Annotated in this window: 51 protein-coding genes and 1 pseudogene (1 of these 52 running past the window's edge); 28 read left to right on the top strand and 24 right to left on the bottom strand. The window is 71.2% G+C overall.

Annotated features, from left to right (window positions below):
- Both AB0I81_RS52015 and AB0I81_RS52010 read left to right on the top strand, forming a co-directional pair.
- Positions 1-1,636 carry the 3' portion of a WD40 repeat domain-containing protein gene (locus AB0I81_RS52015; RefSeq protein WP_360675151.1) on the top strand. Its footprint begins 1,439 nt before the window's first position, so the window shows 1,636 of its 3,075 coding nt (coding positions 1,440-3,075); the start codon falls outside the window, past its left edge; the stop codon is at positions 1,634-1,636.
- Positions 1,637-1,700: 64 nt separating this feature from the next.
- A pseudogene (locus tag AB0I81_RS52010) lies at positions 1,701-1,895 on the top strand (SMI1/KNR4 family protein); the annotation flags it as partial.
- Positions 1,896-1,928: 33 nt separating this feature from the next.
- On the opposite strand, the gene AB0I81_RS52005 reads toward AB0I81_RS52010, so the two are convergent.
- Complete coding sequence (locus AB0I81_RS52005) at positions 1,929-3,203, bottom strand: ricin-type beta-trefoil lectin domain protein (RefSeq protein ID WP_360675148.1); 1,275 nt, start codon at positions 3,201-3,203, stop codon at positions 1,929-1,931.
- 19 nt (positions 3,204-3,222) lie between these two features.
- Between AB0I81_RS52005 and AB0I81_RS52000 the strand changes: the two genes are divergently transcribed.
- The 4 genes from AB0I81_RS52000 to AB0I81_RS51985 all read left to right on the top strand — a co-directional run bounded on the left by AB0I81_RS52000 (position 3,223) and on the right by AB0I81_RS51985 (position 7,710).
- Positions 3,223-4,692, top strand: coding sequence for an ABC transporter permease (locus AB0I81_RS52000; protein WP_360675145.1), 1,470 nt, complete (start codon positions 3,223-3,225; stop codon positions 4,690-4,692).
- Between the two features lie 593 nt (positions 4,693-5,285).
- Positions 5,286-6,434 (top strand): MFS transporter, encoded by a 1,149-nt coding sequence (locus AB0I81_RS51995; RefSeq protein ID WP_360675142.1) that lies wholly within the window; start codon positions 5,286-5,288, stop codon positions 6,432-6,434.
- A complete protein-coding gene (locus AB0I81_RS51990) occupies positions 6,431-6,802 on the top strand; it encodes a BlaI/MecI/CopY family transcriptional regulator (RefSeq protein WP_360675139.1) in 372 nt (123 codons plus the stop codon). The genes AB0I81_RS51995 and AB0I81_RS51990 overlap by 4 nt, the downstream gene beginning before the upstream one ends.
- Complete coding sequence (locus AB0I81_RS51985) at positions 6,799-7,710, top strand: M56 family metallopeptidase (RefSeq protein ID WP_360675136.1); 912 nt, start codon at positions 6,799-6,801, stop codon at positions 7,708-7,710. Before AB0I81_RS51990 ends, AB0I81_RS51985 begins: the two co-directional genes overlap by 4 nt.
- A 71-nt stretch (positions 7,711-7,781) precedes the next feature.
- Here the strand turns inward: AB0I81_RS51985 and AB0I81_RS51980 are convergent, their stop codons facing one another.
- From AB0I81_RS51980 to AB0I81_RS51970, 3 genes are all read right to left on the bottom strand, one after another.
- Positions 7,782-8,405: a copper resistance CopC family protein gene (locus tag AB0I81_RS51980; protein WP_360675133.1), complete on the bottom strand. Its 624-nt coding sequence runs from the start codon at positions 8,403-8,405 to the stop codon at positions 7,782-7,784.
- Between the two features lie 103 nt (positions 8,406-8,508).
- On the bottom strand, positions 8,509-9,081 hold the full coding sequence (locus AB0I81_RS51975; RefSeq protein ID WP_360675130.1) for a hypothetical protein: 573 nt from the start codon (positions 9,079-9,081) through the stop codon (positions 8,509-8,511).
- Between the two features lie 250 nt (positions 9,082-9,331).
- Complete coding sequence (locus AB0I81_RS51970; protein WP_360675127.1) at positions 9,332-9,838, bottom strand: MarR family transcriptional regulator; 507 nt, start codon at positions 9,836-9,838, stop codon at positions 9,332-9,334.
- 243 nt (positions 9,839-10,081) lie between these two features.
- Here AB0I81_RS51970 and AB0I81_RS51965 point away from each other — a divergent pair, with 243 nt between their 5' ends.
- The gene (locus AB0I81_RS51965; RefSeq protein ID WP_360675124.1) at positions 10,082-11,638 is read left to right on the top strand and encodes a PHB depolymerase family esterase; all 1,557 of its coding nucleotides are present in this window, start codon (positions 10,082-10,084) and stop codon (positions 11,636-11,638) included.
- Between the two features lie 107 nt (positions 11,639-11,745).
- On the opposite strand, the gene AB0I81_RS51960 is transcribed toward AB0I81_RS51965, so the two are convergent.
- The 3 genes from AB0I81_RS51960 to AB0I81_RS51950 all read right to left on the bottom strand — a co-directional run bounded on the left by AB0I81_RS51960 (position 11,746) and on the right by AB0I81_RS51950 (position 13,214).
- Positions 11,746-12,270 carry a phospholipase gene (locus AB0I81_RS51960; protein ID WP_360675122.1) on the bottom strand — a complete coding sequence of 175 codons (525 nt, stop codon included), beginning with the start codon at positions 12,268-12,270 and terminating at the stop codon, positions 11,746-11,748.
- A gap of 174 nt (positions 12,271-12,444) precedes the next feature.
- Positions 12,445-12,750 carry a metalloregulator ArsR/SmtB family transcription factor gene (locus tag AB0I81_RS51955; RefSeq protein ID WP_360675119.1) on the bottom strand — a complete coding sequence of 102 codons (306 nt, stop codon included), beginning with the start codon at positions 12,748-12,750 and terminating at the stop codon, positions 12,445-12,447.
- A 116-nt stretch (positions 12,751-12,866) separates the two neighbouring features.
- Complete coding sequence (locus AB0I81_RS51950; RefSeq protein WP_360675116.1) at positions 12,867-13,214, bottom strand: metalloregulator ArsR/SmtB family transcription factor; 348 nt, start codon at positions 13,212-13,214, stop codon at positions 12,867-12,869.
- A 201-nt stretch (positions 13,215-13,415) separates the two neighbouring features.
- Here AB0I81_RS51950 and AB0I81_RS51945 point away from each other — a divergent pair, with 201 nt between their 5' ends.
- From AB0I81_RS51945 to AB0I81_RS51925, 5 genes are read left to right on the top strand one after another with little or no spacing between them, the layout of a single operon-like run.
- Positions 13,416-14,423, top strand: coding sequence for a PstS family phosphate ABC transporter substrate-binding protein (locus AB0I81_RS51945; RefSeq protein WP_360675113.1), 1,008 nt, complete (start codon positions 13,416-13,418; stop codon positions 14,421-14,423).
- On the top strand, positions 14,420-15,367 hold the full coding sequence (gene pstC / locus AB0I81_RS51940) for a phosphate ABC transporter permease subunit PstC (protein ID WP_360675110.1): 948 nt from the start codon (positions 14,420-14,422) through the stop codon (positions 15,365-15,367). The genes AB0I81_RS51945 and pstC overlap by 4 nt, the downstream gene beginning before the upstream one ends.
- Positions 15,364-16,257 (top strand): phosphate ABC transporter permease PstA, encoded by an 894-nt coding sequence (gene pstA / locus AB0I81_RS51935; protein WP_360675108.1) that lies wholly within the window; start codon positions 15,364-15,366, stop codon positions 16,255-16,257. The genes pstC and pstA overlap by 4 nt, the downstream gene beginning before the upstream one ends.
- Before the next feature lie 45 nt (positions 16,258-16,302).
- Positions 16,303-17,103: a phosphate ABC transporter ATP-binding protein PstB gene (pstB, locus tag AB0I81_RS51930; RefSeq protein ID WP_360675380.1), complete on the top strand. Its 801-nt coding sequence runs from the start codon at positions 16,303-16,305 to the stop codon at positions 17,101-17,103.
- A gap of 22 nt (positions 17,104-17,125) precedes the next feature.
- Positions 17,126-17,851 (top strand): response regulator transcription factor, encoded by a 726-nt coding sequence (locus AB0I81_RS51925; protein WP_360675105.1) that lies wholly within the window; start codon positions 17,126-17,128, stop codon positions 17,849-17,851.
- Between the two features lie 85 nt (positions 17,852-17,936).
- Here the strand turns inward: AB0I81_RS51925 and AB0I81_RS51920 are convergent, their stop codons facing one another.
- A complete protein-coding gene (locus AB0I81_RS51920; protein WP_360675102.1) occupies positions 17,937-18,332 on the bottom strand; it encodes a hypothetical protein in 396 nt (131 codons plus the stop codon).
- Between the two features lie 89 nt (positions 18,333-18,421).
- Positions 18,422-19,702 (bottom strand): S1 family peptidase, encoded by a 1,281-nt coding sequence (locus AB0I81_RS51915; protein ID WP_360675100.1) that lies wholly within the window; start codon positions 19,700-19,702, stop codon positions 18,422-18,424.
- Between the two features lie 233 nt (positions 19,703-19,935).
- Between AB0I81_RS51915 and AB0I81_RS51910 the strand changes: the two genes are divergently transcribed.
- The gene (locus AB0I81_RS51910) at positions 19,936-21,876 is read left to right on the top strand and encodes an ABC transporter ATP-binding protein/permease (protein ID WP_360675097.1); all 1,941 of its coding nucleotides are present in this window, start codon (positions 19,936-19,938) and stop codon (positions 21,874-21,876) included.
- Positions 21,877-21,891: 15 nt separating this feature from the next.
- On the opposite strand, the gene AB0I81_RS51905 is transcribed toward AB0I81_RS51910, so the two are convergent.
- Positions 21,892-22,257: a hypothetical protein gene (locus tag AB0I81_RS51905; RefSeq protein WP_360675094.1), complete on the bottom strand. Its 366-nt coding sequence runs from the start codon at positions 22,255-22,257 to the stop codon at positions 21,892-21,894.
- An 85-nt stretch (positions 22,258-22,342) separates the two neighbouring features.
- Positions 22,343-24,802: an L-tyrosine/L-tryptophan isonitrile synthase family protein gene (locus tag AB0I81_RS51900; protein WP_360675091.1), complete on the bottom strand. Its 2,460-nt coding sequence runs from the start codon at positions 24,800-24,802 to the stop codon at positions 22,343-22,345.
- Positions 24,803-25,282: 480 nt separating this feature from the next.
- Here AB0I81_RS51900 and AB0I81_RS51895 point away from each other — a divergent pair, with 480 nt between their 5' ends.
- The 7 genes from AB0I81_RS51895 to AB0I81_RS51865 are packed head-to-tail and all read left to right on the top strand — an operon-like array spanning position 25,283 to position 33,516.
- On the top strand, positions 25,283-26,392 hold the full coding sequence (locus tag AB0I81_RS51895) for a GNAT family N-acetyltransferase (protein WP_360675088.1): 1,110 nt from the start codon (positions 25,283-25,285) through the stop codon (positions 26,390-26,392).
- Positions 26,389-27,483 (top strand): ABC transporter ATP-binding protein, encoded by a 1,095-nt coding sequence (locus tag AB0I81_RS51890; protein ID WP_360675086.1) that lies wholly within the window; start codon positions 26,389-26,391, stop codon positions 27,481-27,483. The genes AB0I81_RS51895 and AB0I81_RS51890 overlap by 4 nt, the downstream gene beginning before the upstream one ends.
- Entirely contained in the window at positions 27,480-28,238 is a 759-nt protein-coding gene (locus AB0I81_RS51885; RefSeq protein ID WP_360675083.1) for an ABC transporter permease, read from the top strand. The genes AB0I81_RS51890 and AB0I81_RS51885 overlap by 4 nt, the downstream gene beginning before the upstream one ends.
- On the top strand, positions 28,225-29,118 hold the full coding sequence (locus AB0I81_RS51880) for an ABC transporter permease (protein WP_360675080.1): 894 nt from the start codon (positions 28,225-28,227) through the stop codon (positions 29,116-29,118). Before AB0I81_RS51885 ends, AB0I81_RS51880 begins: the two co-directional genes overlap by 14 nt.
- 2 nt (positions 29,119-29,120) lie before the next feature.
- Positions 29,121-30,977 carry a non-ribosomal peptide synthetase gene (locus AB0I81_RS51875; protein ID WP_360675077.1) on the top strand — a complete coding sequence of 619 codons (1,857 nt, stop codon included), beginning with the start codon at positions 29,121-29,123 and terminating at the stop codon, positions 30,975-30,977.
- Complete coding sequence (locus AB0I81_RS51870) at positions 30,974-32,326, top strand: condensation domain-containing protein (protein WP_360675074.1); 1,353 nt, start codon at positions 30,974-30,976, stop codon at positions 32,324-32,326. Before AB0I81_RS51875 ends, AB0I81_RS51870 begins: the two co-directional genes overlap by 4 nt.
- Positions 32,323-33,516: an ATP-grasp domain-containing protein gene (locus tag AB0I81_RS51865; protein WP_360675071.1), complete on the top strand. Its 1,194-nt coding sequence runs from the start codon at positions 32,323-32,325 to the stop codon at positions 33,514-33,516. The genes AB0I81_RS51870 and AB0I81_RS51865 overlap by 4 nt, the downstream gene beginning before the upstream one ends.
- A gap of 296 nt (positions 33,517-33,812) precedes the next feature.
- Here the strand turns inward: AB0I81_RS51865 and AB0I81_RS51860 are convergent, their stop codons facing one another.
- Complete coding sequence (locus tag AB0I81_RS51860) at positions 33,813-34,529, bottom strand: VOC family protein (RefSeq protein WP_360675069.1); 717 nt, start codon at positions 34,527-34,529, stop codon at positions 33,813-33,815.
- Between the two features lie 267 nt (positions 34,530-34,796).
- Between AB0I81_RS51860 and AB0I81_RS51855 the strand changes: the two genes are divergently transcribed.
- The 7 genes from AB0I81_RS51855 (at position 34,797) to sigJ (ending at position 43,370) form a co-directional block, all read left to right on the top strand.
- Positions 34,797-37,676 (top strand): BTAD domain-containing putative transcriptional regulator, encoded by a 2,880-nt coding sequence (locus AB0I81_RS51855; RefSeq protein WP_360675067.1) that lies wholly within the window; start codon positions 34,797-34,799, stop codon positions 37,674-37,676.
- Positions 37,677-37,796: 120 nt separating this feature from the next.
- Positions 37,797-38,012, top strand: coding sequence for a hypothetical protein (locus AB0I81_RS51850; RefSeq protein WP_360675064.1), 216 nt, complete (start codon positions 37,797-37,799; stop codon positions 38,010-38,012).
- A gap of 105 nt (positions 38,013-38,117) precedes the next feature.
- Complete coding sequence (locus AB0I81_RS51845) at positions 38,118-39,164, top strand: hypothetical protein (RefSeq protein WP_360675061.1); 1,047 nt, start codon at positions 38,118-38,120, stop codon at positions 39,162-39,164.
- Positions 39,161-40,093: a DUF3558 family protein gene (locus AB0I81_RS51840; protein WP_360675059.1), complete on the top strand. Its 933-nt coding sequence runs from the start codon at positions 39,161-39,163 to the stop codon at positions 40,091-40,093. The genes AB0I81_RS51845 and AB0I81_RS51840 overlap by 4 nt, the downstream gene beginning before the upstream one ends.
- Positions 40,094-40,407: 314 nt before the next feature.
- Positions 40,408-40,659: a hypothetical protein gene (locus AB0I81_RS51835; RefSeq protein WP_360675056.1), complete on the top strand. Its 252-nt coding sequence runs from the start codon at positions 40,408-40,410 to the stop codon at positions 40,657-40,659.
- Between the two features lie 178 nt (positions 40,660-40,837).
- Complete coding sequence (locus tag AB0I81_RS51830; protein ID WP_360675054.1) at positions 40,838-42,415, top strand: long-chain-fatty-acid--CoA ligase; 1,578 nt, start codon at positions 40,838-40,840, stop codon at positions 42,413-42,415.
- 67 nt (positions 42,416-42,482) lie between these two features.
- Positions 42,483-43,370 (top strand): RNA polymerase sigma factor SigJ, encoded by an 888-nt coding sequence (sigJ, locus tag AB0I81_RS51825; protein WP_360675051.1) that lies wholly within the window; start codon positions 42,483-42,485, stop codon positions 43,368-43,370.
- A 101-nt stretch (positions 43,371-43,471) separates the two neighbouring features.
- Here the strand turns inward: sigJ and AB0I81_RS51820 are convergent, their stop codons facing one another.
- Complete coding sequence (locus tag AB0I81_RS51820) at positions 43,472-44,056, bottom strand: XRE family transcriptional regulator (RefSeq protein ID WP_360675048.1); 585 nt, start codon at positions 44,054-44,056, stop codon at positions 43,472-43,474.
- A 101-nt stretch (positions 44,057-44,157) separates the two neighbouring features.
- On the opposite strand from AB0I81_RS51820, the gene AB0I81_RS51815 reads away from it, so the two are divergent.
- Entirely contained in the window at positions 44,158-45,789 is a 1,632-nt protein-coding gene (locus AB0I81_RS51815; RefSeq protein ID WP_360675045.1) for a bifunctional NAD(P)/FAD-dependent oxidoreductase/class I SAM-dependent methyltransferase, read from the top strand.
- A gap of 5 nt (positions 45,790-45,794) precedes the next feature.
- Here the strand turns inward: AB0I81_RS51815 and manA are convergent, their stop codons facing one another.
- From manA to AB0I81_RS51760, 11 genes are all read right to left on the bottom strand, one after another.
- Positions 45,795-46,982 (bottom strand): mannose-6-phosphate isomerase, class I, encoded by a 1,188-nt coding sequence (gene manA / locus AB0I81_RS51810; RefSeq protein ID WP_360675043.1) that lies wholly within the window; start codon positions 46,980-46,982, stop codon positions 45,795-45,797.
- 127 nt (positions 46,983-47,109) lie between these two features.
- On the bottom strand, positions 47,110-48,450 hold the full coding sequence (locus AB0I81_RS51805; RefSeq protein WP_360675040.1) for a cytochrome P450: 1,341 nt from the start codon (positions 48,448-48,450) through the stop codon (positions 47,110-47,112).
- Positions 48,447-49,553 carry an FAD-dependent oxidoreductase gene (locus tag AB0I81_RS51800; protein ID WP_360675037.1) on the bottom strand — a complete coding sequence of 369 codons (1,107 nt, stop codon included), beginning with the start codon at positions 49,551-49,553 and terminating at the stop codon, positions 48,447-48,449. Before AB0I81_RS51800 ends, AB0I81_RS51805 begins: the two co-directional genes overlap by 4 nt.
- Positions 49,550-50,494: a hypothetical protein gene (locus tag AB0I81_RS51795; RefSeq protein WP_360675034.1), complete on the bottom strand. Its 945-nt coding sequence runs from the start codon at positions 50,492-50,494 to the stop codon at positions 49,550-49,552. Before AB0I81_RS51795 ends, AB0I81_RS51800 begins: the two co-directional genes overlap by 4 nt.
- A gap of 75 nt (positions 50,495-50,569) precedes the next feature.
- Positions 50,570-51,550, bottom strand: a complete 981-nt coding sequence (locus tag AB0I81_RS51790) for a hypothetical protein (RefSeq protein ID WP_360675031.1) — start codon at positions 51,548-51,550, stop codon at positions 50,570-50,572.
- A 149-nt stretch (positions 51,551-51,699) separates the two neighbouring features.
- The gene (gene blaOXA, locus AB0I81_RS51785; protein WP_360675028.1) at positions 51,700-52,548 is read right to left on the bottom strand and encodes a class D beta-lactamase; all 849 of its coding nucleotides are present in this window, start codon (positions 52,546-52,548) and stop codon (positions 51,700-51,702) included.
- 91 nt (positions 52,549-52,639) lie between these two features.
- Entirely contained in the window at positions 52,640-53,863 is a 1,224-nt protein-coding gene (locus AB0I81_RS51780; RefSeq protein WP_360675025.1) for a cytochrome P450, read from the bottom strand.
- A gap of 71 nt (positions 53,864-53,934) precedes the next feature.
- Positions 53,935-55,119 (bottom strand): FAD-dependent oxidoreductase, encoded by a 1,185-nt coding sequence (locus tag AB0I81_RS51775; RefSeq protein WP_360675022.1) that lies wholly within the window; start codon positions 55,117-55,119, stop codon positions 53,935-53,937.
- A complete protein-coding gene (locus AB0I81_RS51770) occupies positions 55,116-55,316 on the bottom strand; it encodes a ferredoxin (protein WP_360675019.1) in 201 nt (66 codons plus the stop codon). The genes AB0I81_RS51775 and AB0I81_RS51770 overlap by 4 nt, the downstream gene beginning before the upstream one ends.
- Positions 55,313-55,438 carry a hypothetical protein gene (locus tag AB0I81_RS51765; protein WP_360675016.1) on the bottom strand — a complete coding sequence of 42 codons (126 nt, stop codon included), beginning with the start codon at positions 55,436-55,438 and terminating at the stop codon, positions 55,313-55,315. The genes AB0I81_RS51770 and AB0I81_RS51765 overlap by 4 nt, the downstream gene beginning before the upstream one ends.
- Before the next feature lie 116 nt (positions 55,439-55,554).
- Positions 55,555-56,889 (bottom strand): MFS transporter, encoded by a 1,335-nt coding sequence (locus AB0I81_RS51760; protein ID WP_360675377.1) that lies wholly within the window; start codon positions 56,887-56,889, stop codon positions 55,555-55,557.
- Positions 56,890-57,008 lie beyond the last annotated feature (119 nt).

Here is a 57,008-nt window from a genome sequence, read left to right as displayed (position 1 = left end):
GGGTGGCGCCTGGCTCGCGGTGGCGACCTGGGAGGAGAAGGTGCTGCGCTGGCACGGCGACGGATGGCCGATGAAACCCCTGGCCGGCCACGGCCAGGGGGTGACGTCGGTGGCCGTCTCCGCCGACGGCTCCACGATCGCGACCGCCGGCGGGGACAGAACCGTGCGGCTGTGGGACCGCGACGGGTCGCCGCTGCTGACGATTAACCACGGCGCGCAGGTCGAGACCGTCGCCATCGCGCCGGACGGCTCCTGGCTCGCCGGCACGGGACCCGGGCAGCGGATCTGGCTCTGGAACGCGGACGGCACACCACGCGGCGCGCTGCCCACCGTCAAGAAACACCAGCGTGGCCTCGCCATCGCTCCCGACGGCACATGGCTGGCCGTCAGCGACGCGAACGCCACCACCGTGTGGGACGCGACCACCCGCAAGAAGAAGGCGACCCTGCCCAAGGCGGCCGGCGCGCTGGCCATCGCCCCGAGCGGCGAGTGGCTGGCCACGGCCTGGGACGGCGGCATCCGGCTGACGAACTCCGACGCCACCGTCCGTACCGTGATCGAGACCGGCCGCGTTCAATCGGCCCTGGCGATCGCTCCGGACGGCTCCTGGATCGCGGCGGGCGACGCCGACGGCACGGTGACGATGCTGGACCTGGACGGCACCCCGATGGCGTCGCTCACCGGCCACGCCGGCCAGGTGAAATCGGTGGCGATCTCTCCTGACGGCTCCTGGATCGCCTCGGGAGACGATGACGGCACCGTGCGGATCTGGGACGTCGCGACCGCGGTGCGCGAAGGACCGCCCCGGCCCGAGCGCGGCCGTCGCTCCAGCGCCGTCGCCATCGCCCCGGACGGATCGTGGCTGGCCACCGCCGGCGCGTACGGTCTCACCCTGTGGAACCCCGACGGGACGCCGCGGGCGGAAACGAGCACCGCCGAGATGACCGCCGTGGCCATCGCCCCGGACGGCACGTGGCTGGCCACCGGCGGCGCGGACGGCACATTGCGGCTGCACGACGCCCACGGGACCACGCTCAAGGAGGTCTCGCGCAAACGGCGGCAGCCGGAGCCGCCGATCACGTCGGTGGCGATCGCCCCCGACGGTGCCTGGATGGCGCTCGCCACCCGCGAACCATGCGTGCTGATCCTCGGACCCGACGGCGACGAGCGCGCGCGGCTCCCCGGTCATTCCGGTTTCGCCATCGCACCCGAGTCATCGTGGCTGGTCGCCGCCACGGGGCGGCTCCTGCGCAGGTACCGCTCCGACGGGCAGCCGCTGGGCGGCCCCATGAAGTGCGACGGCGAGGTATGGGCACTGGCCGTGGCCCCGGCAGGTGACCTGCTCGCCGCCCACTGCGTGAGCGGCCTGGAGATCTGGGACTCCCGGGACGGCTTGGTGACGCGGCTGGCCGGCGTGGACGGGGTGGTGCGGAGAATCGCCTTCTCACCCGACGGCGTCTGGCTCGCCACCACGACGGCCGAAGGCCACCTCCAGATCTGGGACGTGAGCACGGGACTGTGCGAAACCATGATCATGCTGGACGGCGACCTTGACGACGTCGCGTGGTTCCCCGACGGCTCAGGGGTGGCGGTGGCCGGTGCCACGGGACTGTACGGCTTCACCTTCCACCGCTGATCACCGCCGCCGGCCAGAGGCCGTGCTCCGGAAACGTCGGTCGCGATGGATATCTTCACCCACCATGAGCACCCCATACGCGTGGTCCGCCCTCTTCCCGGAGCAGGGCCGGGTACCCGAAGGTGCCGCCCCGTCACCAACGGACACCTACGCCCTGCGCCCCCCGGCCGGCGAGGCGGACGTCCGCCGGCTCGAAGAGCGGCTCGGCATGGAACTGCCGCCGAGCTACCGGCAGTTCCTCCTGTTCGCCAACGGCTGGGGCGACGCATCCGTGCAGGCCGGTGAGCGGTCCCTACATCCGGGACCAGCGCTGGTTGGCCGCGCCCGTGCAGGTCCAGATCTGGAGCCTGGTGCCGTTGGCCGTGGCGTTGCCCGTCACGTCCAGGCACTTGTTCGCGCCGACGGCGGTGATGCCGCCGTCGGTGTTGAGGCGCCATTTCTGGTTGCTCTGGCCGTTGCAGTCCCAGATGATGACGCCGGTGCCGTCGGCGGTGGCGGCGTTGTTGACGTCCAGGCATTTGGTGCCGTAGACGCGCAGTTCGCCGGCGGCGGTGGCGGTCCACTGCTGGTTGCTCTGCTGGTGGCAGTCCCAGATCACCACCGGGGTGCCGTTGGCCTGGGAGGCGCCGTTCACGTCGAGGCACCTGCCGGAGCCGGCACCCTGGAGGCGGGTGGCGGGCGGGGTGGTGGTGCCGCCGCTGACCCGGAACACGGCGGTGCCGTGCGCGGGCACGCTCGCCGAGATGGCGCCGGTCGTCGTGGTGACGGCGTTCGTCCAGGCGTCGCGGAGCGTGAACGGGCCGCCGGTCAGGCCGATGGCGGCGGCGGTGGTGCCGATCGTGGTGGTGCTTCCGCCCTGGTTGAACAGGGCGACCGCGACGTCGCCGTTGTTCAGCCGCTTGGCCAGGATGCGGCGGGTGCCGTCGTTGCCGACCTGGGTGGCCTGCAGGCCGAGCGGGTCCTGGTTGATGGCGATCAGGTTCGCGTTCTTCATGATCGTCGAGGTCGCGGAGTCCATGGCGCGGACGTCGTTCCCGGCGATGAGCGGGGCGGCCATGACGGCCCAGAGGGCGAAGTGGCTGCGCATCTCGGTGTCGTTCATGCCGCCCCGGCCGACGACCATCATGTCCGGGTCGTTGAACTGGCCCGGCCGGGCGCGGCCGGCGCGCGGGACGTTGACGTTGACGATGTTCTGGATGCCCATCGGGTAGCCGTTGGTCTGGCCGGTGTTCCAGGCGTTGGTGATGTCCTCGGTCGTGCGCCAGATGTTGGCGACGTCGCCCCAGTCGCGCTGCGGGCCGGTCTTGTCGTGGATGCTGTTGGGGTTGATGCTGTAGAGGATCGGCCGGCCGGTGGCGGCCAGGGCGTCGCGCATCTTCGCGAAGGTGCGTATCTGGTCGTCGATGGTGCCGGTGGGGGAGCACCAGTCGTACTTGAGGTAGTCGACACCCCAGGCGGCGAACTGCCGGGCGTCCTGGACCTCGTGGCCGAGGCTGCCGGTCGCGCCCGGGTAGGCGCCGAAGTACTGGGCGCAGGTCCGGTCCAGCGGCGCCCGGTCGCCGGCCATCGGACGGCACTACCTCGCCATGACGCTGCTCGTGGCCGCGGCGGCCACGCTGATCGCGCTGGCCCCGGCGGTCTGGATCGGCCGTACGTTCGTCGCCCGGTTGCTGGCCACGCTGGGCATCCAGCCGGAAAACCTTGCCGCGCCTTGGTGGGCGTACCTGGTCATGGCGGCCGCAGGACTCGGCCTGCCGCCGCTGCTGGCGCTCCCGCCGCTGATCCGGGCGAGCCGGACGACCGTACGCGCGGCCATCGACCACCACGGCACGGCCTCGAAACCGGGCGGCCTGCTGGTACGGCTCAGCCGCCTGCCCCGGCTCGATCGGGGGCTGCTCATGGCACTGCGCAACACGGCCCGTAGGCCCGCCCGCTTCTGGCTCTCGACCGGGCTACTGGCGGCGGCCGGCGCGGTCTTCGTGGCCGGGATGTCGCTCGAAGCGGGCGCGGACGCCATCACCCGAGAACAGGCGGCACAACGTACATGGGACGTTGACCTGCAACTGGCGGCTCCGGCCCCGACCGACGCCGTCGTCGGGGCCGTGCGGCGGGTGCCGGGTGTCACCCGGGCCGAAGGATTCGGCGTCCTGCCGGTGGGCGTGGCCGGACCGAACGGCTTCCCCGTCACCCGGACCTACCCCGACCAGGGACACGGCCGCCTCACCGTGACGGCTCTGCCGCGCGGCGTCAGCACGTCCGCGAAGCTCATCGAGGGCAGGCGGCTGAACCCGGGCGAGACCGGCGCGGTCGTACTGAACCAGGCGACCAGGAAGAAGACCATTCCCGGCCTGACGGCCGGGGACAGTGTGCGGCTGTTCATCGACGGACGGGTCACCTCCTGGCGGGTGGCCGGGATCGTCGAGGAGCGAATGGGCGACAGCGTGTACGTGACCGCCGAAGGGCTGGCCGCCGCCCTGGGACGGCCACAGCAGGTCAACCGGCTGCGCGTGTTCACCGGCGCACATGACGAACGCACCCGGGACGCGGTCGCGGCGGCCGCCGGCAAGGCGCTCACCGACGCCGGGATCACGGTGCGGTCGGCGGCCTCGATCAGCCGCGGCGAAGCCATCGGCGCCGGGCACATGGGGCCGTTGCTGCTGGTCCTGCTCGGCATCGCCGTGCCCCTGGGGGTGCTCGGCGTCATCGGCCTGGCCTCCACGATGAGCGCCAACGATCTGGACAGGACGCGCGAATTCGGCATCATGTACGCGATCGGGGCCCGGCCACGGGTCGTACGCCGGATCGTCGTCGCCGAGGGGCTCTTCCTGGCGCTCGCCGGATGCGTGGCGGCGGTGGTTCCGGCGGTCGTGCTCACCTGGCTTCTGGGGGCCGGGCTGGGCAACCTGTTCATGAGCGCGCCGCTGCCCTTCCGGATGTCGGCTCCCGGCGCGGGGATCTGGATCGTGCTCGCCCTGCTCGGCGCGGCCCTGGCCACCGAGGCGGCGGCCACCCGCGCCTCCCGCGTTGCCGTACGCGAGGCGCTTGCCTACCTGTGAAGGCCGTGGTGGTCGGCGCGACCGGGGGAGCGGAGCTGGACGGTCAGCGGCTGCGGGCCGGACTGTTGCTCCGTTGACGGTCGGCGCGGCAGGGCTGAGGCCATGCCGGGCGTCTGGCCCGGGTGGCCTCCGGCCCTGCGTCGCCGCTCTTGCACGTCGGCCCCGCTCAGCGGCGGCGCCGGCGACGACGGGCGCTGCGACTGCTGTCGGAGCCCTGGCCGCCTCGTGGAATCGGGTACGGCTCGGCTCTGAAGCCCGGCAGACCCAGATAGTGCTTGATCGACATGACTCCCTCCTGACGTCACGTGGTGTAACTGCCGCACCGGCACCTTTCCCGGTGCGGCCCCTCAAAGGTCCCAACCCGATGTTCATGCCGAGACTTCCGGACAGACGCGCTCACGAGGAGATGTGATCCGGAATTTGCCGTCCGCCTACCTTGCGCTGACCGGGGACGCGCTGGACCGGGGGACGGCAAGGTCACAGCCCCGTGTGGCCACAACTGATCCTCCGACCTCCCTGCGAGACCGGTTGCTACAAGCCGTAGTATTACACGCTGTAGTAAGTGTTCGTCCGATGCCCCCTGGAGGATGGTGATGCGGCGTTCGGCGCAGGTGGTCATCGCGGCCACGGTGTTCGTGGATCTGCTGGGCTTCACCGTGATCCTGCCAGGGTTGCCGTTCTTCGCGGCCCGGCTGGGCGCCGGCGGTGCCGCCTTCGGGCTGGTCATGAGCGCGTACTCGATCGCGCAGTTCGTCTGCGCGCCGCTGCTCGGACGCCTGTCCGACCGGTACGGCAGACGCCGCCTGGTGCTGCTGACGCTGGCCGGGTCGGCGCTCTCGCTGGCGTTGACCGGCGCGGCGGAGTCCCTGGGCTGGTTGCTGGCCTGCCGGGTGCTGGCGGGGGCGTGCGGCGGCAGCATCTCCGTCGCCCACGCCTACCTGGCCGACGCGGTCCCGCCCGAGCGGCGCACCGGGGCGATGGCGCAGCTCGGGGCCGCCATCGGACTGGCGTTCGTGATCGGGCCCGCGCTGGGCGCGTTGCTGGCCCCGTGGGGGTTCGCCGCCTCCGCCTACGCCGCCGCCGGGCTGGCGGCCGTCAACCTGGTGGCCGCGTGGCTCTGGTTGCCCGAGCCCGCCCGGTCGCGCCCCTCCGCGGCGGTCGCCGGTGTTGTCGGGCGGCTGCCCGTGCTGGTGCCGCTGGCCGCCGCCGGGTTCCTGGCGATGGCGGCGTTCGTCGGCATGGAGACCACGCTGGCCTTGCTCGGCGAGGCCCGGCACGGATGGGACACCGCCACCATCGGCGTGGTGCTGACGCTGGCCGGGCTGTCCATGGCGGCGGTGCAGGCCGGGCTGGTCGCGTGGTTGTCGCGCCGGTGGGGTGAGGTGCGCGTGGCCGCCGCCGGAGCCGTACTGATGGCGGCGTGCCTGCCGGTGATCCCGCTGACGCCCGGATGGTGGCCGGTGGCGGCGGTGTGCCTGTTGTCGGCCGGGCACGGGTTGCTCACCCCCACCGTGGCCAGCCTGTTCGCGGCGGCGGGACCGGCCGATCGGCGCGGGGCGCGGCTGGGGGTCGGCCAGTCCGCCGCGGCCGGTGGGCGGATCTTCGGGCCGGCCGCCGCTGGGCTATTGTTCGACCTCGGGGCGGTGCTGCCGTACCTGGCGGGGGCGGTCATGGCCGGGCTCGCGGTGGTGGCGGTGCTGGCCCTGCGCGCGGTACGGGATCGGGTCGAGGAGAGTGCGTGAACAGCCTGGGTGGCCTGGAACGCCGCATCATGGACGTGTTGTGGGGCAGCGACGCCTGGCTGACCGTGCGCGAGGTGGCCAACCGGATCAGCGACAGCGGCCTGGCGTACACGACCGTGATGACGGTGATGAACCGGCTCGTGGGCAAGGAGTTCCTGCTGCGTGAGCGCACCGAGGACGGCCGCACCTGGCGTTACCGTCCGGCCGCCGGGCGTGAGGCGTACGTGGCGGAGTTGATGTTGTCGGCGCTGTCGGAGACCGGCGACCGGATCGCGGCGCTCGGCCACTTCGCCCGCTCCGTCACCGTCGAGGAGGCCGAGGCCCTGCGCGAGGCGCTGCCACCCGACCCGCCGGGGAAGCGGCCATGACGTACGCCGCCCATCACCTAGTCACGCTGCTGCTGGCCTGGGCCGCGGCGGCGGCGATGGCCCGCTCGCGCTGGGTCGTGCGGGCACCCCGCACCGGCGTGCTGATCTGGCAGGCGATCGCGCTGACGGGCTTCGCCTCGCTGGTCGGCCTGGCCCTGGCCGCCGGGCTGTCCCCGTACCGGCTGGGCGTGATGCCCGCGCTGGCCCGCTTCACCGCCGACGTGGCCCGGGGCGCTCTGCCCGCGGGCGTGTCGGTCGCGCACGTGCTGGCGATCGGGCTGGGGGTGGCGCTGACCTTGTGGGTGCTGGCCGCGTTCGCGCTGACCTGCCGGACGCTGGCCGGGCTGCGGCGACGGCAGCGGACGCTGCTGGAGTTGGTGGCCCGTCAGGACCCGGAGGCGCACGAGGCGCTGATCGTCGATCACCCCGCGGTGGCCGCGTACTGCGTGCCCGGCCGGCAGGCGGCGATCGTGCTCAGCACCGGCACGCTCGGGCTCCTGCGCGCCGGCGAACTGGCCGCCGTGCTCGCTCACGAACGCGCCCACCTGCGGGAACGGCATGACCTCGCGCTGCTCCCGTTCACCGTGCTGGAGCGCGCCTTTCCGTGGAGCCGTACCGTGGCCGCGATGCGGCGGCAGGCGGCGACACTGGTCGAGATGCGGGCCGACGACAGCGCCGCCCGCGCGCACGGCCACGCCACCCTGTCCGCGGCGTTGCGCCGTTTCCGCGCCTGCGACCGCCTGCCCGTTCCGCTGGGCACGCTGGGCGGAATCGACGGCGACATCGACGCCCGCCTCGACCGCCTCACCGCGCCCGCCCGAACCCCGCTCCTGCTGCGGGCCCTGCTGCTGTCGGCCGCGCTCACCGTGGTCAGCACCCCGTTGAGCCTGTTCCTGCTGCCCTTGTGACTTCCGCCGTCAGGTGACGCGAGGTAGGCGACGGCCGCCGGTTTCCTGAGCCGGGAGGAGTGCTGATTCTGTCAGGGCTTCGAGCCGGCGGCACGCCTGCGGCCGGTGACGACGACCACCACACCGGCGACCAGGACGAGTCCGCCGATCACCAGCAGAACGACCGGAATTCCGGCACTCCCCTCATCGGCCGAAGAGGCAGCGGCCGGCACGGGCTCCGCCGACGACGGTGCGGGAGCGGCTGTCGTCGGCGCCGGTGAGGCGCCGGCGTCGGCCGACTCCTCGGTGGTGGTGGGGGTGGGCTCGGGTTCGGGCAGCTTGAGCGTGAAGTGCAGCTCGTCCGTCACGGGATGGCCGTCGGCGGAGATCACCCGGAAGGCGATCGCGTAGCGGCCGTCGGCCAGGTCGGGCTTGAGCGCCAGGGTGACGGTGTCGCCATCGACCTTGGGCTTGCCGTCGGCGACCTTCGCGCCGCCCGGGCCGGTGATGACGACGGTGGTGTATTTAGGCTGGATGTCCTCGGTGAACACGAGCTCGACGCTGGAGATCGCCTCCTTGACGGTGGAGCCGTCCTTGGGATCGCTGGATTTGAGCCCGGCGTGCGCGAAGGCCGGGGCGCCCATGCTCGCGACGGCGAGGAGAGCGATCGCCGCGAGGGCGAGAGAACGGATGATCGAGCGGCGGAACGTCGTCATGGTGTGCCTCTTCGCAGGTGACAAGGGGTCAGGTGCATGCCGCGGGCGCGCACGATGACCCCCGCCGGCGGAGGCGGATTTCCGGCCGCGGCGTCGGCAGAGGTCAGAGGGCGTGCGCGTACGCGGCGGCGGGCGGGCCGCGCCTGGGCTGCTCGTGTTCCAGCGGGGCCGGGCGCGGGATCTCAGGCTGCCGGAACGGCGCAGGGACCGGCGCGTGGGCGCCCGGGCCGGGCAGGGCGAGCAGGACGACGCGCAGCCGTACGGCCAGCGAGCGCAGCAGCGACCACAACAGGGTCTCGCCGTGCGACAACCACAGCGCGCTGAGCGCGATCGCCCAGGCGTGCATGACCAGCATGCCGGCACTGGGCATGAGCCCGAGGTGCGCGTGCTGCGGGTGCCCCGCCGCCTCGGCGATGAGGTCCGTGGCCGAGAACATCAGGTGCAGCGCGGCCTGCGTGGCCGTCAGCGCGGCGACGATCGCGCCGAGACCGCGCTCACGGCCCGCCAGCAGGTACGCGGGCGCGAGGCAGATCGCGAAGGCCGGCACGGCGGACTCCAGGGGCACCACTCCACCGGCGACCACATGAGCCAGACCGCCCAGGCAGGAGGCCACCACGGCGAACACCACGGCACGCAGGACACGCAACGGCGTGGCGGCAGTGGTGCTGGCGGGCATGTCGGCATCATCGCACAGCGCTACGTGGCGCAATTCCTCTTCACCGCAAAGGCCCCTGATATGGGGCATTCCATGAAACGCTGCCGGCCGCCGCGCACTGGGCGCTCTCCTTCGCCGCCCTCATGGTCACCGCGATCGCGCAGGCGGTCATCGTCGCCTGCTCCGGGTCCGTCGCGCTCCTGGGCGGCACGCTCCACAACTTCGCCGACGCCCGGCGGGCGCAGATGGCGGTGCGTGATCCGTGGCCGGGCTACGGTCGTGACTTCTGCGAGCGGAGGACCGGAGTCAGGGTCCGCGTGTCCTGGTGGAGGGCTCGGGCGCACAGCGTGAGCGTCTCCGCGAGTGTCGTGCGGTCCGGGTCGTCGATCTCGGCGAGCATGACGGCCTCGATGCCGTCGAGGGAGCGGTCGCACCGCCGCAGGGTGTTCAGGCCCTTCGGGGTGAGGCGGGTACGCAGGGCGCGGCCGCCACGGGGATGCGGGTCGCGGCGGATCAGGCCGCGGTGTTCGAGATCGCGGATGACCAGGTTCATCGCCTGCGGGGTGACGAAGGCGATGCGGGCCAGGTCGGCCGAGGAGGGGGCGTCGCGCAGGCGCAACTCGCTGAGCGCCATGTATTCGGTGGTCGTCAGGCCATGCCGGGCGAGCGCTTCGTCCAGGCAGGCGCGGATGCGGCGTTCCAGCCGGAACACCAGGTAGCTCACACGGGGCGGCGGTGCGTCCGGCGCAGCGGCCGCGGGGACACCCGGATCGGTCACCAGGAGACGATATCGCGGCCGTCACAACGGGCCGCATGAAAGTTTCCCGCCCCGTTATCAAGGACCTTGATAGCAAGTTACTTGATAACCAGGGAAAACCACTCTCTGCCAGGTGAACCGGTGGGCATGGGCACCACGCGCGCATTGACGGTGAACTGTGGCCCTTCTATTTTCCAGCGACCGAGGTCGATACGCGGCGGACTGCCCCGCGGCACGCCGCGGATATGGAGAGGAGGAGCGCGAATGAGACGATTGACCACCGTGCTGGCTGCTGCCTGCGCCGCGGCGCTCTTTGCCGTCATGACCGTGGTACCCGGATCGCCGGCCGTCGCCGCCGCCCTGGTGGAGGTGACCGGCTTCGGGAACAACCCGGGCAACATGCGGATGCACCTCTATGTGCCGGACTCGCGCCCGGCCTCGCTCGCGATCGTGGTCGCGATGCATGGTTGCGGCGGCTCCGGTCCCGGCTTCCACCAGGGCAGCGAGTTCGCCTCGCTGGCGGATCGATACGGTTTCATCGTCATCTACCCGACCGCCACCCAGTCGGCGGGGTTCGGCAACTGCTTCGACACCTGGTCGGACGCGGCCAAGCGGCGCGGCGGCGGCAGCGATCCGGTCTCGATCACCTCGATGATCGGCTACGTCGAGCGGACCCATCAGGGGGACCCGAACCGGGTCTACGCCACGGGAAGCTCGTCCGGCGGCATGATGACCCAGCACCTGCTGGCCCTCCACCCGGACGTGTTCAAGGCGGGGGCCTCCTTCATGGGCGTGCCCTTCAACTGCTTCGCCGGCGCCTCCGACTTCCCGCCGGGAAGCAGCAGGTGCACCGGCGGGAGCATGGACCGAACACCCCAGCAGTGGGGCGATGCGGTCCGCCAGGCGTACCCGGGATATTCCGGCCCCCGCCCGCGCGTGCAGTTGTGGCACGGCACCGGCGACACCCTCGTGCCCTACTCGCTACTGCGAGAGTCGATCGAGCAGTGGACCAATGTGTTCGGGCTGAGCCAGACCCCGACCGGCACCGACACCCCGCGGGCGAACTGGAACCGCAGCCGGTACGCCAATCCGTCCGGCAACGTGCTGGTGGAGGCGTACGGCATCCAGGGTGCCGGGCACGTCCTTCCGCAGAGCGGCATGGCCCTCCAGGCCATCGAGTTCTTCGGCCTGACCACCACCGGCCCGGCCGACACCACACCGCCGACCGCCCCGGCCGGGCTCACCGCCTCCGGCACCACCGCGACCGGCACCAGCCTGACCTGGACGGCCTCCACCGACAACATCGGTGTGACCGGCTACGAGATCCTGCGCGCTCCCGGCGCGACGGGCGGCACGTTCACCCAGGCCGGCACCTCGGCCACGACCTCGTACACCGACACGGGCTTGACCGCGAACACCACCTACCGCTACCAGGTCCGGGCGCGCGACGCCGCCGGTAACATCTCACCGGTCTCCGACACCGTCCCGATCACCACGCAGGCAGGCACGACCGGTGCCTGCTCGGCCACCCCGACCGTGCAGTCCCAGTGGGGGAACGGGTATGTGATCCAGCCGCTGACCATCACCAACACCAGCACCTCGACGATCACCGGCTGGACCGTCACCTTCACCCTGCCGGCCGGGCACACCCTGACCGGCTCGTGGAACGCCGCCGTCACCACCAGCGGCCAGACCGTCACGGTCAGAAGCGCCGGCCACAACGGCACGCTCGCTCCGGGAGCCGCTACCACGAGCTTCGGCTTCCAGGCGAGCGGACCCGGCGGCAACACCGCCCTGCCGTCCGGTTACACCTGCGCCTGAGCATCAGCGCGCTTCCGTGATCAAGGCATCCACGCCGCCCTCGACGACCTCCTGCCCGGCGGCTGACGGGCAGGCGACGCCGAGGGAGGCGTGCCCACGGGGAGAGGTCAGGCGTCGGCGTTCTGGGCGGCGTCCAGTTCGGCCTGCCGCTGGACCTGACGGATCTGCTCGTCCGAGACGCGCAGATCGCCGAACTGCCGGACCGCCTGGTAGTACGTCCAGGCCAGGCCGTCACAGGTGGCCTTGGAGACGCCCGAGTAACCGGCGCACACCTGGCGCAGGTCGAAGTAGAAGGCGTTGTCGATACGGTCCTTGTTCGCCGGGAACTGGCTCACGGCCTTGTAGTTGCGGTAGCCGAAGTCGTGCCTGCGGCAGGACATCCGGAAGTCGTAGCCGAGGGGCTGGTCGGGGCTGCTGGAGCACAGGTCGGTGGACCAGTCGAAGGCGTAGTCCGCCCAGGAGCCCTGGTTCTGCCAGGCGGCGTGCCAGGAGGCGGCGCTGGGGGCGGTGGCCTGGGTGAAGCCGGAAAGCGCCGCGAGTTTCTGCTCCAACGTCACCGCATAAGCCGGTAAGGCGAACGCGGCGACCGAGAGGGCGGCGGCGAATAACGCTGTCAGGGATCGTCTGACCATGAGTACCTGCCTCTGTTGCCCGGATACTGCTGCCTGTCGCGGCAAGGGTCGCCCGACCTCCTAACAATGAAGCGAAATTCCGGGAAACAGGGCGCAGATCTTGCTCAATTTCGGCGGTTTTATTGGCGGACGATGGCCGTTTACATCAAATGGCGACTCTGTCAAGGGGCCCTGTCAGCGCGCGGCCGGTGCCTCCTGTGGCCGGCAGCCCTGCACCCGGGCGTACAGCTGACGTCCGTCTTCGGTGGCCCGGTGGACGGACCATGGCCCCCTCACCTCGGACTGCAGCAGGCCCGCTTCCCGCAGCGCCGCGAGGTGCCGCCCGAGGGCGGGAGCGGACGTCCCGACCGCGTCGCTGATCTCACAGACGCAGGCCGTGCCGTCGGCGTGGGAGAGGACGACGCTCAGGATGCGCAGCCGGGCCGGGTCGGCGATCGCCCGTAGTCGTTCGGCCAGTTCGGCGGCTGCCGCGTACGGCATGGGTGGCCCGGGATGCGAGCCGGCGCAGTCACTTCCAGCCGGAAGTGGTGGCTGTGCTGGTCCACTCATAGACACGCATCTATCTTGGTGAGCGCCGGGATGCCTGTCCAGAGTGCTCAGGGGAGGAGGCCGCGCAGGGTTTCCAGCTTCTCGGGGACGATCGCGTACCAGGCCCACTTGCCGCGCTTCTCCCTGGTCAGCAGCCCCGCGTCGACCAGGATCTTCAGGTGGTGGCTGACGGTGGGCTGGGTCAGTCCGAGGGGCGCGGTCAGGTCGTAGACGCAGGCCTCTCCCGTGTCGCTGGCGCCGATCATGCTGAGCAGCTGCAGCCGGGTGGGATCGGCGATGGCCTTGAGCGCGCCGGCGAGCTGCTCGGCCCGCGTTCGCGAGATCGGCTCGGCCACCACGGCGGTGTGACAGTCGTCGGCATGGTCCTGGACGGTTCGGTGGAGCTCATCCTGCACCCGTCAAGTCTATGGATCGACGGCCACCGATCGGTGGCTATGTGTGAGCGATTTCCGGCAGGCCGCAATGCATCGATGGCCATCTATGAATTTATCGCCCGATCAGTCAGTGTTCGCCGGTTGTTCATATAGGCGGTCTTCTATGCATGAGTGACGGCGCCTGGTCGGGGGCGGGCCTGGACCGAGGAAGAGGGAAAGATCGTGAACGATCGAGTGCGGATGGCGCGTGCCTTCCTTGCGGTGGCGGTATGCGCTGTCGCGCTGGTGGCCTGCGGTGGCAATAACCAGAATCCGGGCGACGCCACCGGAGCCCAGGCGACCGGCGGGACCGGCGGGACCCAGGCGGCGCAAGAGCTCTCCGGTGATGTGAAGGTCGACGGCTCGAGCACGGTGGCGCCCTTGTCCACAGCGGCGGCCGAGTTGTTCGCCGAACAGCAGGCCAAGGTGCGGGTCACGGTCGGCACCTCCGGTACGGGCGGCGGTTTTGAGAAGTTCTGCAACGGCGAGACCGACATTTCCAATGCCTCCCGCCCGATCAAGGACGAGGAGAAGACGGCCTGCCAGGCCAAGAACATCGCCTATGAGGAGTTCTCGGTCGCCAATGACGCGCTGACCGTCGTGGTGCACAAGGAGAACACCTGGGCCACCTGCCTGACCGTGGATCAGCTCAAGAAGATGTGGGAGCCCGGCTCGAAGGTGAGCAACTGGAACCAGATCGACGCCAAGTTCCCGAACGAGCCGCTCAAGCTCTTCGGCGCGGGCACCGACTCCGGCACCTTCGACTACTTCACCGACGTCATCAACGGCGAGGAGGGCAAGAGCCGGACCGACTACAGCCCCAGCGAGGACGACAACGTCACCGTCCAGGGCGTGGCGGGCTCCAAGGGCGGGCTGGGCTACTTCGGCTTCTCCTACTTCGAGGAGAACGCCGACAAGCTGAAGGCCGTGCAGGTGGACGGCGGCGACGGGTGCGTCGGCCCGAGCGTGCAGGCGGCGCAGGACGGCACGTACCAGCCGCTGTCGCGACCGCTGTTCATCTACCCCAAGGCCGAGTCGCTGAAGCGGCCCGAGGTGCTGGCCTTCGTCGAGTACTACGTGGCCAACCACAAGCAGATCGCCGAGGACGCCAAGTTCATCCCGCTCAACGCGCAGCAGGAGACCGAGCTCAAGACCGCCCTGGACAAGCTGAAGGCTCAGGCCGGCGGATGAGCACGACCGATACCGCGTCCTCCCCGCCCGGCCCGAAGGGGCTGCTGGGGAGGGCGCGTTCGCGCTACGGGGAACGCGCGGTCCAGGCCGTGCTGGTGGCCGCCGCGCTGGTGTCGGTCGCCACGACGGCCGGCATCGTGGTGTCGCTGGTGCCGCCCACGGTGGAGTTCTTCGGAGCGGTGAGCTTCGGCGAGTTCTTCACCGGCACCCAGTGGGCGCCGCTGTTCGAACCGCCCACCTACGGGGTGCTGCCGCTGGTCACCGCCACGTTCCTGATCACGGTCATCGCCATCGTGGTGGCCATTCCGCTGGGCCTGGGCGCGGCACTGTACCTCAGCGAGTACGCCCACGCCCGCACCCGCAGGATCTTCAAGCCGGTCCTGGAGGTCCTCGCCGGGGTCCCGACCGTGGTGTACGGCTTCTTCGCACTCCGCTTCGTCACCCCCGCGCTGCAGACCTATCTGCCCCCCGGCCTGCAACCGGACATCTTCAACGCGATCTCCGCCGGCCTGGTCATGGGCGTGATGATCGTCCCGACGGTGGCGTCGTTGTCGGAGGACGCCATGTCGGCGGTGCCGAGCGGCCTGCGCGACGGCGCCTACGCACTCGGCTCCTCCACCCGGCTGGTGGCCCTGCGCGTGGTGCTCCCGGCCGCGCTGTCCGGGGTGGTGGCCTCGTTCGTCCTGGCCATCTCCCGCGCCATCGGCGAGACGATGATCGTGGCGATCGCGTCGGGCAACAAGCCCGCGCTGTCGTTCAACCCGCTGGACGCCATGCAGACGATGACCGGCTTCATCGCCCAGGCCGGCTCCGGTGACCTGCCGACCGCCTCGCTGGACTACAAGACCATCTTCGCGGTCGGCGCCCTGCTGTTCCTCATCACGTTCGCGATGAACTTCATCAGCGCCCGCCTGGTCCGCCGGTTCAGGGAGGTGTACGAATGACCGCGCCCACCCTGCCGGGACAGCGCAAGGTGCTGCTCGGCCGCCAGCGCGTGCCGTGGGGCGACATCGTGTTCAAGCTGCTGCTGCGGCTCTGCCTGGCCGTCGCCGTGGCGTTCCTGGTGACCCTGCTCGTCTACGTCGTCTACAAGGGCTGGTCGCGGCTCGACCCCCGGTTGTGGGAGAACTTCCCGTCCATCCGCCGGCCGGAGCGGGCGGGCGCGCAGTCCGCGTTGTTCGGCAGCCTGTGGGTGATCGGCATGACCGCCGTGTTCTGCCTGCCGGTGGGCATCCTCGGCGCCATCTACCTGGAGGAGTACGCCGACCACCGCCGCTGGTACAACCGGCTGATCGAGCTGAACATCGCCAATCTGGCCGCCATTCCGTCCATCGTGTACGGCATCCTCGGCCTGGGCATCATCGCCCGCGGCTTCGGCTTCGGCACCACGGTGCTGACCGCGTCCATCACGTTGTCGCTGCTCGTCCTGCCGATCGTGATCATCGCCTCCCGCGAGGCGATCCGCGCCGTGCCGGGGGAGATCCGCAACGCCTCCTACGGCCTGGGCGCCACCAAGTGGCAGACGATCTGGCGCCAGGTGCTGCCGGCGGCGATCCCGGGCATGGCCACCGGCTCGATCCTGGCCCTGTCCAGGGCGGCGGGGGAGGCGGCGCCGCTGCTGCTGCTCGGCGGCCTGACGTACGTGGCCTATGTCCCCGACGGCCTGCTCAGCGGCTACACCGTGCTGCCGATCCAGATCTACGGCTGGATCAGCCAGTCCCGTACCGAGTTCCACGATCTGTCCTCGGCGGCCATCGTCCTGCTCCTGATCGTGATCATCGCGATGAACTCGATCGCCATCTACGTACGCAATCGTTCACAGAAGCGATGGTGAGAGATCTTCATGAGTTCCGAAATCACAGTGAGGGCCGGTGGCGAGATGGCCAAGGAAACGGCCGACGTGCTGGACCCCGTCTTCACGCTCAAGGACCTGTCGGTCTTCTACGGCGACTACGAGGCGGTGCGCGGCGTCAACATGCGCATCGCCCCCCGTGAGATCACCGCGCTGATCGGCCCGTCCGGCTGCGGCAAGAGCACGGTGCTGCGCTGCCTCAACCGGATGAACGACCTGATCCTGGACGCCCACATCGCCGGCAAGATCACGTACTACACCGAGGACCTGTACGGCGAGAACGTCGACCCCATCGAGGTGCGGCGCCGCATCGGCATGGTCTTCCAGAAGCCGAACCCGTTCCCCAAGTCGATCTACGACAACATCGCCTACGGCCCGCGCGTCAACGGCCAGCGCAGAGGTCTGGACGAGATCGTCGAGGAGGCCCTGCAACGGGCCGCGCTGTGGGAGGAGGTCAAGGACAAACTCAAGCAGAACGCCCTGGCGCTGTCCGGCGGCCAGCAGCAGCGCCTGTGCATCGCCCGCGCGATCGCCGTCAAGCCGGACGTCATCCTCATGGACGAGCCCTGCTCCGCCCTCGACCCGATCGCCACCACCAAGATCGAGGACCTCATGCAGGTCCTGTCCAGGGACTACACCATCGTCATCGTCACCCACAACATGCAGCAGGCCGCCCGCGTCTCCGAGCGCACCGCGTTCTTCACCGCCGAGGTGGACGAGAAGGGGGTACGCCACGGCCGCCTGGTCGAGTTCGACAACACCGCGCGGATCTTCAGCAACCCCGCCGACAAGCGCACCGAGGGCTACATCACCGGACGCTTCGGCTGAGCAGAAGGAGAGCCGAGCACACATGCGCCGTGCGACAGCCGCCGCCGTACCGACGCCCGTCCAGCGAACCGGCGAGGCGACCACCAGGAACGGCCCCGTCCTGCTGGTCGCCGACCCGGACACCGAACTGGGCGACCTGTCGCAGTACGGTGTCCACGTCGTGCACTGCGCCGACGGCGTGGAGGCGTTGCTGCGCATCGGTGCCGAGCAGCCCGACATCCTGCTCCTGGGTGCGGACCTGCCCGGCATCGACGCCGTCACCCTCATCACCACGCTGCGCCGGAGCATGGACCTGCGGATCATCTTCGGCGCGCGGGCCGGCGACGCGGACATCGCCATCAAGGCGCTTCAGGCGGGCGCGAGCGCCTGCGTGGCCCGGCCGTACCGGATCCAGGAACTGCTGCCTCTCATCCAGGTCATCCCCGGCGCGGAGGCGCGGCTGCGGGTCGGCGAGGTCGAACTCGACCAGAACGCCCACGTGGTCCGGGTGTGCGGCGAGCCGGTGCACGTGCCGCTGCGCGAGTTCGAACTGCTCGCCTTCCTCATGCGCAACGCCGGGCGCGCCGTCACCCGGCAGGAGATCAGCCGGCAGGTGTGGCACAGCAGCGCCTCGCCGCCCAACAACACCATCGCGGTGCACATCAAACGCCTGCGCCGCCGCATCGGCGACGACGAGAAACACCCCGTCATCATCCACACCGTACGCGGCGTCGGCTACCGCTACGCGCTGCCCGACGAAACCCTTTGAGGCGCATGCCCTCCGGCTTTCGTCACCCGGTCAGTTCGGCGCTGCCGTCGGACATTAGAAGTCCATCTAAGCAAAGGGGCGCCCGTCAGGTGCCGACGCTGACCACCAGCCAGATCCGGGAGCGGTCGCAGCCCTGCGGGGCCGAGGTGATGATCTCCGCCCGTGCGGTTCCCCCGCCGAGTTCCGTGCTCCTGCCGAGCGCCACGGTTCGCCCGTCCACGGTCAGAGTCCGCGCCGCCGCGTCCCACTCGGTGGCCGCCGCCGGGAACACCGGCAGCCACCGTTGCCCGTCGCCGTCGGCGTAGAGGCAGCCCCGGTCCATGACCAGCGTCGCGGTCATCAGGGCGGCATCGCCCACTCCGGGCCGGGAGCGGTCGTAGGTGGCGAAAGGGGCCGCGGCCGTGGGCTCCCCGCCGGTCGTACAGGCGATGAGTACGAGGGGCAGGATGAGGAGGCCGGCTGCGGCCCTGATCGAATACATGAGTGCTCCGGTCGGTCGGGCGTCTCGCCATCGGACGCACTGATCTTCCCGGCCGGACGTTTCCCGAGGGCCGTTACGCGTCGCCTCGGCTACCCGTACAGCAGGGAGACGTTGATGTTGGAAATGTAGTTGATCGCCATGTAGACGGCCCAGTTGCAGCCGGCGGTCCCGGTTCCGGTGGATGATTGGCCCTTGTAGATGCCGTACGCCTTGTAGGCGTTGAACCAGGGGCCTCCGCTGTCACCCGGATAGCATTTCAGGCCGGAACCGGACACGCGGATCCAGGTGGCCGAGCAGGTGACGCCGTTGCAGGCATTGCTCCAGGTCGGGCGGTAGGAGATGGTGCTGACGGTGCCGCAACTGTAGCCGGTGGTCTTACCCCGGTGGCAGACGTAGTCGCCGTTCTGGCCGCTTCGCACCACGCGTCCCGTGAGCGTGCGGGTGGCGGAGGTGCTGCTGGCATGGAAGCGCGGGTAGGAGAGGTTGCTGGGACGGGTGTGCCATTGCACATCGCTGGTGGCGTTACGAGCCTGGCTCCGGAAGGTGGTGGCCAGCCAGGTGCTGGAACCGAAGTAGTGGTAGCTCTGTGAGTTTCCGCAATGTCCGGCGGTGAGGATGCCTTTGACGCCCGAGGCGTTCCTGACGGAGAACCCGCTGGTGCAGGAGGTCATCGGCAAACCGCCACGCTGGCCGTCGGCGGCGGACTGCGGCGTGAGCCGGATTTCGGCCGAGCGGATCTCGGCCGGCAGGGAGGCGGGCAGCGTCGCGCGCAGCGAGGCCGTCACCGCCTCGGCCGAGCGGTCGCCGGTGGCCGCGCCGACCATGTCCAGCACGAACTTCTCGTTGGTCGAGTCATAGAAGACGCCTTCGACCGCGCCATGAGTGTCGAGGTTGGTCCCCGTCGAGTCGATGATCTTCTCGGCTTCGATGAGGCTGTACCGCGCCCCCGCCTCAAGGGTGACCGCCGGCGCGCCCTTGACGAGTTCCGCGGCCTTCTCGGGCACCTGGTCGCCGGTGAAGCGTACGCGCAGGCCGAAGTCGCCCCCGTGATCGACGGTCGATCCGGCGAAGATGTCGGGGTGGGCGGCTTCGATCTCCTCCACCAGACGGCCGTACTCACTCTGTGCCGTGAGCCTGGTCCGTGCCTCCTCGGCCGTCACCCCGAAGTCCTTGGCGTAGGACTCGGCGTCCAGGGCGAGCCCGTCTTCGAGCCCGTCCTCGGGAGCGCCTTCCTCGGGGTCGTCATCGAACGCGGCGGTGGTGTGGACGGCGCCGATGGACGCCGCCTGCGCCGGAACCGGCGCCAGCAGCCCACCCGTGAGTAAGAGGAGCGCGGTCAGCGCTCCCGGCACACGCTTGCTGATCCCCATGTTGCCCTTCCTGTTCCCCCTGGTGCCTGACTTGCCTTTCACGAATCATGACTTAGCGGGAATTAGGGAACAAGAGTTGCTCTTTTCCGGAAAAGCTGCCTGCCGTAAACATCTCGCGGTATTGGCCCGGCGGGCGACTACGTCGAACGTGAGGGAAAAGTTTCCGCCCTTGGCGGTCCCGGATCCGGAGCGCCGGTCTTTTTCGCGAGTTGAACACCCGTCACGCTCCGTGCGTGTACGTTTCCGGAGTGCAGTTGTTCACCCCGGCGCTCGACTGGGGCTCTGAGGTCTGGACATCGCTGGCATGGATCGCCAAAGCCTGGGTGATCGCAGCGGTGTGCAGCCTGCTGGTGCTCGTGCCGATCGGCCTGTTCACGACGTGGGGCAGGCAGTTCTGGCGCATCACCGGCGCCTACTTCACCGGCCCCGGAAGCGTCAGGGTCTGGCTCAGGCTCGGCGCACTCCTCCTGTCGGTCGTCGCCGGCGTCCGGCTGGACGTGCTGTTCAGCTACCAGGCCAACGACATGCTGTCCAGCCTCCAGGTCGCGGTCCAGGGCATCGCCGTCGGGGACACCCCGGTCAGGAACTCCGGCGAAGCCGGCTTCTGGATGTCCCTGCTGGTCTTCTGCATCCTGGCGGCCATCCACATCGGCCGGCTGCTGCTGGATCTGTTCCTCCTGCAGCGGTTCGTGCTGGCCTGGCGCGCCTGGCTCACCGACAGGCTGACCGGAGACTGGCTCGACGGCAGGGCCTACTACCGGGCGCGGTTCATCGACGACACCATCGACAACCCCGACCAGCGCATCCAGTCCGACGTCGACCTGGTCACCGCCGGGTACGGGCCCCTGCCCAACCTGCCGAGCAACGGAGGGACGTCCAGGACGCTGCTGTTCGGCGCGATCTCCGCGGTCACCTCCATCGTGTCGTTCACCGCGATCTTGTGGAACCTGTCGGGCACGCTGTCCGTCTTCGGGATGCAGATCCCCAGGGCGATGTTCTGGATCGGGCTGGTCTACGTCCTCATCGCCTCCGTCATCGCGTTCTGGATCGGCAAGCCGATCATCTGGCTGGCCTTCGCCAACGAGAAGTTCAACGCCGCCTTCCGGTACGCCCTGGTACGCCTGCGCGACGCGTCGGAGTCGGTCGCGTTCTACCGCGGCGAACTCGCTGAACGCTCAGGGCTGCGGCGCCTGTTCGCCCCCGTCGTCGCCAACTACAAGCGGTACCTGGGCAGGACCATCGGCTTCAACGCCTGGAACTACGTGATCAGCCAGAGCATCGTGCCGCTGCCCTATCTCCTGCAGGCGCCGCGGTTGTTCGCCGGCGAGATCCGCCTCGGTGATCTCAATCAGTCGGCGTCGGCGTTCAACGAGATCCAGAACGGCCTGTCGTTCTTCCGCAACGCCTACGACGCCTTCGCCGGATACCGGGCGGCGATCATCCGGCTGCACGGCCTGGTCGTCGCCAACGAGCAGGCCAGGGCGCTGCCGGAGGTGCTGACGCTGCCCTCCGCCGACGGGACGATCCGGCTCACGGCCGTCGAGGTCCGCACGCCAGGCGGACGGCAGTTGATCAAACCACTCGACCTGCGACTGGAAGCGGGGGAGACCCTGGTCGTCACCGGGCCCTCGGGCAGCGGCAAGACCACGCTGCTGCGCAGCCTCGCCGAGTTGTGGCCGTTCACCACCGGCACGCTGACCCGGCCGTGCGGGCCCAACGAGACGCTCTTCCTGTCGCAGCTCCCCTATGTGCCGCTGGGCGACCTGCGCGCCGTCATCAGCTATCCCGGCGCGGCGGGCGCCATCGATGACGAGAGCCTGCGCGCCACCCTGCGGGAGGTGGCGCTGCCACACCTCGCGGACCGGCTCGACGAGGTGCAGGACTGGGCCAAGGTGCTCTCCCCCGGAGAGCAGCAGCGCATCGCGTTCGCCCGGATCCTGCTGACGAAACCCCGGGTGGTCTTCCTCGACGAGTCGACCTCGGCGCTGGACGAGGGCCTGGAGTTCATCCTCTACCGGCTGGTGCGCGAGCAGTTGCCCGGCACCATCGTCGTCAGTGTCAGCCACCGCTCGACCGTCACGCAGCACCACGCCCGTGAGCTCGTACTGCTCGGTGGGGGCGAATGGCACCTGCGCCCGCTGGGAGAAGGCGCACCGGAACCCGCAGGGGCGTAAACCCTGTCCCACCGATCAGCGCTCCCAGGGAGGAGTGTCGCCCATCTTCTCGTAGTAGCGGGCGAGGTGGCCCTTGACCCTGCCGATCTCGTCCTTGGGCAGGTCGATGCCGCCACGGGCGCCCTGCATGATGGTGCCGGCGGCCATGATGCCGCGTGGCACGGCCGTGAGCCCGCCATCGATGACATCGGCGATCAGCAGCTTGTAGCTGGTGAAATTGTCGGGCTTTTCGCCGTCGTACCAGATGTGCGCGTCACGGTAGGCGGCGTCCGGCTCGTCCTCGGCGTCGGCCCATTTGCGCACCCGCTTCTCGGCGGCATCGCCGTCCCATTCGCGGTCACGGTCGGCGAGGGGCAGATCCTGAAATCTCGTGACAGTCATACCCGGCCGCCTACCCCGCCCCAACCCGGTAAACGGCGGGCCGGGAATGAGCGCTCGCGAGGGATGCGCCAGGGCCTTGGCCGGCTCAGCGGCGTCTGAGCCGTACCGCAGCACGGAAGCCGGGGCGCAGGCGTCCACCTGCGGTGGCGGTGACCGGGACCATCGTCCATGGCTGGGCCGGGCCGAGCAGGGGTGAGTACGCCGGGACGAAACCCTGGTCGAGCAGCGAGACGGCGAAGTCGGTCGACACCTGGCCTGAGGCGTCCAGGGCCGCCGTGCCGTGCCAGGGAAGCACGGACGAGCCGCCGAGGTAGGTGAAGCCGAGGCAGCCGCTGCGTGGGTTCGGGGTCAGGCGGATTTGGTGGGAGAACATCGCCGCGTCGAATCCCAGATCGCGATCGACCCACAGGACCGCCATGTAGCGGATGGTGTCCTGCCAGGCTTGGGACAGCACCGCGCGCCGTTCGCCGGCGAGCGCCGGGTCGGCCAGGTTGAACAGATCGGCGTAGATCTGCCTGGCCGAGGCGGCGTCATGGTCCCGTGTCGTGGAGACGGTGTACATCAGCGATCGGAACAGGTTCTCGAAGCGCGGGATCGCCATTCCGTCATCGCCGCAGGTCATGCGGGCCGTCAGGAGGGTGGCCCGCTCCAGCGCGGAGGCGGGGGCGGAAAGGATGGGCAAGCCGGCGAGGGCGTCAGTGATCTCCGCCAGTCGCTGCGGGACGAGCACGGCGTGCCGTTGCACGGCGTGCACTCCCATGCGTTGTTCCGCGACCTCGTTCAGGTCGGCGATCGTGAGAACGTCCGTCCCGCCGACCATGGCGTGGTAAGCGAGTAGTTTCTCCCGGTAGGCGAGCAGCAGAGGGCGCGGGTGCGGCCGGAAGTGGTTGCCGTCGCCGAGCACCGTGATCGCCAGCCCCGGCGGATAGATCTCCCGCACCGTACGGTGCAACTCGCGCAGCCGGATCAGGGCGGCGAGTTCGGACAGGTCGGGCCGGCTGCCCAGCGCCTTGAGCTTGTTGTACGGGAATTTGATCGGGAAGCCTCTGGTGATGACGGGAATGGGGACGCCGTCGGCCACCCGGGGCTGGATCTCCCGCCTCGCCATGGCCGGGGAATAGTTCGCCCGTGCACCCTTGCGGAACTGCGGGCGCATGAGCAGATGGTAGATGTCGGCCACGAGGTCGCCGCTCCTGGGAGCCCGCGCGGCCGTCCGGATCGCGGCACGGTCGGCGTTTTCGAGCAGCGTGTCGATGATCTCCGCGGATTCGCCCTCGCTGAGCCGTACGGCGTGCTCCAGCGCGAGCGCTCCCTCCGACATCTCGGCCAGCGACAGTTCGGCCAGCGAGTTCGCGTGTGACAACGCGGGAAGGCGGGTGGCCGGCGCGGTGCGGGCGCAGTGCGGAACGGTCTCGAAGGACCGGACGACCTCGGCACCGTCATAGGGCCGCTCGTGCACGTAGCCGGGCAGTGCCACCGCGACGTACAGGGCGTCGGGGAGCACCTTGGCCATCGCCTGCCGGTTCTCGCAGATGTCGTCGAACACCGCGACGATGTCCAGGTCGGCGAAGCTCCGCAGGCCGTCGGCCTTCAGCTCGTGAACGGGCCGGGAGCGGTCGTCGGGCTGGAAGGCGATGCGGGCCCCCGTGATGCCGGCGCCGGCCAGCGCGTGCTCGGTGTGCGTGCGGACCCGCTCACGTCGTCCCGTGTTGAAGACCACGCGGCCGCCGGCGTCGTACACCTGCCACACGAAGCGGGCCAGGCCCGGCACCGGAGTGTCCCAGCGCAGGTTCTCCCACGGCCGGAAGAGGGCGCGGCAGAAGTCCTCGTGGCCGATCCGCACGCCGGCCTGCCGGATCCACCGATCCCAGGCCGGCCGGTGATAGGAGGGCAGGGCCGCGAGCTGGTGCGGATCGACGCCGACGGTTGTCAGGGCATGGACGACCCGGGCGCGTGGATCGAGCGCGCACATGTCGATGTCGAGCATCACGGCCGGCGGCCTGATCGCGGGATCGTTCCTTCTCCGGCGCGCACGCTCGGCGACCCGGCGCAGCACCTCGTTCAGCACGGCGTGCTGGCCGTCGTCCACCGCGTGGGCGGGGCCCCGCCCCGAGGCGCCGAGCAGCGCCGCCGCGCGGGGGGACAGGAAGCGCAACTCCGCCGCGAGGGTGCGCTGAACGGCCTCCGCCGGCAGGCCGGCGCCGCGCCCGAGCAGCGTGATCGTACGGGTCAGCTTCGCCAGGCCGCGACGTGCCGCGTGCTCGTCCAGCTCTTCGACGGTCGTGTCCGGCAGCACCACCCGGCCCGTCGCCGACCCTCCTGGCGTCACCTCGAAGCGGGGGCCCGCGATGCCGATGCCGACGCCGTACCTGTCGATGCCGATCCTGAACACCCGGGCCAGTGAGGCGGGCAAGGCGCCGGCGCCCGCCTGGACGTCGTCCGGGTCCACGGCGCGGGTGGCCTTTCCATGGACCGGGTGGTCGGGATAGGGCAGGCCGTCGCGCTCCACGGCGCAGTGCAGACGCAGAATCGGGTCGGTCTCCATCAGCGCGAGCAGGCGCGGACCGGATACGGGCTTTTTCTCGGGTACGGCTCCGTTCATGCGCGACGTTGCCGATTCGCCGATGAATGCGGCGCAGGCCACGACGCTTCCGCGAAATTGACAATTTGCGCGGCGGGCTTATCCATTTTCACCTCTGTGGCTTCACGCGCGCATTTACGCGCGAAATCTTGTGGTCTTCCTCCGATATGAGGAGCCGGCGGGCTTCCTCTTTCTTTCATCGAGTCCTGAGGAGGTTGAAAAGCCACGTTTCCAGTTCGTCGTCCGGCGGAACCAGGGCAGCGAGCGGACATTTGCCGGGCATGAGCCGGATAAATCCGGGCGGCAACACGAATGTCCGGCCGATGTCCGCTCGTTGCCCTGGAGCGGCGTACAAACCGGCGGCCAGACTCGGAAGGCCGCCGGCGACACGTTTCACCGGCCACGACCGCAGCGGGATCAGGCATCAGGACCGGGAGCGACTGGGTGGGCTTGGACATTTCGACGACGGAGGGACTGGACGGGGTGGGGCAGGCGGACTGGGATCGGCTGGCGGACGGCGACGACTTCTACCTGTCGTACAGATGGCTGCTGACGCTGGAGGGCGATCCGTTCGCGAGCACGTACTGCGTTCTGGCCCGCCAGGACGGCGTCCTGGTCGGCGCGCTGCCCGTCTACGACGTCCGGGTCGAGGGCAGCGGCTTCTACGCGCCCGGACGGCACCGCCGGGCCCTCACCGGAGGCGGCCGCTGGCTGGTGGCGGGGGGTCGCCGCGGTCACCACAGCGGGATCCTGCTGTCCGGCGAGGAGCCGCGGCGCCGGGCGACGCTGCGGGCGCTGATGGAGGCCGGGCTCCGGCTGGCCGGCGAACGGCAGGCCCGCGGCCTGGTGTGGATGTACGCGCCGACCCGCGTCGCCCGGTGGCTGCACGCCGAGGGGGCGTCGGTGGCGTTCGACACGGTCGAGGCGTGCCTGGTCGCCGACGGGTGGGACGAGTATCTGGCCGGCCTCGGCGGCCGGCGGCGCAAGGGCACGATGCGGGAGCGGCGGCGCTTCGAGCAGGCCGGCTACGACGTGGCGGAGCAGCCCTTGAGCGAGTGCTGGCCGGCGCTGGCCGAGCTGGTCGCCAACCTGCAACAGAAGTACGGGCACCGCACCACCACGGAGGCGATGCGGCGGGTGCTGGCCCCGCAGGCCGAGTACCTCGACGACGACAGCGTGGCGTTCACCGTGCGGTGGGAGGGGCGGCTGGTGGCCGGCGCGTTGCAGTACCGGTTCGGCGACACGCTCTACGCCCGCATGATCGGCTTCGACTACGACCGGCTGCTGAACGCCTACGAATACTTCAACCTGTCCTACTACCTGCCTGTTCAGTACATGGAACGCACCGGACTGCGCCGATTGCACCTGGGCATCGAGTCGGCGCGGGTGAAGGCCGAGCGGGGCGCGCGGCTCCACCCGCTGTGGACGGTGGCGCTGCCGTGCGACGGCTCCGCCCTCGACACGGCGGAGCATTGCGTCGCGGAACGGAGCGCGTGGCGGGAGCGGTACGACGAACGGGTGCTGCCCGCGCAGGACTGGGATGTGCCCTGGTGAACGCCACAGCGAGTGCGCTGGAGGTGGACGCGGTCACCCGTACCTTCAAGACCGGGTCGGGGACCGTCGAGGCGCTGCGTCAGGTCTCCTTCACGGCTGAGGCGGGTGAGGTGGTCGGCCTGCTGGGGCTCAACGGCGCGGGGAAGACGACCCTGATCAAGGTGATCAGCACGCTGCTGCTGCCGACCTCCGGCACCGTCCGGGTGGGCGGGGTGGACGTGGTCACCGGGACCCGGCAGGTACGGCGCATGTTGTCCGTGGTGTTCGGCGGGGAGCAGGGACTCTACGGGCGGCTCTCGGGCCGGGACAACGCACGCTTCTTCGGCACCCTGTCCGGCCTGGACCGTCGGCGGCTGGAGCGGCGGGCGGCCGAGGCGATCGCCATGGTCGCCCTGGACAAGGTGGCGGACCGGCCGGTCGAGACGTACTCGCGGGGCATGAAGCAACGCCTGCACCTGGCCATCGGGCTCATGACCGCCCCGAGACTGCTGATGCTGGACGAGCCCACCGTCGGGCTCGACCCCGTGGAGGCGGACCGGTTGCGCCGGCTGATCGGCGAACTGGCCGCCGGGGCCGCTCATCCTCGGCCGTGCATCCTGTTGACCAGCCATTACCTGCGCGACATCGAGGATCTGGCGGACCGGGTGGTGATCTTGCAGGACGGCCGGCTCACTCACGACCTGCCGCTGAAGGAACTGCTGCGCCAGGCGGGTTCGGCCGCCGCGGTGACGGTGAACGTGCGCGGGGCGGAGCCGGTGCGGGCGGGCGGGGAGGCCGGGCGGCCAGGTGTGCGGCTGATGGACGCGCGGCCCGCCGGGCCCGGCATGTGGACGGCTCGTTATGAGGTGGCCCGGTGGTCGCCGGCGACGCTGACCGAACTGGCCCGCCAGTGGCCCCACGGTGAGATCGTCGATGTGGGCGTCGAGCCGGTGGGCCTGGAACAGGTCTTCCGTGACCTCAGCGGCCAAGGCTCCGACGCCGGGCGGCGGCCCGGGCTCGGCGAGGATGGCCGGAGCGGCGAGGGCGGCCGGAATGGCGAGGGCGGCCGGAATGGCGAGGGCGGCCGGAATGGCGAGGGCGGCGGCCGATGATCGCCCGTGGTTTGCTGGCCAGTGCCCGCGTTCAGCTCAAGAGCGAGACCCGGCTGGCCGGCGTGATGGCCGGGGTGGTGCAGCCGGCGGTGTTCATGGCGGTCACCCTGCTCGCCGCCGGACCGGCCGCGGTCGGCACCCGTACTGCGGTCGGTTGCGGGCTGCTCGGGCTGTGGGGCGCGATCGTGTGGAGGTTCGGCCTGGTGCTGCGGCAGGAGCGGCAGCGCGGCATCCTCGCAGGCCTCGTGAGCCGCCCGGCCGGGCTGACGGTGGTGCTGATCGGCAAGAGCCTCGGCTCGATGGTGCGCTCGGCGGTCCTGACGGCGCTGACCGTCGGCGTGGTGGCGGCGATGGCCGGGCATCCGGTACGCATCGCCGCGCCGGCCGTCTTCACGATCACCGCGCTGGCCACCCTGATCTCCGCGACCGCGCTCGGCCTGCTGCTGTGCTCGGTGTTCCTGCTGTCCCGCTCGGCGGTGCGGATCGCCGAGACGCTCATCTATCCGGTGTTCATCCTGGGCGGGCTGCTGGTGCCGACCAGTCTGCTGCCGGGCTGGGCGCAACAGCTTTCCACCCTGGTCAGCCTCAGGTGGGCGGGCGAACTGCTGCTCGACGCCGCCGCGGGACGGGCACAACAGCCCGGCGACTGGTTGTCGCTGGCCGCGACCACCACCGGTTACGCGGTGAGCGCCGTCGTCGGCCTGCGACTCGTGCTGCGGAAGATTCGCGCGGAGGGCACCCTTGAACTGGCCTGATCCCACCACCGAGGGCACCCCGGCCGCCCACCGCACCCCGGCCGCCCACCGCACCCCAGCCGACCACCGCACCCCGGCAGGCCAGCGCACCCCGGCCGGTTGGCGCACCGTCGCCGCCTTGCGGACGGTCGCGGCTCTCTCGTGGCGCGAATACCGTGCGGTCTATCCGTTGCGGGTGGTCCTGGCGAGTTCGCTGCCCCGCGCGATCCTGCAGACGCTGTTCGTCGCGTACGTCGGCCTGATCGCGGCCGGTCCGGCCGGGCGGGACTTCGCGCTGGTCGGCGGGGCCATGCAGGTGGTCACGATCGCCACGGTGATCAAGGCCGCCGACATCCTGGTCGAAGAGCGGATCTTCGGCACCCTCTACCGGATGCGGCTGGCGTGGATTCCGCTGCCGGTGGTGGCCGCCACGCGATGGTGGATCTTCACCGCGGAGGGCGTACTGGGCGGCATGGTGGCGGCCACGGCCGCGTGCCTGCTCTTCGACCGGCCGGCGCTGATGACGGGCATGTGGGCGGCCACCGGGCTGGTGGTGCTGGTGGCGTTGTCCACCAGCGCGCTGGGGATGGCCGTCGCGGCGTTCGCGATGACCCAGCGCGTCGACTCCTTCATCACGAACCTCGTCAGCTACCTGCTGCTGGCGCTCACCGGCTCGGTCGCGCCGCTCGAACGGCTGCCGGACGCGCTGGAGGCACCGGCGCACGCACTGCCGATGACCAACGGGCTGCTCGCCATCCGCGGTGCGCTCGCGGGCGGGCCATGGCTGGGGCACGCCGCCGCCGAGGCGGTCGTCGGGCTGGGCTGGCTGGCCGTGGCGGGGGCCGTGCTGACGCTGCAGGCGCGGCGGGCCCGTACAGATGACACCGACGGACGGATCTGACGATGACATTTCTTCCACAACTGATCGAAACGGTCGCGGCCGAACGTCCTGACGAGCCGGCCATCACCGGACCGACCGGCACGCTCTCGTACGGGGCGCTGGTCGAGCGGGCGCGCGAATTCGCCGGACTGCTGCGTGCGCTGGGCGTCGCGCCGGGCGAGGTGGTGGCCGTCGAGGACGGCGGGACGCCGGCGTCGGTGGCCGCCCTGGTCGGCACGCTTTACGCCGGTTGCGTGATCCTGCCGATCGATCCGGCGCTGTCGCCGCGGCTGCGGGACACCATGACCGGCGTCGCGCGCCTGCTGGTGCGCGCCGGCGAGGACGGCCGGCAGGTCTTCGAGCCCGGCCACGCCCGGCCGATGACCCTCCCGGACCGGGTGGAGCCGCTGGCCGGGCCCGCCGGTCTCGACGCCCGCTCGCCCGCCTATGTCTGCTTCACCTCCGGCAGCACCGGACGGCCGAAGGCGGTGCTGGGCGCGCACGACTCGCTCGCCCACTTCGTCCGCTGGCAGCGCGACACCTTCGAGGTCGGGCCGGGCGACCGCATGGCGCAGCTGACGAACTGGTCCTTCGACGTGCTGCTGCGCGACATCTTCACCCCGCTGATCAGCGGCGCCACGTTGTGCCTGCCCGGGTCGCGGTCGCGGGACGCCGGACGGGTCTTCTCCTTCGCGCGGGCGTACGGGATCACGCTGGTCCACACGGTTCCCTCACTGGTCCGGCGATGGCTGGCGGCCCCCGCCGTGGACCTCGCGGTGCCGACTCTGCGGGCTGCCTTCTTCGCCGGCGAGCCGCTGCACGCGGAGCTGGTGAACGACTGGCGGAGCCGGGTGGCCCCCGACTGCCGGGTGGTCAACCTGTACGGGCCGAGCGAGACCACCCTGGCCCAGTGCTTCTTCGAGGTGCCCGACGAGCCGGTTGCCGGGCCGTTGCCAGTCGGGCGGCCGTTGCCCGGGTGCACGGTCAGCGTGTTGCGCCCGGGTTCCTGGGAGCCTGAGGAGGTCGGCGAGGTGGTGCTGGCGACGCGTTACCGCTCGCTGGGATATCTCGGCACCGACAGCACCTTCGCGACGGCTCCCACGGGGGAGCGGGTGTATCGCACCGGCGACCTGGGGCGGTGGGACGAGCAGGGGCGGCTGCAGCTGCTCGGCCGGCTGGACGATCAGGTCAAGGTGCGCGGGGTCCGGCTGCGGCTGCCGGAGGTCGAGCGGGTGTTGCGCGGCGTTCGCGGCGTCCGGGAGGTGGCCGTGGTGGACGCGGCCGCCGCCGTGGGGGAGGTGCGGCTGGTCGCCTATGTCGTGGGTGAGCCGGATGTGCCGTCGGCTCGTGTGCTACGCGAGGCGATCGTGGGGGAGTTGCCGGCCGCGGCGGTGCCGGAGGCGTTCGTCACGCGTACGGACCTGCCGCTGCTGCCCAATGGCAAGATCGACCGCACGAGCCTACGCGACCAGGCCGGAACCCTGACCGCCCCAGCGCAACCGGCCGCCCCGGCACAACCGGCCGCCCCGGCACAACCCGCTGAACCGGCACAACCCGCTGAACCGGCGCAACCCGCCGGACCGGCGCAACCGGCTGAACTGGTGCAACCGGCCGGACCGACGCACCCGGCCGAAGCCGGGGACGGCCCTGGGGACGGGCCGAAGGCGTTGATCGTCGAGACCTGCCGACGGGTCCTGGGCGTCGAATCGCTCCCCGTCACCGCGGATCTCTTCGAGCTCGGCATCGACTCGATGTCCGCGATGGAGATCGCCGCCCGGCTGGAGGACGCCCTGGACGCGGAGATCCCGTACGGCCTGGTCTTCGACCATCCCACCGTCGAGGAGATCTCCCGCTACCTCGCCGGCCGGAGCCTGGGGTGAACGGCACGATCACACCGTCGTGGAACCAGCGCAGCCGCCTGGCCCGGCTGGTCGAGGACGCGGCGGCCGGGCTCTACCGGCCGCAGCACACGATCTCCGCGTTGCGCGTGCGTGGCGAGCTGGACCTGGCCGCGCTGAACCGCGCCTGGCTCCACCTGCAACGGCGGCACCCGGTCCTGCTCACCTCCTTCGACCCGGGCAAGCCGCTGTGGCGGCTCGACCCGGTCACCCCCGTCGAGCTGGTACGGCTGCCGCCCCTCGCCGACGCCCAGCAGGCGCTGCTGCGGGAGGCCGAGCGGCCGTTCGACATTGAGCGGGGCCCGCTGGCGCGGCTGGTCGCCATCCCTCTCTCCGGCACCGCGGAGATGCTGCTCGGGCTGGTGATCGACCACCTCGTCTCCGACGCGTGGTCACGGCGGATCCTCGTCGGCGACCTGTATGGCCTCTACAACCTGGAGATCGGCGTATCGACCGAGCCACTGCCCAAGGCGCCGGCCGCGTACGCCGGCTGGGTCGAGCGCCAGAACGACTACGTGCAGACCGCGTCCGGGCTCGCCCAGCGCCGCATAGCGCGGCAGCTGGTCCCGCCCCGTCCCGAGCCCGCAGGCCGGGCGGACGTTCCGCGGATCATGCGGGAGCTCGGGGCGGACCTCTACGAACGCCTGCGGCCGGCCGCCAGGCGGTTCCGGCTGACCCGGCTGCAACTCGTCCTGGCCGCTCTGGACGCGGCGCTGGGCGAGCTGGGAGAACATTGGCCGGCGGGGACGCTGGTGACGGTCGCCGGTCGGCCCCGGCCGGACCTGCACGGCTCGGTCGGCTGGTTCGCCGACTACGTCCCGGTGCTGGTCGACAGGGGCAGGCGCGCCGATCCGGGCGAGCATGTGCGGTCATTTCGTGAGGCGGTCGTCTCGGCGCTGGACCTGGCGCGCGTTCCCTGGCCGCTGGTCGTCGCGGACGCCCTGCCCGACCGGTTCACCCGCCCGATGGCGCTGCCCTTCCTGTCGTTCAACGCCCAGCCGCTGCGGATGGGCGCCGCGGTGGACCCCGCTCCCTTCGCCGGGACCGAGGTCGAGGAGATACCGGTCCACCTGGGCCGACCGGACGGGACGCTGCTCGCGTACTGCTCGGAGCACGCCGACGGCAGCCTGCGCGTGGCCCTGCGATACCAGCCGGAACGCTACGACGAGGCCGAGGTCCTCCTGCTCTGGCAGACCGCCGTCGCGCGGCTCGACCAGTTCGCCGAAGGTACGGACCGCAGAGGCATCGCCGAAGGCAAGGACCGCAGCGGCGAGAGGTTCGATCGGTTCGCCGAAGGCACGGATCACAGAGACGGGAGGGCGGGACAGTGAAATTGTTCGTCATCGGCGCGGACCCGCGCCGCGAGTGGGCCTTCTCCGCGTGGCTGCGCGCCGGTCTGTCGATCACCCTCGCCGACGGGGTCAGCGGCGGCGGCTTCGAGCACGCCGTGGATCGTTTCCATCCGGTCGAGGTGCGTGACGAGCGGGCCGATGTGCAGTCGCTGGCCGCGATGGCGGCCGGCCACGACGGAGTGACCACACTGGCCGAGGGATCACTGATCACCGCCGCGACGGTGGCGCGGGAGCTGGGCCTGCCGGGTCCGGGCGTCGGCGCGGCGCGCATCGCCCGCAGCAAGGTCCGCCAGCGAGAGGCCGGCCGGCGGCACGGCCTCCCCGGTCCCCGGCACTCGGCCGTCAGCGGGCCAGACGACCTCGTCCGGTTCTTCGCCGCCGGTGTCCAGGCCGCGGTGCTGAAGCCGGCGGACTCCTCGGCGAGCGCCGCCGTGTTCGCCGTACACGGTGTCGAGGAGGCGCTGGAGCGATGGCCGCGCGTCCGGGCGATCTCACCGAGCCGCACCGGCATCGTCGAGGAGTACCTGACCGGGCCGGAGGCGAGCGTCGAGGCCGTGGTACGGGACGGCGAGCTGGTCTTCTCCTCGCTGACCCGCAAACAGACGGGCGGGCCGACCGGTTTCCTCGAAATCGCCCACACCACGGACCGGGCAGATCGCCCCGACGCCGCCCTCGACGCGCTCGTCCGCGACCTGATCGCCGCCTGGCAGGTCGAGTCGGCCATCCTGCACATCGAGGTGAAGCTTGACGGCGGCCGCCCGGTCCCGCTGGAGGCGACAGTGCGACCGGCGGGCGACTACATCACCGAACTGGTGTCGGCGGCGCACGGCCGCGACCTCTATCTCGACCAGGCGCATTTGGCGCTGGGCCGGCCGCTCGCGGCGGACCGCCCGGCCCGCGCCCGGCGGGCGGAGGTGCGGTTCCTGCTGGCTTCCGGCACCGTCCGCCGGAACGTCGCCCCGGTGGAGGTGCTGGACGGCCTGACAGAGGTCAAGATCGTCCGGCAACTCGCCGCGGCCGGCTCCCGCCTTCCGCCCCTGACCGCGAACTGGGCCAGAGCCGGGTACGCCCTCGGCTGGTCCAACGACGACGGCGACGCGCTGACCGGGCAACTCCGGACCGCCGTCAGCGAGCTGGGCAGGCTGATGGGCGCCTCTGAGGTGGCCTGAAGTCGCGGATGGCGTCCCAGCCCGTCAGCCGCCTGCCATGACCGGTCGTCCACACCGGATCCTCCTCGCGGAACAGGCTCAGGAAATGCTCCCCCCGCTCGTTCCGCTGCGCTTCCTGAACCGCCGCGACCATCGCCTCGATCTCGCACCGCGGGTCATCCGCGGCGAGGTGGTTCGCTCATCGCAGGCGTGAGATCGCCCTCATCGGCGTCGGCCAGAGCCCGCGCTACAAGACGTACAGGATGCACTCCGAGGGTTGTGGCCGGCCTACACCACCCAGGACTCCCGATCCGCCATCAGCGGGCCCGGGCGGCGAGTTCGGCGAGGCCGGCCGCGCCCGATGCCGCGCGAATGGCGATCTCCTGTCCGTCCCCGGTGCTGAGGCCCACTCCGTGCAGGCCCGCGTGCTCCGCGACGAACCGGAGGGGCAGCGCCTCGAACGTCTCCGTGCCGATGTGCTCCTCGACCTCCGCCGGGTCGCCACCGAGCTCAAGCCAGGCGACCGAGAGCACGGGACGCTCGTGCGTCATCGGCGCGCGGCGGGCCGGGTGCTGGTCCATGTCGTCGTGGTAGTACCAGTTCGGCAGCCCGCGCGCCCAGGTCAGCGCGGCATCGCCGGGCGCCATGACCGTGGTCGCGGACGATCCGTCAGGCCGCCGCGCGCCCGGGGACGTCACGACCTCGCCACCGAGGCGGCGCGCCACGTCCTCAAGGTCGGCGTGGCTGCGCGCCCGGAGGTTCCAGGTCATCCAGTGGTCGCCGCGCCGGGTGGTCTCCTCGAACCAGGCGCGGAACGCGTCGACCCCGGCCGGCAGCTCGGCGTAGTGGTCGATCACCGACTCGACGTTGATGAAGGCGTCGCCCGGCAGCGGGATGACCCGATGAGCGGTGGGCATGATCGACAGCCATCCCCCTTCGTGGCTCCGCAGTCCGGTTTCGCGGCGCAGTCGCTCCGCGCTCTCGTAGAGGTGGCGTACGCCCAGGGTGACGTGGTCGAGATCGTAGACAGGCACGTGGATCCTTCCGCGATCGAGCTACGTTTGCCAGTAAATTAGATTTGTTGACAAACGTAATAGAGTGACTGTTCGCTGTCAACGGGCCCGCCGCCGGCATGCGCGGGACGGGATCGTGCCGGCGTGCGCGGAGATCGTCGAGGCTCTTGCGGGGGTGCGGAACGGCGGTGAGGTGATATGCCGGACTTGGGCGGCGGGGGCCTCTCGTCCGTCATCGCCGCGCATGAGCCCCGATCATCTCGTTACAATGCCGACTCCGTCGAAAGGATGGGAGCGCTGCGCATGGCGCTGGAGATCAGGTTCCTCGGCTCGTGGCAGGTCCTGGCCGGTGACGTACCGGTCCGGCTCACCGGGCCACGACGCATCGGCGTGCTGGCCAGGCTCGCCGTGGACGCCGGGCAGGCCGTACACGCCGAGCGGATCCTCACCGACATCTGGGGGGACGGCTCCGCCGCGACCGCCGCCAAACAGCTCCACATCGTGGTCTCCAAACTCCGAGAAACGCTCGCACCGCACACCGCCGAAGAGATCATCCAGACCAGCCCCGGCGGCTACCGGCTCGCGCTCGACCCCGTCCACGTCGACGCCCACCAGTTCACCCGCCTGGCCAAACGCGCCCGCACCGCCCAGGCGCAAGGGGACACAGACGCCGCGGACACCCTGTTCCGCACGGCCCTGCGGCTGTGGCGGGGCGGGCCCCTGGCCGAACTGGCCCACCCCTGGGCCCGCATCGAAGCCGCCCGCCTGGAAGAGGAACACCGCACAGTCCTGGAGGACCACGCCGACCTCCGCCTGACCGCCGGCGACCACCACGCGCTGACCGCCGACCTGGCCGCCCACGTCCGCGCCCACCCCTTACGCGAACGCCCCGCCGCCCAGCTCATGCTCGCCCTGCACCGCGCCGGCCGCCCCTCCGAGGCGCTCGCCGTCTACCAGGACATTCGCCGGTTCATGGTCTCCGAACTCGGCATCGAACCCGGCGCCGGCCTGAGCCGCCTGCACCAGGCCGTCCTGGCCAAGGACCCCGCCCTCGACCTGACCACCCCGGCCCAGCGGGTCACGGCCGGCGAAACGTACACGCCTGCCGAACTGCCCGCCGACACCCGCGCCTTCACCGCCCGCGCCACCGAGATCGACCGCCTCCGCGCGGCGCTCGCCTCCACCGACAGCCTTGCCCCCGGACCCACCGATATCCCCGTCCACGGACCACCGATAGCCGCGCCCCCCGGACCCGCCATCACCGTGATCGACGGACCCGGCGGCATCGGCAAATCCGCCCTGGCCATTCACGTCGCCCACACCATGGCCGCCCGATTCCCCGACGGCGTCCTCTATCTCGACCTGCACGGCGCCACCGACGGCCTCCGGCCGCTGTCGCCGATCGAGGCGCTCGGCCGGCTCCTGCGCTCGCTCGGCCTGGACGGCTCCGCCATACCGTCCGCGATCGAGGAGGCCGCGGCCCGCTACCGTTCCCTCACCTCGGCGCGGAACGTGCTGATCATCCTCGACAACGCCCTCGACACCCGCCAGATCCGCCCGCTCATCCCCGCCGGCCCGGAATGCGCCGTCCTCATCACCAGCCGGCAGGTTCTCACCTCACTCGACGGTACGAGCCATCTGACCCTGCCCGAGCTCGACCCGTCCGACTCCACCGCGCTGCTGGCCCGGATCGCCGGCCCCGGCCGGGTCAACGCCGAACCGGAGGCCGCCGGGCGGATCGTACGGCTCTGCGGAGGTCTGCCCCTCGCCCTGCGCATCGCGGCGGCACGCCTGGCCGCCCGCCCCGACTGGACGCTGTCCTACCTCGCCGACCGGCTCGCCGACGCCACCCGCCGCCTGGACCTCCTGCAGTACGACGACCTGGCCGTACGCGCCGGCATCGCGGTCAGCCTCCACCACCTCAAGGAGGAGCCCGCCGGCCAGGACGCCGCCCACCTGTTCGCCCTGCTCGGCCTCCTCGACACGCCCACCTACACCCCGGCGGCCACCGCCGCCCTCGCCGACCGGCCCGAGCACGCGGTGGAGACCGTCCTGGACCGCCTCATGGACGCCCGCCTACTCGAATCGGCGGGGCCGGGCCGCTACCGGATGCACGACCTCGTCCGCCTCTACGCCCGCGAACTGCCCGCGCCGGGGCGTGCGGCCGCACTCCGCCGCGCGCTTCACCACTACCTCGCCACCACCCGGACGGCCAGCCTCCTGCTCGCCCCCACCTCCGTCATCGTCAGAAACCTCCGAGCCGACCAGCCGGGCCTTCGCCTGAACACTCCGCAGGAGGCGATCGACTGGATCGAGCTCGAACGCGGCAACCTCATCGCCGTCGCCCGGCAGGCCGCCACCCGCATCGACGATGCCGGTACGGTCGAAGGGCTCGCCGCCGGCCTCAACGGGCCCTTCAGCCACCGGGGCTGGCTCGTCGACCTGGCCGAGATCCATCACCAGGCCCTGCGGGTGGCCGTCCAGACCGGCAACTGGGCGGGCCAGGCCCGAGGGCACAATCAGCTGGGCTGCATCCTCAAGAACCAAGGTCGCTTCGAGTCCGCGGTCGAGGAGTTCGAGCGTGCCCTCGTGTGCTGGGACCGCGCGGGCCTGCCCCTGCGCAAGACGGGCACCCTCAACAACCTCGGCACGACCTACGGCAAGCTGGGGCGGTACGAGGAGGCGCTTGTCACCCTCGACGAGTCGCTGACGACAGCGGCGGCCGGCGGCCTGCGCGACTACCAGGCGATGGTACTCAACGGTCAGGCCGGGGTGCTGATGAGAATGGGCCGGCTGAACGACGCGATCGACGCGGGCCGAAGAAGCCTGGAGATCTGGCCGGACTTCGACAATCCCTACGGCGAGGGAACGGCGGCCGAAACGCTGGCCGAGGCGTACCGACGCGCCGGCAGGCTCACTGAGGCCGAGACCGAATACCGCAGGGCGGCCGACCTCCTGCGCAAGGCCGGTCACCGCGCGACGGAGGCCGTCTGCCTGTGGGGGCTCGGCGACACCCTGCACGATCTCGGGCGGCGGGAAGAGGCACGCAAGCGCTGGCACCAGTCGGCTCGAATTCTGTGCGATGTGCATCTCATCACCGAGGAGGAACTACATGCCCTGCTCGCCCGGGACATGCCTCAACCTCCCGAGGCCATCAAGCACTTCTAGACACCTGCCCTCAGACCCGGGACACGGCGAAGCCCGACATCACAGGGAAGTGCACCGACGGCAGCCTGGCCACCTCACCACCGGCGATCAAGAACCTCATTTGCCTGCCTCACCGCATCGATGCCCTGGACAGCAGCCCCACGCAGGCGTCCAGGCAAGCCGGGCAGCACCTCATGCCACCTCATCGGCGCGGCGCCGTCCCGCGCGGTCGGCTGGTGCCCGTCCACCGGCCAGGTCATCACGGCGAACAGCAGACAGGAAACTCGCATCGTCGCCACACTGCCCGCTGACAAGCTCGGCTCCTTCGCCTTGAGCATCGCCTCCGGCTTCCTGTGAGGGTGGGTACGGCCACCGGCGCTCACACAGTCGCGCTCGGCCCGGGATCGGAGAGGCGTGGGCGGTATACCCGGAACATACCGCTGGCGGTTAGCGTGCCGGGTTGTGCGGCTGATGATTGCGTTGCTGCTGTGGCTCGACCCGTTGCCGGGGGCGGCCCAGCCGAGGTTTCCCGTTCCGATCGACTTCTGCTCGGTAGTCGACGCCGGCCTGGTCAAGCGGCTCGTACCGGATGCAAAGGTCGAGCATGACGGAATCCACTGCGTCTGGGCGAGCCCGGGTGTGGGGCTCCAGGTCCGGCCGGTCGGGGCGAATGGGGAGGGATCTCTCTGGACCTCTGAGGAACTGCTTCAGACTTATGGGACCGACAAGGACGTGGAACCGTGGACCCGCACCTCGGCGCGGACGCACGAGATCTACCGGAAGCGGCACGCCGAAGACCTGCGTCCATCCGAGCTGACGATCTGGTCGGATCCCGCCATCAGAGTGTCGACCGCTGACCGGCGCTCCGCGACCAGAACGGCGGCACGCGCGGTGGCGGGCGTCGGTGATGAGGCTTTCGAGGTCGGTCTCCTCGCCATTCCCTCAAAGCGGCTGGAGCACGCCGAGGTCGTCTTCCGCGTCGGCAACGTGCTCCTGGAGGTCGGTTACTCCGGGATCGACGGCCGGGTGAGCGCGAACCGTCTGCGCCGGGGCGCGGTGGAGGTGAGCAAGCGCATGGCCACCGCGCTCGGGCGGATGAGCCCTCCGGAGCGGACCGCCACGCCACCTCCGGGCACTTTCGCGGAGACCCCGCTGGCGTGCGCCACGCTCACCCCGGCACAGATCAAGAAGCTGAAAGCCGGCAAGATCCAGCCGCTGGGCAGCGAGCCCGGCACCTGTGACTGGGGAGAGTTGTTAAAAGACCCACGGCTGGTCGTGCAGCTCTGGGCACCCCAGCGGGGTCCGGCAGGCGACGGGATCGCTCAGGCGAAGGAGATGGTCTCCCACTGGAAGACGGACACGTCGGTGACCGCCGGGATCGCGGACGAGGCGCTCGCTGACCGGAACACCGTGATCTTCAGGAAGGCCAACCTGATCGGCAGGGTCAAGGCGACGAACCCGGCCCGTGCCGAGCAGGCCGCCCGGTGGATCGTGGCAGGTCTGTCATGACGCGCGTACGGCTGCTCGCGGCACTCCTCCTCCTGCTGCTCACCGCCGCATGCTCGGCGGATCCGCCCGCGAAGCCCTCCCAGGCCGCCCGCACTCCGCAGGCGTCCATCACGCAGGAGACCGGGCCAGGCAGGTACACCAGGATTCTCGATCCGTGCGCCCTGCTCACCGCTGAGCAGGCGGAACAGCTGGTTCCGCTCGCCCGCGGAGCCTACAGCGGGCCGGCGTGTGTCTGGCAGCCGTCGGGTCCTCCTCTGCCGGCGGCGTCGGCTTACTACCTCGTCGTCAGCTTTCATCTTGCCGCCGACATCACGCAAGCTCGCGCGTATCTCCAGAACCCATCAGGTGACTCGTGGTGGGTTGCCGGACTGACCAAGACCCCCGACCCGGCTGCGAACTCCTTTCCGGGAGTGGGTGATGAGTCGGTCGTCTACGACCTGCCGACCTCCAACACGGTTCTGGGCTACCGGCTCAGTAATGTGGTGATCATCGTCCGATATGGCAGCTCGTTCGGAGGCGGGTCCGCCCAGGCCGACCAACGGCAACGTGACGATGCGCGGAAGGCCGCGCTGTGGGTGGCGGAGGCCGTGAAGCGGCCGGCGCCGATCGTCGCCAACCCGTCCGACGGACGGTTCGCCGCGGCGCCGTACGCGTGTTCGCTGGTGGGGGGCGAGCCCTTGTCGGCGACCTCGTGTCGCTCCGGCGTCATGGTACGGCACGCACCGGCGTGGGGCGGCAAGAGCGGGATCGCCGTGGCCAAGGCGATGTTCGCCCATTACAGGAGCAAGCCATTCAAAATCGTGAAGGGCCTGGGGGACGAGGCGTTCCAGAAGAAGGACACCATATGGGTTCGGGTCAGCAACCTCGTGGTGACGGTCAGGGGCACGAAACCCAGGGCCGCCACGGTCATCGACCACCTGCCCCCGTGACGAGCCGGCGGCACACTCGCCACGCAGCTCGAAGAAGCCGGCGGACATCGGGACGCAACTCTACCGCGCGGGCTACGCTCCAACCGTAGGCGAGCGGTATCGGTCACTGGGCGCAGCAGACGGTTCGCGCCGGCAACTTTGTTCGGGCGAACTGCGGCACGGCTGGGGACGGTCCTACGCATCAAGAAGGACAGGATGACAAGGTGCCCCAGAGCCGTGAAGCTGGGGCACCGCCACCTGCGTGGACGTCGCTTCCCGGCGCAGGGAGTGTTGGCGGAGAGGGGCCCGTCCGGAAGCGGTGGACTGCGGCCGTCGTGGCACGACCGGATCATCGAAGTCTGCCGTCGTCCTGCTCGACCCGCTCGGGCGGATCACCGGCGACTGGAGCACGCTGGTCAACCCCGAGCGCGACCTGGGCCCACCCCAACGTCACCAAGCGGGTCCGGCTGCTGGTCGCCGCGGACCCGGACACCATGTCGGGCAAGGCGCGCAAGGCCCGCGCCTACGGCATCCCGATCGTGACCCCGGACGCCTTCTCCCGGATGGTCAGTGTCCCCGATCGCTAGCAAAACGCGCAGGACACGGTGACGGAAGCCGGGGGAGACCGCAGGGAGACCGGCAGGCTTGGACGGTCCTGGGCTCCTGCGGTTTTCCGGGCATCGGTCGATGGGACGACTGCCGCCGGTCTGCATGGCCATCGCACAATGGCAGCAGCCGTCACCTTTTCTGGATAGGAGATCGCGGATGCGCGGCCTTTCGTACGAGCCCCTGACCCCCACGAGCTTTCTGCGGCGCTCGGCGGCCGTGTTCGGGCCGCGGCTCGCGGTCGTGGACGGCGACCTGGAGCTGACCTACGCCGAACTGTCGGAACGCGTGCTACGGCTGTCGGGCGCGCTGGCCGGGATCGGGGTGCGGCCGGGGGACCGGGTGGCGGTGCTGGCGGCCAACGGCCACCTGCTGCTGGAGGCCACCTTCGGCGTGCCGGCGGCGGGCGCGGTCATGGTGCCGATGAATATTCGCCTGTCCGCCGGCGAGCTGGCCTACATCCTCGACCACGCCGAGGTGTCGGTGCTGCTGCACGACGACGCCCTCACCGGCCTGGCCCACGCAGCGGCGGCGGAGACAGGCGTGACCGCGTTCGGGTCGGGGTCCGGGGTGGTCGCGGGGGCGATCAGGCTGGTGTCCGCCACTGAGTGCGAGGCGCTGCTGGGTACGGCCGAGCCCAGGCTGGAGCCGGTGGAGGACGAGCTGGCGCCGCTGTCGATCAATTACACCAGCGGCACCACGGGACGCCCGAAGGGGGTCGTCTACCACCACCGCGGCGCGTACCTGCAGGCCCTGGCCATGGCCCTGCACACCAAGCTGGACGCCGCGAGCAGCTACCTGTGGACGCTGCCCATGTTCCACTGCCACGGATGGTGTTTTCCCTGGGCGGTGACGCTGGCAGGGGCGCGGCATGTCTGCCTGCCCAAGGTGGAGCCGGGCCCGGCGTGGCGGCTGATCCGCGACCACCGCGTCACCCACCTGTGCGGCGCCCCGACCGTGCTGACCTCGCTGCTGGCCCACCCCGACGCGCCCACCGGCCCGCTGGAGCCGCGGCTGCTCGCCTGCGTGGGCGGCGCGCCCCCGAGCCCCGCGCTGCTGAGCCGGGCGCTGCAGGCCGGGATCGACATGATCCACCTGTACGGGCTCACCGAGACGTACGGCCCCGCCGTCATCTGCCAGCCCCAGCCCGAGTGGCGCGGCCTGCCCGTCGAGGAGTCGGCCGCCCTGGCCGCCCGCCAGGGCGTGGGCAACGTGATCGCCCAGCCGATCCGGGTCGTCGGCGAGGACGGCGGGGACGTGCCGGCCGACGCCGCCACGATCGGCGAGATCGCGGTGCGCGGCAACGACGTCATGGCCGGCTACCACCGCGACCCGGCGGCCACGGCCAAGGCCGCGCCGGACGGCTGGTTCCGTACCGGAGACCTGGGGGTGGTGCACCCCGACGGGTACGTGCGGCTCGTCGATCGCGCCAAGGACGTGATCATCTCGGGCGGCGAGAACATCGCCTCCGTCGAGGTGGAGAACGCGCTGGTCGGCCATCCCGGCGTGCAGGAGGCCGCGGTCGTGGCGCGGCCGGACGCGCACTGGGGCGAGGTGCCCGTCGCCTACGTGAGCCTGGCGGCGGGGGCGAGCGTCACCGAGGCCGAGCTCATCGAGCACGTACGCGCCCGCCTGGCCCACTTCAAAGCCCCCAAAGCGATCCATTTCGGTGAGCTGCCGAAGACCTCGACCGGCAAGATCCAGAAGAACGTCCTCAGGGAGCGCCTGGAACGCTGACCCCCGTCACATCCACCCCGTTCGGAACGTCAGAGTGGTGATGACCGAGATGGCGAGGTGGAGCGGGATGGACGAGCACGAGTTCCTGGCAGGCCGGTTCGAGGAGCACCGCGGGCACCTGAAGGCGGTGGCCTACCGGATGCTGGGCTCGCTCAGCGAGGCCGATGACGCCGTGCAGGAGGCATGGCTGCGTCTCAGCCGCGCCGACACCGGCGAGGTGCAGAACCTGAGCGGCTGGCTCACCACGGTCGTCGGCCGGGTCTGCCTCGACATGCTGCGCGCCCGCACCTCGCGCCGCGAGGAACCGCTGGAGGCGCACCTGCCCGACCCGGTGGTGAGCCCGGCCGGCGGGCCCGACCCCGAGCAGGCGGCGCTGGTGGCCGACTCCGTCGGGCTGGCGCTGCTGGTGGTGCTGGAGTCGCTCACCCCGGCCGAGCGGCTGGCGTTCGTGCTGCACGACATGTTCGCGGTGCCGTTCGAGGAGATCGCGCCCATCGTCGGGCGCTCGCCCGCCGCGGCCAGGCAGCTCGCCAGCCGGGCCCGGCGCAGGGTACGCGGGGCGGCCCCCGTGCCCGACCCCGACCTGGCCCGGCAGCGGCAGGTCGTCGAGGCGTTCATCGCCGCCACACACCAGGGCGACTTCGCCGGGCTGCTGGCCGTGCTCGACCCCGACGTGGTGCTGCGCGCCGACGCCGGCGCGCTGACCGGGGGCGGCCTGGCGGAGGTTCGCGGCGCGGCGAAGGTGGCCGGGCAGGCGCTCACGTTCCGCGGGCAGTCGCCGTCCACCGGGTACCCGGCGCTGGTCAACGGGCTGGCCGGAGTGGTCAACACCCTGGCGGGCAAGCCGTCGGCGGTCATGAGCTTCACGATCACGAACGGGCGCATCGTCGCCATCGACATCCTCGCCGACCCGGACCGCCTGGCCGGACTGGACCTGACGGCGTTCCCCGGCTGACCGTCACTTGGCCGTAGCCGTGGCGGTGGCGGCCTCATCGGGCGGCGGAGGTGGTGGGGCGGGCTCGCGTGGCTGAGTGGAGGCGGTGGGGCGGGCTCGCGTCACTTGGCGGCGGCCGTGGGGCGGGCGCGGATGTGCATGCGTTCGCCCTGCGGGCCGAACAGGGCCAGGACCTCGGTGGGCTGGTCGTCGGGGTTGATGAACGCGTGCGGCGTCCGCGTGTCGAACTCGGCCACCTCACCCGCCGCCAGCACCACGTCATGACGGCCGAGCAGCAGACGCAACCGCCCGGACAACACGTACAACCATTCGTAGCCCTCGTGCACCTGCTGCTCGGGCTCGTAGCCCGGCCACCGCGGCGGGTAGATCTGCTTGAACGCCTGCAGCCCGCCGGGCCGCTGGCTGAGCCGGATGTAGGTCACGCCGTGGCGCTTCTCCTGCCGCAGGTGCACGCGCGGGTCGCCCGTCATGGGAGCGTCGACCAGCTCGTCGAGCTGCACCTGGTAGGCCCTGGACAGCAGCAGCATCAGCTCCAGGGTCGGCTTGCGCCCGCCGGACTCCAGCCGCGACAGGGTGCTGACCGAGATGCCGGTGCTCTGCGACAGCTCCGCCAGCGTCGTGCCCCGCTCCTGGCGCAGCGCCCGGAGCCGGGGACCCACCGCCTCCAGCACGTCGTCGAGTTCCATGGGCCCAGATTGCCATTTCGGCAACGGCATTTGTCAAATCGTCCATCGCGGGCGCACAGTGGCGGCACTGTTCGCAAACGTGAGAAGTAAGGAGCCATGGCATGGACGCGACCTACGACGTGGTGGTGATCGGCGGCGGGGCCGCCGGGCTGAGCGGGGCGGTCACGCTGTCGCGTGGCCGCCGCAAGGTGCTGGTGATCGACTCGGAGCGGCCGCGCAACGCCCCGGCGCAGGGTGTACACGTCTTCCTCGGGCACGACGGCGTGCCGCCGCAGGAGTTGCTGGCCCGGGGGCGCGAGGAAGTGGCCGGGTACGGCGGGCACATCGTGACCGGCACCGTCGTGGAGGCGGAGCGGCTCGGCGACGGGCGTTTCCGCGTCCGGCTGGCGGACGGCTCCGCGGTCGAGGCGGCCCGGCTGCTGGTGGCCACCGGCCTGGTCGACGAACTGCCGAAGGTGCCGGGGCTGGCCGAGCGGTGGGGGCACGAGGTGCTGCACTGCCCGTACTGCCACGGCTGGGAGGTACGCGACCAGCCCATCGGCGTCATCGGCACCGGCCCGCAGGCCGTGCACCAGGCGCTGCTGTGGCGTCAGTGGAGCGAGGAGATCACCCTCTTCCTGCACACCATGCCCGAGCCGGGACCGGAGGCGCGCGAGGAACTCGCCGCCAGGGGCATCGCCGTGGTCGAGGGGGAGGTGAGCGGGGTCGTGCTGGACGGCGACCGGCTCGGCGGCCTGCGGCTGGCCGGCGGGCGCGAGGTGTCCTGCCGGGCGCTGGCCGTCGGCACCGTCATGAACGCCCGGATGGAAGGGCTGGCGGGGCTCGGGCTGGAGACGGCCGAGCAGGAGATGGCCGGCCACGTCATCGGTACCTACATCCCCGCCGACCAGATGGGGAAGACCGAGGTACCGGGGGTGTGGGTGGCGGGCAACGCGCACAACGTCATGGACCAGGTCGTCAGCGCCGCGGCGGCGGGGGTACGCGCGGGAGCGTCCATCAACGCGGACCTGATAGCTGAGGAGACCCGCACCGCCGTGGCCGCCCACCGCGCCGCCACCGCCACCACCCCGGCCACCGCCACCGTCACCGCCGACGCCACCGCCGCCCCTGAAGGGGAGCCCGTCACGGAGGAGGAGTTCTGGGACGCGCGTTACGGCGAGAGTGAGCGGATCTGGAGCGGCGATCCCAACGTCGTGCTCGTTCGCGAGGTCTCCGACCTGTCGCCGGGCCGCGCGCTCGATTTGGGCTGCGGTGAGGGAGGCGACGCGATCTGGCTCGCGGGCCGGGGCTGGCAGGTGACCGCCGCCGACATTTCGGGCGTCGCGCTCGAACGCGCCGCCCGGCAGGCCGGGGAGGCGGGCGTGGGGGACCGGATCGACTGGCAGCGGCACGACTTCCGGGCCTCCTTCCCCGAGGGTGCCTACGACCTGGTCAGTGCGTGCTACCTGCACTCTCCGAACGAGATGCCGCGCGAGGAGATCCTGCGCAGGGCGGCCGCCGCCGTGGCGCCCGGCGGGGTGCTGCTGGTGGCCGGGCACGGAGGCTGGGCCACCTGGCAGCACGACCACCCCGCGATGGACTTCCCCACGCCGCAGGAGGTGTTCGACTCGCTGAAGCCGGCGGAGGGGGAGTGGGAGGTACTGCGCAGCGAAGACTTCGAGCGCGCCCAGAAGAGCCCGGACGGGCAGCCGGGCACCCGGACGGACAACGTGCTCAAGCTCCGCCGCGCATAAGAAATCTACAATGTAAAGGCGCCGGGCCGGGCGCGATACATCGTGCCCTTGCAGAAGAACCGCGTCGAGGGAGCACCGGCCGGGATGAAGGCGGACTGTCCCGGCCGCAGCGTCAGGTCCTCCCCGAGCCGGACCTCGCCCTCGACGCACAACACGATCTGCGGCAGCCCGCCGGGCAGCGAACGGCCTTCGTCCCCGGCCGGCTCGTATCGGCTTAGTGCGAACTCCGGCGCCGGAGGCCGGTAGTCGTAGGCGCCGGGCGCGTCCCGCGCGGGCTCGACGAGGTGCGGGGCGGACGGGGTGAAGTCCACGACGCGCATGAGTTCGGGCACGTCCACGTGCTTGGAGGTCAGCCCGCAGCGCAGCACGTTGTCGGAGTTGGCCATGATCTCGACGCCGATGCCGCCGAGGTAGGCGTGCGGCACCCCCGCGCCGAGGTAGAGGGCCTGGCCGGGGCTCAGCCGGACGTGGTTGAGCAGGAGGGCGGCGATGATGCCCGGGTCGCCGGGGCAGGCGCGGGCGATGTCGCCGTACACGACCAGGCCGGGATCGCGCGAGTCCAGCAGGGCCCGTTCGGCCTCGGCGCGCAGGGGGCGCGCGGCGTCGTCCAGCATCGCGGCGAACACGGTACGCAGCGCCCGGGCGGGCTCGCCGCCGCCGAGCGCGTCGATCCAGGGCCGCAGGCCGGGCAGGCCGAGCCGGTCGAGCAGATCGGCGGCGTCGGCGGGCGCCCGGAAGCCGCACAGCCCGTGGAAGGGCGTGATCGCGCACACCATCTCGGGTTTGTGCGAGGCGTCCTTGTAGGTGCGGGCGTAGTCGTCCAGCGGGATGGCGCGGGCGTTCTCCTCGGCGTAACCGGCCTGCGCCTGCTCGGTGGTCGGGTGGACCTGGAGGGAGAGCGGGCGCTCGATGGCCAGGACTTTGAGCAGGTACGGCAGCGCGGGGCCGAACCTGGCGGCGACCGGCTCGCCCAGCGTGGCGGCCGGGTCGCGCGCGATGAGGTCGCCCAGCGGGACGCCGCCGACGGTCGAGGGGGCGCCGGGGTGGGCGCCCATCCAGAGTTCGGCCTGCGGTTTCCCTGTCGGCTCCGTGCCGAACAACTCGGGCAGGGCGGTGACCGAGCCCCAGTCGTACGGGCGGATGGTGGTGGCCAGGCGCATGGGCGTGGCCGGTGGCAGGTCGGGCTGTGGCACGGCGGTGGCTCCAATCGTCGTCTCTGGAGCGTAGAACGGGACCGTGGCGTGCGCGTAGCCGGGTGGTCGTGTGTGTTCGCGGGGCAGCCGATGGGCGGTCAGACAGTGGGGGGAAAGTGGCGGGTGGTCAGGTGGCGCGTGGGCCCAGGAGGACCGGCATGGTGCGGGTGCTGTTGCCCAGCAGCGTGTTCACCGGCGGCAGTTCCTGCGCCGGCACGGCCGGCCTCATGCCGGGAAAGGCCCCGAACAGCGCCTGGAGCGCGATCTCGCCCTCCAGCCTGGCCAGTGGCGCGCCGAGGCAGAAGTGCGGGCCGTGCCCGAAGGCCAGGTGGCTGGACTGCGGGCGGGTGAGGTCGAAGCGGTGTGCGTGCTCGCCGTACTGCTCAGGGTCGCGCCCGGTGGAGGCGAAACAGGCCAGCACGGGCTCCCCGGTACGCAGGCGTACACCATCGATGTCGACGTCGCGCACGGCGTAGCGCATCGGGAAGTAGGCGATGGGCGAGTCCCAGCGCAGTGTCTCCTCCACGGCCGCGCTGTAGGGGCACTGCCCGGAACGCAGTAGGTCGAGCTGGCCGGGCTGGTTGAGCAGGGCGCCGATGGCGTTGGTGATGAGGTTGACGGTCGTCACGTGCCCGGCGATGAACAGCAGTTCGATGGTGGCGAACAGCTCCTCTTCCGACAGCCGGCCGCCGTCCTGGTCGTGCAGCTTGAACAGGTCGGTGATGAGGTCCTCGCCGGGCGTGGCGCGGCGCTCGTCGATGACCCTGTCGAGCAGTTCGAGCAGTTCCTTGCGCAGTGCCGGCGAGTCCTCCAGGTCGCCGACCTGGGCGACGGCGTCGGTGAGCCGGTGCAGGTCGTCCTGGTGGGCGGCCGGGATGCCGATCAGTTCGGAGATGACCTCGCGCGGCAGCGGGTAGGCGAACTCCAGCCGCAGGTCCACCGGCTCGTCCGGCGGCAGTTCCGCCAGCCCGTCGATCAGCCTGGCGGTGAGCTCCTCGATGCGGGGGCGCAGCCCGTTCAGCCTTCTCTGGGAGAACGCGGCGGTCAGCGGCATGCGCAGCCGGCGGTGGCGCTCGCCCTCGGCGTTGAGCATGGAGGTGTCGGTGACGATGCGGTCGATGGCCGTGCCGGCCGGCATGGCGTCCCGGCCGGTCGTCCAGTGGTGCAGCTCCCTGGACATGTCGGGGTGGGTCAGGATGGCGAGCAGCGTGGCGTACTGGGTGGCGGCCCAGACAGGCACGCCCTCGGCGGTCACGGGCACGAGCGGGCCGGCCTGGCGCAGCCGGTCGTTGTCGCCGTGCATGTCGCCGGTGGCCGGATCGAGAACAAAGCGGCAGGCGTCGCCGGAACTGCCTTCAGCGTTGGCGCCGGCGGAACTGCCGGACGTGCCCTCAGCGTCGGCGTCGGCGGAACCGCTGGAACTGCCGGTGCGGGCCGGGCGGTCGGTGCGGGGTGTGTGGTCGGTCATGGTTGCCCCGTTCGTCGGGAGCCGATGGCCAGCGCCGCCACGTCCAGGCCCGGGTCCCGGTCGAGGTAGAGGTCGCGGACCAGCTCACCGGCGGCCGGCGCGTTGCACAGGCCGTGGCCGGAGAAGCCGGTGGCGTACAGGAAGGCGGGCGGGCCGGGCTGGTGGCCGATGAAGGCGGTCTTGTCGGGGCTGGCGTCGCGCAGCCCGGTGACGGCGGTGTGCAGGCCGATCCCGGCCAGGCCGGGGTAGACCTCGGCGACCCGCTCGGCCACCTCGCGCCGCCAGGACTCGCGGTCGGGGCCCGGATAGCCCATGCCGATGAGCAGCCGGTCCTCGCGCAGGCGGATCAGCAGGCCGCTGGCGGGGTGCACGGTGACCGGCACCTCGGGGCGGTCGAGCACGGTGCGGGGCAGTGGGTCGGTGGTGAGGAGTTCCTGCTCGATCGGCTCGGTGAGCGGCATGTCCACGCCGGCGCAGCGGATGAGCGAGGCCGACCAGGCGCCCGCGGCGCACACGATGGCGTCGGCGGAGATCTCCCCGTCGGCGGTCTGCACGCGCCCGGCTTCCGAGTCGATGGCGGTGACCGGGCAGCCGGTACGCAGCACCGCCCCCGCCCTCTCGGCCGCCTGCGCGTAGGCGGTGACGATGGCCGTGGTGTCGGAGACGTAGGCGTCGGGCGAGTACGCGGCGGCCACCAGCGGCAGGTCGCCGATGAGCGGGTTGTGCCGTCGGGCCTCCTCCGCGGTGATGAGCTCGACGTCCACCCCGGCGGCCTGCTGGGCGGGCAGGTCGGCCTGGTAGGCGGCGACCTGCTCGGCCTCGGTGAACAGCACCAGGTAGCCGACCCTGCGCAGCGGCAACCGCGTGCCGGGACGGGTGGGAAAGGCGCGGTAGGCCGCCAGGCTGCGTACGGCCAGCGCCGAGCTGACCGGGTTGCCGGCGAAGTAGGAGCGCACCACGTCGGCGGTGGCGCGCGAGGAGCCGGAGCCGAGCGCGCCGCGTTCCAGCAGCGTCACCTCGACCCCGGCCTCGGCGAGGTGGAAGGCGATCGACAGCCCGATGACGCCGCCGCCGATCACCACCACCCGGGTGCCCGCGCTCATGCGCCCGCCTGCAGCCGGCGCAGGTGCGCGCCCGCCTCCCAGGGGAACAGGTGCAGGTTCCAGCCGCCCAGGCAGTTGCAGTAGAGCGCCATGTGGGCCATGATCGCGGCGAAGTCCTCGTGGCAGTCGAGCCGCTCCAGCCCGGCCAGGAGCCGCTGGGTGAAGTCCCAGAGGCGGTCCAGGCCGCAGTAGCCGAGGAATTCGGCCGGGGTGTGGGCGAGTTGCCTGGTCATCTGGCGCAGCCAGGGCATGGGCATGCCGTCGAGCGCGGCGCGTACCAGGCCGCCGTAGCAGCTGTAGCCGAGCGGGCGGGTCTCGCCGTTGACGAACAGCAGCGTGGTCAGGACCGTCTCGTAGCTGCCGGCGCCGGAGGGGATGCGGCCCGCGTGCAGGTCGAGGAGTTCCTGCGGCGGGTCCAGCCAGATGCGTACGGTCTCGGCGTGCACCTCCTTGGCCAGCTGGTTGAGCTCCGGGTCGCCGATGGGCAGGCGCGGCAGCACGTGCCCGGCGGGCTGGCCGGCGCGGCTGACCTCGGCGATGACGGGCTCCTTGGTGGTGTAGACGGAGTGCCACACCTCGCGGCCGGCCTGTGCCAGGGCGTCGAGGTCGGGCTCGATGACCCGGCCGATCGGCGTGGCCATCATGGGTTCGGTCAGCTCGCCGTACTTGATGCCCAGGTGTTGCAGCCGGGAGCAGAACAGGGTGCCGTCGGGCACGGTGCGCCGGTCCACGCGGTACTGGGCCTCGGTGTGCAGCAGGGAGTGGGCCGGGGCGAGGTGGTACAGGTGGTATCCGGCGACCAGGGCGTGTCCCTGCAGGCTGCGGTAGGGCAGGGCGTCCCACAGGCATTGGGCCAGTGCGGGGTTGCGCCGGTCGAGTTCGGCGGCCACGGTGATGCCGATGCCGGGCCAGGTGATTTCCAGACGCTTGGTGTCAGTCACAACAAGTAACTCTAGCGTCGCAATTCGTCGCGATAGAGGTCGGGGTTGGGCGTTTTACCAGGTCAATGGGGGTGTTTACCGGGCCGTGACCCCGCCGGGGAGCAGCAGGGCGCGGCTGCGTTCGTCGCCCCAGATGGAGGAGTCGTCCAGGTAGGGCCGCATCAGCGCGGTCAGGCCGGGCTCGGCCCGGCCGTTGAGCTCGTCGAGTGCGATCTTGCGGGCGACGCCGGCCATCACGTCGGCGATCTGCACCCGTTCGTCCAGCTCCGAGTCGACCAGCCGCAGCCCGGCCATCCGGCCGCCCAGGATCTCGCGCAGCTGGGCGATGCGTTCGTCGGTCAGCGTGGTCTGCCTGTCGTGCACGACCGTGACGGGCCCGCCGGCGCCCCAGTGCGTGACGGCCGAGACGATGGCGGGGATGAGGGGGTCGAGCGCGGGGAAGACGTACGGGTCGGCCAGCAGCCGCTCGCGGAAGGCGGCGATCCTGGGCCGGGCCCGCCACAGCTCCTCCATGAACGCGCCCGCCGCCCCACCCGCCCCGCGCAGCTCGTCCACCAGGCGGAACGTCTCCTCGGCCGAGGCGGTGACGCCCTGGCCGTTCTTGGCCCGCAGCAGGTAGTTGAACGCGTCGAGGAAGGCGTTCCACCGCTCGGCCCCGAACGCGCGCCCGCCCTCGCGGTAGAGCGTGACGGCCGTGGCCTCGGCGCGCGGGTCGAGGCCGAGGCGCGGCGCGTGGTCCTCCTGGAGCAGGCCGGCGACCTTGCCGACGACGTAGAAGGGTTTGTCGGTCAGGAACACGCGCACGTTGCCGAGCACGGGACCGTCCGGGCCGAGCAACCACAGCAGCGCCGGACGGTACTTCTCGCGCAGCACGTGGCCGGCGCGGTACTCGGTGGCCGGGGTCGGTGCCCGCTCGCGCAACTCGGCGACGCAGCCGGCCGCCGCCTCGGCGCTCATCAGCACGCCGGCGTGGGTGAAGACGTCGCTGTTGCCGCCGACGAGCTTCTCGCCCTCGGAGCCGGATTCGTCACACGCGATCTCGAGGGGTTCGGACACCTTAGCGAATCTAGCCGGGGCCGCCGCCCGCCCGCGAGATGATTTTTCCGCACAAGGCGGGCAGCGGCCTGCTGTGCCCGGGAATCCGCAACGTCGAGGAGTGGGCGAAACTCCTCAACGTGCGCCGGGCCGAGGATTGACGCAGGGCATCAGGGCAGCGCGTCGAGGGCCCTGAGGAGATCGCGGGCCAGCGGGATGCGCTGTTCGGCGTCGGCGTCGGTGGTGATGTCGAGGTTGAGGGCGAAGGCCGAGATCCGGTCGCCGTTCTCCACCCAGCCGGCCCACCAGCCGATCTGCGGGTCGAAGGTGTCGCTCCAGCCGGTCTTGGCGTACAGGGTGTAGCCGTTCTTCTGTTCCACCTTCAGCATGTCGCGCACGAGAAGCAGGTTCTTCTTCGCGACGGGCAGCCGCAGGCCGGCGAAGCGCGACAGGAAACGCCCCTGTTCGACCGCCGAGATTTTCAGCGGCCCGTCCACCCAGAACCGCTCGATGTCCTTGCCGACCTGGCCGTTGCCGTAGCCCAGCCGCCGGAGCCACTGCCGTTCCTTCTCCGGTCCGATCCGGTGAGCGAGCGTGCGGAAGATCGCGGCGTTGGACGTGGTGATGGCCTCGCCGAGTGTCATGTCCCGCTCCCACTTCGGCAGGCGCTGCGGCTCGCCTCCGTACGGGATGACCTCGTCCTCGTCCTTGGCCGCTCCGGTCTCCAGCGCGATCAACGCATGGGCGATCTTGAAGGTGGACGCGGGGGCCAGCCGCCTCTCCGCCCTGGCCCGGTCCACCACCGTGGTACGGCCACTGGCCACGTCCACCATGGCGAACGACCCCCGCAGCCCCGCCTTCCCGAACACGCTCCGCAGGTCGTCACGCACGATGACCTCCGGCGTGGCGGGGGCCGCGCTCGTCGCGGTGGGCGGCGCCGGGGACTCCGCGGCGCACGCGCCACTCAGCGCGGCGGACAGTAACAAGGCGGCGCCCAACACCGTGCGAGGCTGCGTCATGCGGACCATCAGAGCAGCCCATCCGGGCAATGGTCCAATATCGATATGGGAGCTCAGCCGATATCCGAACCGGTATTCATCATGGTCGTCCTCACCAGGTCACGGGCAGCTCATAGGCGCCGAAGATGAATCCGTCGTGCTTGAACGGGATGTTCTCCATGCCGGTGGCCACCGCCAGGCCGGGAATCCGCCGCAGGAGGGCGGTGTAGGCGACCTGCAGCTCCATCCGGGCCAGCGGCTGGCCGAGGCACTGGTGGATCCCGTACCCGAAGGTGACGTGCAGCCGGGCGTTGCGCCGCAGGTCCAGCCGGTCGGGGTCGGGGAAGACGGACGGGTCGCGGTTGGCGGTCTCGTTCACGGCGATGATGCCCTCGCCGGCCTTGATGACCTGACCGGCGATCTCGATGTCGGCCAGGGCGACCCGCCGCAGCCCGCCGTGGGTGATCGTCAGGTAGCGCAGCAGTTCCTCGACCGCCGCGGCGACCGCCTTCGGGTCGTCGCCGTCGCGCAGCAGGGCGGCCTGGCCGGGGTGCCGGAGCAGGGCGAGGGTGCCCAAGGTGATCATGTTCGCGGTGGTCTCGTGGCCGGCGAACAACATCAGCACACCCATCTGGGCGGCCTCGGGCCTGGTCAGCTCCCCGGCCTTGACCCGCTCGACCAGCCCGGACAGCAGGTCGTCGGCGGGCTTGGCGAGCTTCTCACCGATCAGCTGATCCAGGTACCCGGTCAGCCGCCGCTGGGCTCCGCCCCGCTCCTCGGGAGTGGAGTTGCGGTTGATGATGGTCCTGCTGTTGCTCTGGAAGAACTCGTGCTCCTCGTACGGCACCCCGAGCAGGTTGGAGATCACCAGCGAGGGCAGCGGCAGCGCGAACCCCTCGACGAGGTCGGCGGGCTTCGGCCCGGCGAGCATGCGGTCGATCAGGTCGTCGGCGATCTCCCGCGTGGCCGGCCGCATCGCCTCCACCCGCTTGACGGCGAACGCGGAGGTGACCATCCGCCGCAGCCGGGCGTGCTCGGGATCGTCCATCATGATGAACCCGATCCCGCCCGAGCCCTCCTGAGCGGCCATGCTCTCCATCGACGCGGCCTCGGCCCGGGACAGCGCGGGGATCCCGCGCGCGGGTTCGACGCTGACCCGGGGGTCGCCGAGCAGCGCGCGGTGCTCGGCGTGACCGGTCACCAGCCATGGGGTGCTGCCGTCCCACAACCGGACCCGGGTCAGCGGGCCCTCTTCCTGCCGGGCGCGCATCGCGGGCGCCGGGTCCATCGGGCACGTCGCCGACCTGGCGATGTCGTACTCCGGGATGGTCGTCACTGTTTCCTCCTGGAAAAGTCTTCAGATGGATGTTCGGGCGGGTCTCATGGCACAGCCGGCGGGGACGAGATTTACGCCGAGCCCGCGAGCAGGGAGGTCCCGGTGAGTTCCTGCCGGCGCTGACGGGCCTGCTTGGGCATGTTCCAGCCCAGCACGCCGGTGGTCCGGCCGTCGCGGCGGTGGACCGAGACGAAGCGGCGCTCGGCCGGGGAGCCTTCCACGATGGACACGTCGGCGTCCGGGGAGAGCGTTCCGTGTACGTGGATCTTGGCGTCGAACTGGTCGGTCCAGAAGTAGGGGATCGGCGTGTAGGCGCGGTCGTCGCCGAGGATGTTGCCGGCGACGGCGATCGCCTGTTCGGTGGCGTTGGTACGGTTCTCCAGCCGTACGAGCCCGCCAAGGGTTTCGTGCCGCCAGCGGGCCACGTCGCCGGCCGCGTAGATGCCGTCGGCCGCGCGGCAGCGGGAGTCGCACACCACCCCGTTGTCCAGGTCGAGCCCGCTGCCGTCGAGCCATCGCGTCGCCGGTACGGAGCCGAGCGCGACCACGACGACGTCGGCCGGCAGCACGTCGCCGCTCTCCAGGCGTACACCGGTGACGCGGCCGTGCCGTTCGGTCAGCCCGCGGACGGCGGTGCCGAGGCGCAGTCCCACCCCGCGCTCGGCGTGCAGTTCGGCGAGCAGCCCGGCGGCGGGCCGGCCGAGCTGGCCGGCCAGCGGCGCCGGTTGCGGCCCGGCCAGGGTGACCGGCACGCCCATGCCGCGGGCGGTGGCGGCGATCTCGGCGCCGAGCACGCCGTCCCCGACCACCACCAGGCGGGCACATGACAGCAGTTCCGTCCGCAGCGCGAGCGCGTCGTCCAGCGTGCGCAGCAGGTGGACGCCGGCCATCTCGTCCTGTCCCGGCAGCGTGCGGGGCCGCAGTCCGGTGGCCACTACCACGGCGTCAGCGCTGAGCACCCGCCCCGATGCCGTGCGCACGGCGCGGCCCGGGACGTCCAGCCCGGTCGCCGCGTCGCCGAACACGAACTCCGCCTCCAGCGCGTTCAACGCGTCCATGGATCGCAACTGCGCCCGCTGGGGTTCCCAGCCGCCGGACAGGACCTGCTTGGACAGCGGCGGCCGGTCGTAGGGCAGGTGCGGTTCCGCGCCCAGCACGGTGACCTGGCCCGCGTACCCCTTGCGGCGCAGGGCCTCCACGGTGGCCAGGCCGGCCGCGGAGGCGCCGACCACGAGCACGTGGTCCGGGGCGGTCACGCGCCCTCGCTCACGGAGATCGCCGCCCCGGGGCAGACGTCGGCGGCCTCGCGGACCACCGGGTGCAGGTCGTCGGACGGCCGTTCGTCCAGCAGGATCACGATGCCGTCGTCGTCGCGCTGGTCGAACACGTCCGGCGCGAGCAGCACGCACGTGCCGGCGCCGCAGCACTTGTCCTGGTCGATGGTGACTTTCACGATGGGTCCTTCACGGTTCGGAGGAGCGGGCCGGTGACGGCCCCGGGTTCGGTGATCATCAGGTCGTGGCCGGCGTCGATGTCCGGGCGCGGCAGGTGGGCCCGGTCGCCGACGCGGGTCATGGCTCGTGCCCTGCCGACCGCAGGATCCGGGCGACTCGCCGGTAGCACCAGCCGCCGGGGACGAGGACGAATGTGGCCATGGATGTTCTCCTTCCGAGGGAATGCCGGAGGTGTGGTCAGTGGGTGGTCGTGCCGCCGGGGGAGCGTCGCTTGGGCAGGAACGCGGCGATGGCGAGCGCCGCGAGTGCGGCGCCGGCGCAGATGGCGAGCACCATGCGCAGGCCGTCCTGGGAGGGCAGGGCGGCGCCGCCGACGGTGATGGTCAGGGTGGCGAGCACGGCACCGGCCGCGGCGCTGGAGACGGAGGTGCCGATGGCGCGCATGAGGGTGTTGAGGCTGTTGGCGGCGGCGGTCTCCGACACCGGGACGGCCGCCATGACGAGGGCGGGCATGGCGCCGTAGGCGAGCCCGACGCCGGCGCCGAGGATGCAGGAGACCAGGACGAGTTGCCAGATGGCCGACATCAGCACGACGGCCAGGCCGTACCCGGCGGCGACCACGAGCGCGCCGAGCATGAGGGTGACCTTCGGGCCCCGGGCGGCGGAAATACGGGCCGACCAGCGGGAGACGACCATCATCACCAGGCCCTGGGGCGCCAGCACGAGGCCGACGGCCAGCATGCTCTGGCCGAGCCCGTAGCCGGTGGCGGTGGGCAGTTGCAGAAGTTGCGGCAGCACCAGGGACATGCCGAACATCGCGAACCCGAACGTGGCGGAGGCGAGGTTGGTGAGCAGCACCTGGCGGCGGGCGCTGGTGCGCAGGTCCACCAGCGGCTGCCGGATACGCAGCTCCCACCACCCCCACGCCAGGAGCACGATGACGGCCGCCGCGAGCAACCCGATGGTCAGGCCGCTGCTCCAGCCCCAGCCGGAGCCTTTGGAGATGGCCAGCAGCAGGCACACCAGGACGGTCGACAGCCCGGCGGCGCCGATGAAGTCGAAGCGGCCGCCCGTACGGACGCGGGATTCCGGGATGAGGGTGAGCACCAGCACCGCGGCGACGGCGCCCAGCCCGGCCGAGATCCAGAACAGCACGTGCCAGTCGGCGTTGTCGGCGATCAGTGCGGCGGTGGGCAGCCCGACGGCGCCGCCGACGCCCATGGACGAGCTCATGGTCGCGGTGGCCGCGCCGAGCCGTTCGGGCGGCAGTTCGTCGCGCATGATGCTGATGCCGAGCGGGATGACGCCGGCCGACAGCCCCTGCAGCACCCTTCCGATGATCATCGGCGTGAGGCCGGTGGACAGGCCGGCGATCGCGGAGCCGACCGTCAGCAGGGCGAGGCTGATCAGCAACATCCGGCGCTTGCCGACCATGTCGCCCAGCCGTCCCACCACCGGGGTGGCGACGGCGGCGGCGAGCAGGGTGGCGGTCACGGCCCAGGTGGCGTCGGCGGGGGAGGCGCCCAGCAGCGCCGGGAGCTTCGGGACCAGCGGGATGACCAGGGTCTGCATCGAGGCGGTGACGATCCCGGCGAAAGCCAGGACCGCCACGAGCCCGCCAGGCCGCGCCGGCGCGGCCGGGCGGGGATCGGGGGGGGTGGCAAGGGTCGGGGGCCACGGGAAGCCTCCCT

It is taken from the genome of Nonomuraea sp. NPDC050404 (assembly GCF_040655495.1).
Taxonomy (GTDB): Bacteria; Actinomycetota; Actinomycetes; order Streptosporangiales; family Streptosporangiaceae; genus Nonomuraea.
This window is presented reverse-complemented; position numbering and strand designations above follow the sequence as displayed.

Excerpts from the sequence above, each read along its gene's own strand:
- AB0I81_RS51955 (WP_360675119.1), bottom strand. The coding sequence starts at position 12,750 with ATGCCGTACGCGGCAGCCGCCGAACTGGCCGAACGACTACGGGCGATC.
- AB0I81_RS51820 (WP_360675048.1), bottom strand. The coding sequence starts at position 44,056 with ATGGAACTCGACGACGTGCTGGAGGCGGTGGGTCCCCGGCTCCGGGCG.
- pstC (WP_360675110.1), top strand. The coding sequence starts at position 14,420 with ATGAGCACGACCGATACCGCGTCCTCCCCGCCCGGCCCGAAGGGGCTG.
- AB0I81_RS51995 (WP_360675142.1), top strand. The coding sequence starts at position 5,286 with ATGCGGCGTTCGGCGCAGGTGGTCATCGCGGCCACGGTGTTCGTGGAT.
- AB0I81_RS51850 (WP_360675064.1), top strand. The coding sequence starts at position 37,797 with ATGCCCTGGACAGCAGCCCCACGCAGGCGTCCAGGCAAGCCGGGCAGC.
- AB0I81_RS51960 (WP_360675122.1), bottom strand. The coding sequence starts at position 12,270 with ATGGTCAGACGATCCCTGACAGCGTTATTCGCCGCCGCCCTCTCGGTC.
- AB0I81_RS51760 (WP_360675377.1), bottom strand. The coding sequence starts at position 56,889 with ATGCAGACCCTGGTCATCCCGCTGGTCCCGAAGCTCCCGGCGCTGCTG.
- AB0I81_RS51925 (WP_360675105.1), top strand. The coding sequence starts at position 17,126 with ATGCGCCGTGCGACAGCCGCCGCCGTACCGACGCCCGTCCAGCGAACC.
- pstA (WP_360675108.1), top strand. The coding sequence starts at position 15,364 with ATGACCGCGCCCACCCTGCCGGGACAGCGCAAGGTGCTGCTCGGCCGC.
- AB0I81_RS51965 (WP_360675124.1), top strand. The coding sequence starts at position 10,082 with ATGAGACGATTGACCACCGTGCTGGCTGCTGCCTGCGCCGCGGCGCTC.
- AB0I81_RS51765 (WP_360675016.1), bottom strand. The coding sequence starts at position 55,438 with ATGACCCGCGTCGGCGACCGGGCCCACCTGCCGCGCCCGGACATCGAC.
- AB0I81_RS51875 (WP_360675077.1), top strand. The coding sequence starts at position 29,121 with ATGACATTTCTTCCACAACTGATCGAAACGGTCGCGGCCGAACGTCCT.
- AB0I81_RS51985 (WP_360675136.1), top strand. The coding sequence starts at position 6,799 with ATGACGTACGCCGCCCATCACCTAGTCACGCTGCTGCTGGCCTGGGCC.
- AB0I81_RS51885 (WP_360675083.1), top strand. The coding sequence starts at position 27,480 with ATGATCGCCCGTGGTTTGCTGGCCAGTGCCCGCGTTCAGCTCAAGAGC.
- AB0I81_RS51830 (WP_360675054.1), top strand. The coding sequence starts at position 40,838 with ATGCGCGGCCTTTCGTACGAGCCCCTGACCCCCACGAGCTTTCTGCGG.
- AB0I81_RS51855 (WP_360675067.1), top strand. The coding sequence starts at position 34,797 with ATGGGAGCGCTGCGCATGGCGCTGGAGATCAGGTTCCTCGGCTCGTGG.
- AB0I81_RS51980 (WP_360675133.1), bottom strand. The coding sequence starts at position 8,405 with ATGACGACGTTCCGCCGCTCGATCATCCGTTCTCTCGCCCTCGCGGCG.
- AB0I81_RS51900 (WP_360675091.1), bottom strand. The coding sequence starts at position 24,802 with ATGGAGACCGACCCGATTCTGCGTCTGCACTGCGCCGTGGAGCGCGAC.
- pstB (WP_360675380.1), top strand. The coding sequence starts at position 16,303 with ATGGCCAAGGAAACGGCCGACGTGCTGGACCCCGTCTTCACGCTCAAG.
- AB0I81_RS51905 (WP_360675094.1), bottom strand. The coding sequence starts at position 22,257 with ATGACTGTCACGAGATTTCAGGATCTGCCCCTCGCCGACCGTGACCGC.
- sigJ (WP_360675051.1), top strand. The coding sequence starts at position 42,483 with ATGGACGAGCACGAGTTCCTGGCAGGCCGGTTCGAGGAGCACCGCGGG.
- AB0I81_RS51920 (WP_360675102.1), bottom strand. The coding sequence starts at position 18,332 with ATGTATTCGATCAGGGCCGCAGCCGGCCTCCTCATCCTGCCCCTCGTA.
- AB0I81_RS51805 (WP_360675040.1), bottom strand. The coding sequence starts at position 48,450 with ATGACCGACCACACACCCCGCACCGACCGCCCGGCCCGCACCGGCAGT.
- AB0I81_RS51915 (WP_360675100.1), bottom strand. The coding sequence starts at position 19,702 with ATGGGGATCAGCAAGCGTGTGCCGGGAGCGCTGACCGCGCTCCTCTTA.
- AB0I81_RS52005 (WP_360675148.1), bottom strand. The coding sequence starts at position 3,203 with ATGGCCGGCGACCGGGCGCCGCTGGACCGGACCTGCGCCCAGTACTTC.
- AB0I81_RS51975 (WP_360675130.1), bottom strand. The coding sequence starts at position 9,081 with ATGCCCGCCAGCACCACTGCCGCCACGCCGTTGCGTGTCCTGCGTGCC.
- blaOXA (WP_360675028.1), bottom strand. The coding sequence starts at position 52,548 with ATGACGCAGCCTCGCACGGTGTTGGGCGCCGCCTTGTTACTGTCCGCC.
- AB0I81_RS51840 (WP_360675059.1), top strand. The coding sequence starts at position 39,161 with ATGACGCGCGTACGGCTGCTCGCGGCACTCCTCCTCCTGCTGCTCACC.
- AB0I81_RS51815 (WP_360675045.1), top strand. The coding sequence starts at position 44,158 with ATGGACGCGACCTACGACGTGGTGGTGATCGGCGGCGGGGCCGCCGGG.
- AB0I81_RS52000 (WP_360675145.1), top strand. The coding sequence starts at position 3,223 with ATGACGCTGCTCGTGGCCGCGGCGGCCACGCTGATCGCGCTGGCCCCG.
- AB0I81_RS51800 (WP_360675037.1), bottom strand. The coding sequence starts at position 49,553 with ATGAGCGCGGGCACCCGGGTGGTGGTGATCGGCGGCGGCGTCATCGGG.